This is a genomic window from Bacillus sp. RIT 809, from assembly GCF_016892495.1.
Taxonomy (GTDB): Bacteria; Bacillota; Bacilli; order Bacillales; family Bacillaceae_G; genus Bacillus_A; species Bacillus_A cereus_U.
Genome location: NZ_JAFEMR010000016.1, coordinates 1 through 57,671 on the forward strand (window position 1 = coordinate 1; position 57,671 = coordinate 57,671).

A 57,671-nucleotide genomic window follows, 5' to 3' on the forward strand; every position below is an offset into this window, starting at 1 on the left:
CTAATGTTAGTGTGTCTCCAGCCTTCATTTGATTTCCAGATTTATCACTAAAATCAACTTTTATTCCCGTTCGTTCTCCGTAAGTTAGATCCGTTTTGTCGAACTTAAATGTATCAACAAATCCTGTTGTGTTTAATTCTTGAGCATGCCCTATGATAGGCATAAAAACTTGTCCAATAATAACAGTAAAAATAAAACAAACTACAGATATTCTTTTTAAATATGTACTCATAACGCCTCCACTTTTAATTCTCGCATTTTTCTATCTTGAAATTCTTTCCACCCTAAACCACCTTTTAAAAAAGGTACAACTAAAGAATATTTGCAGCATCAAACTATCTTTAATCATGCAAAACAAATCAGTAAACAACACGATTCATTAACCATATTGTTCCTTTCTACTTCTTGTTTTGGCAGCCAACAATAAATATTAGTACTTATAAAAGTGCATTACAAGACTGTTCATTTATATATTAATTTGTTACTATATTCATGCTACCAAAATATACTAAATGACCGCTTTGTTCATATGGTCATCTGACGACTGGCTATTTTTCTCTTTCGAATACTATCCATCACCATTCTCCCTAATAACTTTATTCCACTAGCACTGAAGCACGAACATATTCCGAAATTACACACCTATATTTACTATTTTAATATTTCTCTTCCACTTCAAAACCCAACCTATTTAAGTTTAAAATCAAAACATTAAGCAATAAAATATATTCCACTATAATAATAGGAAGTAATTATAAATAGAAGGTACATACAAATTTTTCAACCTGCTATCTCCTCATTTTTAATAATTTCACAATAATAAGGCTACCTTTCCTTATTAAGAAAGATAGCCTTATTTGTATAGATAACTGCTCTACCGCCTAGTTTTTCGCGCCTTTCAACGACTCTCTCAGCACAAACTTTTGTAATTTCCCACTCGCATTACGCGGAAGTTCATCTACAAATAAGTAATGACGCGGACGTTTATAATCTGCTAATTCATCACTTTCTTTGCAATACATTTCTAAATCAGCTTCTGAAATATTTTCATCTTTCTTTACAACAACCGCAACGACACGCTCTCCCCATAGTTCATCTGGCTCACCAAGTACTGCAACATCTAATACACCTGGGTGACTATGAAGGAAATCTTCCACTTCACGAGGGTAAATATTTACACCACCGCTAATTACCATATCATCAACGCGATCTGCAACGAATAAATAACCGTCTTTATCGAAGTAGCCTAAATCACCAGAATGATACCATCCTTTATACATTGATTTTGCATTTGCTTCTTCTCGATTATGATATCCAGCCATCATAGTCGGGCCGCGTAAAATAATTTCCCCTACTTCATAAGGAGGCAACATATCATCTGGCTCTGCTGGTGCATCTTCATTCGGTTTGACAATTCGAATTTCATGGCTAAAACACGGTGTTCCTGCTGAACCAGCTTTCGTAATTTGATCCTCTTCTACGAGAAAAGCAACAACTGGACCCATTTCTGTCATTCCGTAAATTTGAACAAGATCAATATAAAGACGCTCTTTACATTCCTTCACTAGCGCTGGAGCCATCGCAGCCCCGCCATATACACCGATTTTCATCGAAGTTAAATCATACTCGTCTAGATCTTTTTGCAATAACATATTCCACATCGTCGGTGCTGCAAAAAACGTCGTAATCTTCTCTTCTTGAATGGTATGTAATACTCTATCCGTATCAAAATGATGTAAAATAACATTCTTTCCGCCAACTTGAATGCGCGGTATGATTCCAGCATTTAACTCGCCGCAGTGATATAAAGGCGCTACCACAAGTCCGGCACTATCCCTGTTATATTTTATGAAATACGTACAAATCATACTATGCTCAGCCATATCACGATGGCGATGTAGTACGCCTTTCGGATGACCCGTCGTACCACTCGTATAAAGCATAGAGCAATAATCCATTTCATCGACTACAATATCTACTTTTTCAGCTGATGCTTCATTTACTTTTTCATGGTAAGAACTAGCATAGGAAGGTGCATCGTCTTCTACATACCAAAAAGACGAATTTGGAAAATCTCGTTCAATCATAGTAACTGTTGATTCGACTGCTTTTTCAAAGACAACTACTTTCGAGGCTGCATCTTGGAGGATATACGATAATTCTTTTGCTTTTAAGCGGAAATTAATTGGATTAAAGATCGCTCCAATTTTGGCACAGGCTAAGTAAACGTTTACAAATTCACGACAGTTATATAAGTAAACAGATACACAATCTCCCTTTCTTACTCCTTCTTTCAATAGAGCTTGCGCCGTTTTATTTATTTGCTCATCCCACTGTTTATATGTCCAGCGAATATTTTTTTCCGGTTCTACTAACGCCTCTTTATTCGGATACTTGCCAACTGCCAAATCAAAAATTCTCCCTATCGTCATGTACATACCAACAATTTCCCCCTTTTCTCTTTCATAAATCTATCATTTCGTCTATAAGTAGACATTGTCCTTTAATAATCCGACTAATTTTTCTGATTATTATCGACATAATTTTACAAATAGACCGTTTGATGGTAAATGAAATTATATCGGCGATTTTTTGAATATATCGCACGCAACTCAATTTATATCAGCGATTTTTCGAATATATCGACTTACCGACAAAAACTGACAATATAAAAAGAGGCTGTTCCAAATTGGAACAACCCCCTTCTCCTTAAACGAATAGCTCTTCTAAAATTTTCAGTTTATCTTCTGTATATTTCACGAAGCCATCGTTATATGATTTTGGATCTTTCGGATTTGCAAAATGTGTAATTGCTCCTGTTTGTGGGTGAACAAATTTACTTGATGCACCGCAACCAAGTCCGATAATCGATTGTACTTCTTCCATAATAACAATATTATAGATACTTTCTTGCGTCGGCATTGCATACCCAACGTTTTCTAAGTTACCTAAAATATTTTTTTGACGATATAAATAGTATGGCACGTAATTGTGGTTCTTCGTCCACTCTTCCGCCTCATGCATCATCGCAGTAATTTCTTCGCGACCTGCTACTTTATATTTACGTTTGTTTTGCGTCATTTCAGAAGCACGTTTAAATGATAACGTATGAACTGTTAACGATTCTGGCATTAACTTTTCTGTTTCATCTAACGTATGCTTAAAGATGTCTAATCCTTCACCAGGAAGACCAATAATTAAATCCATATTAATATTGTTCATTCCCATTTCACGTGCTAAATGATACTTCTCAATCGTTTCTTCTACAGTGTGATGACGTCCAATTGCCTTTAGTGTCTCTTGATGGTATGACTGCGGATTAATACTAATACGGTCAATGTTCCATTTATTTAACACTTCTAGCTTTGCTGGTGTGATCGTATCTGGGCGACCTGCCTCAACTGTTACTTCACGTACATCTTTCACATCTGGGAACGCTTGGTACATTTCTTCATACAGCATATCCATCTCTTCTGCTGTAATACTCGTCGGCGTACCACCGCCGTAATAAATCGTCGTAACTGTAACACCTTTTTCTTTTAAAAACTTACCAATTTCACGAACTTCATAATGTAACCCGCCTAAGAACGAATCAACTGATCCTTGGCGTCCGTTAATTGCATAAGCCGGGAACGTACAGTACGCACATTTTGTAGGACAAAACGGAATACCGATGTAAATACTTACTTCTTCTTTCAAACGGTATAAATCTGGAATAACCGCTAATTGGCAATCAACGATACGCTGAAGAAGCTCAATTTTTTCTTCATGAATTAAATAACTTTCACGAAGTTCTTTATGCGCTTCTTCTTTTGACATACCATTTTGAAGCAGTTTGTGAAGAAGTTTCGTTGGGCGTACCCCAGTTAATATTCCCCAGCTCTGTTCAAGTCCAGTTAGCTGTTGAAGTACAGAAAGATATACGTAAGAAACAACATGTTTCACTTGCTTCATACGTTCTTTTTCTTCTGTGAAAGCAGATAAATCTTTAGAGAATGTTTCTTCATATACATTTCCAGTCGCAACATCTGTTAAACGAGCCGATGCTGTCACATTACCTTCTATCTGTATATCAACGATAAGATTTGCTTCTTCTTTCTCAAACCCTATCGTGCTCTCTTCAAAAAATAAACCGCCAATATTTTGTAGCGGACGTAAAAAACGATCATCTTGTAACGTTTTAATTGAAATTAACAACATTATCACCTTTTCATTTGCAAACTCTCTTTAGTTTACTTGAAGGGCGTTTGCAGGTCAATACAGAAGGTTTTACCTTATTTCTATATCCTATTTAAAACATACTGAATATTGATTTTTCACGAATACCCTCTAGTTGTATAGACATTGTAATATGCCCTTGTGACAATCTAAAACGTATTAGTACTTACTACTAGTTTAAATACATATAAAGGAAGAGACTTTTACATATTCACTTCCTTTCGAACCATTTAAAGAAGAACACAAAATATAGCCACAAGCACTCGCTCCTACTGAACAGTCTGGAAATTGGTTTAAAATTCAATTAAACGAAACATCAAAATGGATTTACGCATACGGAATTGTAAAAGGTAACGAGCGAAACGAGTTTGTACCAAAAGGCACAGCAACACGTGGTGAAGCTGCGGCATTTTTAAATAGAATGCTGAAAGTAATCGAAGCATAAAAAAAGAAAAGAAACGTAGCGAAAATGCTACGTTTCTTTTTTCATCGTTTCGGTGTATGTTTATGATTCTTTAAAAAAGGAAGCGGGAATTGCTTACGAAAATGCTCTTTAATCATATACTCTACGCCGTTCTCAGTATTAGAACGTGTAATCCAGTCTGCGGCTTGCTTTAATTCTACAGGAGCGTTCCCCATTGCTACCCCAAGGCCAACATTTTCAATTACCTCTAAGTCTTCTGTGCTGTCTCCAATCGCAACCATTTCACTAAGGTTAATATTTAAATGCTCCCCAAGTAATTGTAAACCACGTAGTTTTGATACATTTTGAGGGAGAATTTCTATACGCCTCGCATCACACTCGACGTACTCTACATCTTGAAATGCCTTTCTTAACGTATTCATCCCTCTTTCTTTTTCACCTTTCGTATGGAAGACAATATCAATTTTTGGTGCAGCTACTGGGTGATCACGCAGGGCATCCCCTAGCGAATCTACAAATTGAACCGGATAAAATAACGGATCTGCGCTTGATAATACAGTACGCGCAATTAAGTTTGGTGTATTTCTCTCACGATTCCCAATTGAATATCTTTCATGAGAAATGCGAACATTACAATCAAAATGCTCTAACACTTGCACAATATTAAAGGTTTTCTCTTCAGATAATCTCCTTTGAGCGAACGGCTTATCTAACGTTGCTGAAATGAAAGCTCCACCGTGTGTAACTAATATAGAATCTAATTTTAACGCCTTCGCTATTTTATGAGCAGATTGAAAATTACGATTCGTAAATAATGTAACGTATACATCTTTTCTTTTCACAAAGTCAATTGTCTCCCGTAACCCTTTTGCGATTTTTCCGTTGTTGTATAGTAGTGTCCCATCTATATTAAGAGCTAGTAAGCGATAAATCATGTCGCACTCCCCCTCTTCGCTGTTGTACTCTATCCATAATTTATGAAATAAATGTAGTAAATAGAACGAGTTAGAATTACTACTGAAAATTTGGTTTACTATATACATATACAACTGGCAAAGGAGATAGTACAATGCAGGCACCACCTTCTTTTTATGAAGGCGATACGTTAGAGGTCGCAAAGAAGTTACTTGGACATAAACTCGTTCATATTGTAGACGGCATAAAGCGAAGCGGAATTATTGTAGAGGTAGAAGCATACAAAGGTCCAGATGATAAGGCCGCACATAGTTACGGCGGCAGACGGACTGATCGAACAGAAGTAATGTTCGGCGCACCAGGACATGCTTACGTATATTTAATTTACGGTATGTATCATTGCTTTAACGTAATTACAGCACCAATCGGCACCCCGCAAGGAGTTCTTATTCGTGCTCTTGAACCTGTAGACGGAATCGAAGACATGACACTAGCGCGCTACAACAAAACTGACATTACGAAGGCTCAGTATAAAAACTTAACAAATGGACCCGGAAAACTATGCCGCTCACTCGGAATCACTTTAGAAGAGCGCGGCGTATCACTTCAAAGTGATACGTTACATATTGAATTAGTTCCTGAAGAAGGCCATTTATCATCCATACATAACATACTAGCTGGTCCTCGTATTAATATTGATTATGCAGACGAAGCCGTTCACTATCCATGGCGGTTTTATTATGAAAAGCATCCGTGTGTTTCAAAGTAAAGGAGCTATCCTATAATGTTTCACTGACTTTGAACTGCCCCATCCTGTATATTTGCAAGTGACCAAACCAACAAAAATACGAAGGTAATTTCTTATTTCATCACACATCGAAAAGCCGAAATCCGGGCTCGGATTTCGGTTTTGTATATATAGAAGGAACCATTTCCTCTCCAAAATTCCCAAATACAGTTCACCTCCGAAGAGGAACCTAAAAAAACATTAATTTTCTTATGAATTTTTTAATGCATTATAATTATCTAAATTGAATTTCGTCATAATGAAAGTTCCTGTTGGCGTTAAAAGCTGAGAAATAGATTGTATGACATGAGGTAATTGCGCTGGCTCAATAGGATGTGATAATAGAATGTACTGGAATTTTTCATCTTTAAATACCTCGTGTAACTTGTCATACTCGCTAGAAGTTGTAGGACCTACCCTATTTGCAAGAGCTGCCGCTTTTTCATTAACTTCTGCACCGAATGTGGAAACTGCCGGGTAACGCCTTTTCATTTCTAATAAAGTTGCACCACATCCAGCTCCTATATGAAGAATATTTACTTGATCAGGCGCAAATCGATCTACAATTGCTAGTAAATCATAATGAATGTATAAACTTTCACCATAAAATCCCCATTTTTCATACAATTTTATATTATTTGCATGTAAAACTATGGAAAAGTTAACACTGTCTTCTCTCCACGATACGCTTCCATAGTGATGAATAAATGTATCTTTACATAAATACAATTTATATCCCTTTTCAAAAATTCTTAACGACAAATCATCATCTTCATAATTCCCTGGTGTAAATCGTTCATCTAATACTCCAACTTCATCTAACACTGATTTTTTTATAAGCATACAAAATCCTATTAATTTCATACGTTCTTCCCATTTATTTTTATCACTTTGATTATATAAAGTTGCAAAATTCTGCATCCCTTGAATATCCTTATAAAAGGTTTGTATAGCAGTATAGTAAGCAGCATTATTAGTGACGGGTCCTACAGCTCCAGTATCTTCGTTTTCATACAAACACCGAATTAAGTTTCTTAACCACTTTTTAGTTACGACCACATCATTATTTAATAATAGAATATTATCACCTTTTGCCTTTTTAATTCCCTGGTTGCATCCCTTTGGAAAACCCATATTTTCTGCATTTTCCACTAGTATAATATCCGATTGTTTTTGTAACCATTCTACAGTACCATCTGTTGATGCATTGTCCACAACTATTAACTCATACTCTTGTTCCACTGTATAAGTTCTAATACTTTGGATGCATTCTTTTGTGTATTGTAATTGATTATGAGTTAATATAATTATACTTGTGAGCATGAATCAGACTCCTCTCAGCAACCGAAATAATTATCTAGTATTATTAAATACTATTTTTTAAATAAACCATCAAAATATTTTCTATTATATTCAATACTTGGATTATTAGGTATGAACTGTGCAGCTTGTTCGTTGTGATAAATTGCCTTTTCATATTCTTTTATTCGATCATAACAAATACATAGTTGAATATGCGGCAACCATGTATGACACTCTTCCCGGACAAATGGAGAATCTTTTGATCGCGGTCCGTCAATTGCTGCATGGTACCAATATATTGCTTTGGCATATTCACTTTGCTGCAAAAATACACGTCCTAAGTGGCAACAAAGTTCTCCTCTAGGTGTGTCATACATAAATGATTGTAAACAAGAATGGATAGATTTTTTTAAGTCCCCCAATTCAAAATAACATTCGGCTCTTTTTAAACAAGCTTGAATATTATCTTCAACCCAACCCTTTTCTTCATCTAAAAACCTTGAATACCACTTAACAGCCTTATCATATAATCCGTGATCCTTACATTCATTTGCATAATAGTACACATCGCGGGGGCTAAACTCTTTTCCACTCTCAAGATGTTTTTCATATATTTTCAAATTACGATTAGTATATGCTTTTTCTTTTTTATGACTTACCCCTACATCACTATTTATAAGATTTCCATACACCTCTAAATATTCATGAACAAATCCATGCCACTGAAAATTTTTACTTCTGTTGACTAATCGATATCTCCTTAAAGAATGCGTTGGATTTCCTTCTATATCAAAAGTTAAATAATATTTCATAGATACTGCATCCGTACTACGATCTAACGTACGTTTTAACTGTAGCAATTTCTTTCCATCATCCGTACCTATTATGTCATCTGCGTCTAGCCAAAGAATATATTCTTTTGTAGCTTTAGAAAATGCAAAATTTCGTGCCGCTGAAAAATCTTCAATCCACTGAAAATCATAAACTTTCGCATCGTACTTCTTCACAATCTCTTTTGTAGCATCTGTTGAACCTGTATCTACAATAATAATTTCATCCACAACACTTTTGACCGATTCTAAGCATTTTGATATAGTCTGTTCTTCATCTTTTACAATCATGCATAAACTAATAGTAATTGAGTTTCCCATCATATCCCCCCTACCCTTTTGATGTATATGTTTGGAGAGAAATTTATATTTCTTTTGCTTCAAAATTGGGGTTTCATTTTACAAATTAAACAAACTCACACAAGTTGATAACTTGTTCAAGACAGGTTTTTCTTTCACAAAGCGCTTTAATAAACTTAATGGTATACATAAAAAAAACGCCCCCATACTAGGAGCGTCTTCCACTATTAAGCTTGTTGTTGCGCGCTATATAATTCTTCAAGTGGCTGCATAATGATTTTGTTAACGTCAGTGATAACGATGTTTAAACGTTGCTCAGTTTCCATTAACTTTGTGATTTTAGCATCTTGTTGAATGCGAGCTACAACTTCTTGTGCTTTTTGGTTGTCTTCTTCAGTGATTTCTTGACCTTGCATCATTTTTTGTTGTAGGCCAAGTTGCATCGTGCGGAACTCTTCGAATAAGTTCTTTGACTCTGCATCTCCTTGTACTGCTGCGTAGCTTGCTTTTAATGTTTGGAAATCTTCGTTTTCAGCGATTGCTTTTTGTAATTCATATGCAACATCATGAATGTTTTTTGTCATTTTATTTTTCCTCCTTTAGAAGGCTAGCGCTTTTCATGCGCACTGCCTTTTACGTGCCTTTACATAGGCACCTCTTCTTACCATATCAAACTATGCAAGAGATGTGAAGAAATTTCACTTTATTTCTATGTATTCGCTTTTATTACCTAAGGAACAGAAGTAACAACCCTTGCATAAGTCCAATCATTCCGCCTAATAATGCACCTAAATACGTAATCATTTTCAACTCATTTTTTGTAATGGACAATACGAGATCTTCTAGTCTCTCAGTTGAAAATGTAGATACTTCTTGCTGCACAATTTCCGCAAGTTGTAGATTGTTTAGTATGCTCGCTACATTTTCTGTTCCCCACTTCAAGCCTTTCGTTACTGCGCTTGGAACTACTTTTTCAATAACCGTTTCTCGAACTGGTTCACATACTTTCTGCACAGATTGGTTTAAAAATTTACTCACCGTTTCCTCTACTTTAACAGCTGACAATATGGAGCTCACAATCATTTCTTTCTCTACAAACGTTTCTAATTCTTGTACGTCTCTTCCTTTTAACTTTTCCCACTCTTTTTGCAGTACATCAGTTAACAGCCGCTCTGTTCCATCTTGTCCTAAAAACTTAATCACTTCCGGCTGCACACGATCCACTAAACTTACATTCCCTAAAAACATACCGACTAAATTAAGCAGTGTCCCGCGAGAAGCGAAAAAGTCGTCAATCATTTTTGAAAGGCGTGCCTTTCCTTCTTCACTTTCAAAAAAGCTAATTCCTCTTTTCAAAATAAAAGATGCTACATTCGGAATCGTATTCTCTATTTTTTCATGAACAGAATGAGGTAAAGCCTGTTCCCATGTATATGTACAGTACTCTGCTAAAAATGCATGAATTTTTTCTGTAATAACATGTTCGACTTTTTGAGTCGCCTCTTCTTCTACATGTTCTAAATTCCATTTTTCTAACATATCCCGTAACGACTGTTCATTCGTTATTACTTTATCAACTTCCACTTGTGCCCAGCGAATTAAACTGGCTTGAAACTCTTCATTTGTTAATTTCTTTCCGATTCCTTCTGGTGTTAACAAATGTTCTACAACCATTTTTCCTAATTGAACAGCAAGCTCATCACGACGCTTCGGAATTAACCCTGGCGTAAATGGAACTTGAAACTTCCCAATATAAATAGGACGATGAGGACGGAATAACATTTTTATTGCTAAATGATTCGTGTACCCTCCAATAATCGCCCCGAGTCCTGTCGTTGTTAGCATATTCAACCATATATTCATCATAATCAACCTTTCACTTCTCCAAAACTATAGCATATCATCATACGGACAAAAGTATAATGGTATAAAAATGTATTTGCAATATATAGCTTCGCCTATTATGCAAACATCCTGTTAATAAAGGAGTGATTTCGTTGGTTCTTGGTCTTTTAACTTCTAAATTTCATCACGAGCAAATGTATTACACCGAAATCGCTAAGCGAGCTCGTCTTTATCATAACGTCGTTGCCCAATTCACACCGTTTAGCATTGATTCAAAGACAGATCTTGTTTCTGGTCTTATTTACGATACAGATACAGGAAATTGGATAGATCAAACCTTTCCCATTCCTTCATATATATATGATCGCTGTCATTTCAAGGAGGATAAAGCATTCCAACAAGCAAAATCGATTATTCATTCATTACGCAAACGTTCCTCGACTACTTTTTTAAATAACACTCTTATTAATCCAAGTGATTTACACAATCTTTTTCTTACTAATAAACGTCTTTCTCCTTACATTCCAAAAATAAAAAAAGGAACGGTCCAAGGAATTTTCAAATTACTACTAGAAACAAGAGATATTGTTATACGTCCTATCAATATACACTCTAATGAAAATTTATATCGAGTCACTTACAAACATAAAACATTTCATATCGATACAATAAATGAACAGCATTGTACTTCTACTAAGTTCAAACGGACAGATGAATTTATATCATGGTGCAAATCGAACGTACACTCATCCCATTATATGATCCATCCAATGTTACAACCTCCAAATCAACTATCATATCCAATTCATATTCGAACCATTATGCAAAAAAACAAAGAACAGAATTGGGAAGTACTCGGTCAATTCATACAAAAGTCTTCATTCCCAGCGCAATTTTTACTTTCAGTAACAGAGCGGTCCATGTTACATCCATTTTCCAAAATTAAATATTTGCTTTCTTCAACTGGTGTTCAATTATTGAAAGATGCTTTACATGATGTTGTAAATGAAGTGTTTAAAACACTCGATCAGTCCTATTCGTCATTATTTGAATTAGAGCTTTCTACCATTATGGATCAAAAAGGTGCCATTTGGCTTATGTACGTCAATACGATGCCGTCTTACGAAGTTTATACTAGGTACAACGACGAACTCGCTGAACAAATTTTTCATGGTCCATTAAAGTTTAGCCGTTTTACACCATAACGAAAGGAGGAAATCCCCGTTGAAAGAGCACATATATACATTAAGTATTTCAGATGAGAATCCAAATAGTATTACTTTACCTTACGTTTTTTCTATTACACCACCAATTACATCCCTTTCCTTTGGCTTACGTTATATTACATGTGAGAGTATTAAAATTCATTATTCATTCACTCGAGAAATCATTATTGGAGAACAAATTGCAGCTAAACTTTTACTACCGCATTCAGCAACAATCCATGCCTTCATACAAAATCAAACCATTGTTTTCGGTCCATTAATCGGGATTTTCACAACTGGCTTTAACGATGATTCTAATTCTCCTTTAGGGAATCGTTCCATCTCTCTCGGCGAGTTACTAACACCACCATTCACATTGCAGCCATTTGTATTTGTCTTTGGCATTCAACATATAAACTGGGAAGAGGAAACAATTGAAGGGTACTTCTTTCAAGAAAGCAAATGGGTAAAAAACAAAGTCCCTTTACCAAATGTCATTTACGACCGTTTACCAAATCGGCAAGCAGAAAATTACAAACCTATCGTAAGAGCAAAAAAACGTTTAGAAAGCGACTATGCGATTCCGTGGTTTAATCCGGGATTTTTCAATAAATGGGAAGTGCATCAACTTTTAATAAAAGAAGATTCGATTAAACCATTCTTACCAAATACAGAGGCATTTCAGCATTTTGAACAAGTAGAACGACTTCTCGGTACGTATAAGTACATTTATATGAAACCAATACACGGTAGCTTCGGAAGAAATATTCATCAAATACTCTATTCTCAAACTGATAATTGCTACTATTGTCGTTATCGTGAAAATGAACAAAATAAACTAAGAAAGTATCAATCATTAGAAGCACTTCTTAACCATGTGTTAAAAGGACATGATTTAAAAAAGTTTATCGTACAACAAGGTATCTCACTGCTCCGCTTCGAAGGGCAACCCGTCGATTTTCGCATTCATACAAATAAAAACCATTTTGGTAATTGGGTGGTCAGTGCAATCGTCGCAAAAATCGCCGGCAAAGGTAGCTTAACAACTCATGTAAATAGCGGTGGTGATACGAAATTACTTCAGGAACTGTTTCCTGATTCAACAAAGCAAGTTCAAATTGAAAATAAACTAAAACAAACAGCCTTACAAATCAGTTATGCACTCGACCAACAAGTAACCGGGAACATTGGAGAAATTGGTTTTGACATTGGTTTAGACACCGCGGAAAATCCGTGGCTATTTGAAGCAAATTCTAAACCGGGGCGAACTGTATTCCAAGATGAAAAGTTAAAAGAACAAAGTGAACTTACGCGTCAATTATTTTATGAATATGCCATCTATTTAACTGAACATTCTTTGTGCGGTCCGAAAGAAAAAACATCTCAAATCCAATCGAATACTGCACCTAACACCGGAAATATTCCGTCCCCTATGATTAACTCACAAATACAAATACAAAAACTTCCACCTCACTCATAAGGTGGAAGTTTTCTATTTATCCCGCTATTCGCTGGGCAGTAAAACTCCCACCTCAAAATTCGGCTGGAGCAAAGAAGTTAGGTGGGAGTCGGGCTACCCGTAAACGCCCGATTGGTGAGGGCTAATAATCAGTGGGGGATGAACAAAACCCCCACTGATTAAAGTTTCACTTTATACAAACTTCACTACAACTTCCGTTTCCACATTACATACTCCGCAATAAAAAATATGATTGCAGTACTCATTTGAATTATTATGTGTTAAACCGTCTACCGCACTTAATAATTCCTGATCCATATATGCACTGTAATCATCTATGTAATCTACAGCTTTCCCATAATCTTGGAGTATTCCTTGGCAATTTTGACAAGAATATGTTTGTGATTCTAGCGCGTTGCAAAGTGGGCAAATTCCCATCGTTATTCCTCCATACGTTGTCGTTTAAAAACAATTAAAAAGCCTCTTTTTTAGGTTGAAGAGAGCATCTAGCCTTGCATAGGAGCGGTTAGTTCCTTTTTCTGCCCCATCCCGAGTTAAAACAGAACTATACAGTTAATACCGATTTAATTTTCATTTTACTAAGCTGGAATTTTTCTCACTTTAATTATATTTTCGTTTACAAGCCTCTCTTTTTTAGATTGAAGAGAGCATCTAGCCTTGCGTAGACGCGGTTAGTTCCTTTTTCTGCCCCATCCCGGGCTAAAACAAAACTATACAGTTGATACCGATTTAATTTTCATTTTACTAAGCTGGAGTTTTTCTCACTTTAACAAATCATAAGTTAAGTAAGCCAAACTGGTTATACAATGAAAAAACGCATATGATTTCGCTCTTAGTTTAGCCTTCTTTCTTAAAAATACAACGATTACTCTTATTTCATAATTTACGAAATGATGAAATGTTTTTTACAAAATTTACAAATTATTATTTTGTATATCTTTCTAGGTAACATCCATACTATGAGTACAAACTTAATTACCGATGGATTAGCGCCAACGGGGCGATAATCTGGTTCAACTCCAGCTAGTCCAACCAAAAAAACTTTTATAACTCTAAGGAGGATATATTCCTATGGCAAACCAAAGTTCTTACAATCAATTAGTAGTACCAGGTGCAACAGCAGCAATCGATCAAATGAAGTACGAAATCGCTCAAGAATTTGGTGTACAATTAGGAGCAGATTCTACGGCTCGCGCTAACGGTTCTGTTGGTGGAGAAATTACAAAACGTCTAGTTGCAATGGCTGAGCAAAGCCTTGGCGGATTCCAAAAATAAATATATATGGCAAAAAGGTCTCAGGGCATATGCCCTGAGACCTTCCTTAATTTACTGCAACATTTGTAAAAACTTCTTCGTTCGTTCTTCTTTTGGATTTGTAAATACATCTTCCGGTATACCTTGTTCGACAACGACACCGCCATCCATGAAAATAACACGGTTCGCAATTTGATGAGCAAAGCGCATTTCATGCGTTACAATGACCATCGTCATTCCTTCTTTAGCAAGTTCTTTCATAACCTTTAAAACTTCTTGAACTAGCTCAGGATCAAGTGCTGACGTTGGCTCATCAAATAGTAAAACTTCAGGCTCCATCGCAAGCGCACGAGCGATTCCAACGCGCTGTTGTTGTCCACCTGATAATTGGAACGGATATAAGTCTACTTTATCCGCAAGACCAACTTTTTCAAGGAAGTAGTTCGCTTTTTTCTTCGCTTCTTCTTTCCCCATCTTTTTCACTGTAACGAGCCCTTCCATTACATTGTGAATTGCTGTTAAATGTGGGAATAGATTATGGTGCTGGAATACCATGCCTGTTTGCGTACGAAGATTTACAATATCTTTCTTCGATACTTTTTGAGAGAAATCGAGCTCTTTATTACCGATGCGAATGCTACCAGCGTTCGGCGTTTCTAACACGTTGAGGCAACGTAAGAATGTCGTTTTACCAGATCCAGATGGCCCGATAATAACAACTACTTCGCCCTTCTCAACTGATAAATCTATATGCTTTAGTACGGTATTATCTCCGAAACTTTTTTGTAAATGTTGAATTGAAATCATAAAAACAAAAACTCCTTTTATGAAAGGGTTATTTTAGAGTATAACGTTCTGAACGTTTTTCTAATATTTGTTGCACGATAGATAATAAGAAGCAAATTACCCAATAAATTAGACCTGCTTCGAAATAAACAATTAAAAACTCATAGTTCATTGCCGCGATTTCCTGCGCTTTTCGGAACATTTCTGTTACTAAAATTAACGACGCTAATGACGTATCCTTCAATAAACTAATAAATGTATTCGAAAGCGGCGGAATAGATACACGCGTTGCTTGCGGTAAAATAACACGTTTTAATGCTTGCGGATATGTCATCCCAATTGTGTAAGCTGCTTCCCACTGTCCTTTCGGAATAGAAAGAATAGAAGCACGAATAATTTCAGATGCATATGCACCAACATTTAATGAAAAACCAACAATTGCTGCTGTATATGGCTCAACCTCAATATTAAGAGTTGGAAGACCATAGAAAATAATAAATAACTGTACAAGAAGTGGCGTTCCGCGAATGATAGATACATAGATACGAGCAATCCATTGTAAAATACGACTACCTGAAATACGCGCGAGCGCTGTTAACGTCGCAAGTATAATACCGATAATAAATGTAATAAGCGTTAACGGAATTGTCGTAAAGACAGCTTCCTTCAGCATAGGCGAGAAGGAAGTCTGCATAATATCTATCCATGTAGACAATCGATCTGAGATCACTGCACTACTTAGAAACATTTTCACCGAACCATTTTTTCGTTATTTTATCGTACGTACCATCTTTTTTCATATCTTCTAACGCTTTATTTACTTCTTGTACAAGCTTGTCGCTACCTTTGCGGAATAGGAAACCACTTTGTGATGCTTCTTTTTCTGTATCTACAATTTTAATTTTTGCATCTTTTTTCGTTTCTAAATAGTTTAATACTGATAATTTATCATTGATTGTGAAATCAACGCGGCCAGAACTTAATAATTCAGCTGCTTGGCTAAATCCTTCTACACCCTCGATGTTCGCACCGTTTTTCTTAGCGATATCTGCGTAGTTACTCGTTAAAGATTGTGCTCCTTTTAATCCTTTTACATCAGCAAATGTAGCAGGCTTATCTTTATCTTTTGCGATAACTAATGCTGCTGAAGAAGAAATATATGGACTAGAGAAGTCATATTTCTTTTGGCGATCTTCACGAATACCAACTTCGTTCGCAACCATATCGAAACGTTTTGCATCTACTCCTGCAAGTAAACTATCCCATTGCGTTTCTTTAAATACAGGTTTTACACCTAAACGTTTTGCAACTTCTTCTGCTAATTCAACGTCAAATCCAGTTAATTTATCCTTTGAATCGTGGAACGTAAATGGTGGATATGTACCTTCTGTACCAATTACAAGCTCACCGCTTTGTTTTATCTTCTGTAACGCATCTTGACTAGCTGTATCTTTTTTCTCTTCTTTGCCGCAACCCGCTACAATCCCAATCGCTAATGTAGTTACTGCAAGCACTGAAAATAATTTTTTCATGATAGTAGTCCTCCAAGTATTCTGATAGGAATTTAAAAACTATATTGATTGTATGCAATTTCGAACAATTTTTCAATGAAAATGTTCTTATTTAGTTTATCCTTTTTCTTCATAATCAAACAAAATGGAAAAATACCGCTACATACAAAAAATAAGTAACATTTTTTAATATAGCATTTATAAAGAAAAAGGTAAAACAATACTTACTTATTTATAAGTTTTTCTACCGGTGAAATATATTAACTTCTGAGCGGACAATACGATTAAAAAAGAACTTGCGAAAATCGCAAGTTCTTCTAAAAATTAAGCGCTCTGGTTTCCTTCCATTTGCGTTTTGTACATATCATAATAACGCCCGCGCTTTTTCATTAATTCATCATGGGAACCTTTTTCCAAAATCGTTCCTCTATCAAGCACAATAATTTGATCAGCGCTCTTAATTGTTGAAAGGCGATGAGCGATAATAAACGTCGTTCGTCCTTTCTTCACAACTTCTAGCGCTTGTTGAATCATCGCTTCTGTTTCGGTATCAATGCTGGAAGTCGCTTCATCTAAAATTAAAATCGCCGGATCAAAAGCAAGTGCCCTAGCAAACGATATAAGCTGACGTTCTCCGGTTGAAAGTGTACTTCCTTTCTCCGTAATTTTTTCATCTATGTTGTTTGCAAACCTTTCAGCACCAACATCACGTAATGCCTTTACGATGCGATCTTTTGAAATTTTTTCATTTTCTAAGCTTACATTGGATGCCACTGTCCCGCTAAATAAAAACGGATCTTGCAATACAATTCCCATATGTTCACGCGTTGCTTGTTTCGGCATCTCTGTTACATCATGACCATCAATCGTAAGCTTCCCTTTTTGAAATTCATAAAACTGAAAGAGTACATTCATAATGGAACTTTTTCCTGATCCAGTATGACCGACAAGTGCCACTGTCTCCCCTTGTTTCGCTTCAAAAGAAATATTTTTTAACACTTCATCTTTTCCATTGTAAGAAAACGAAACATTATCGAATTTCACATTTCCGGTTAAGCGAGGCATACGTTCTTCTTCTACTGCCTCTCCTTTTTCCTCTAGCAATTCAAAGACACGCTCTGATGCAACACGCGATTGCTCTAAGTTAGCAAGTTGGTTCACCATATTCGTAATTGGCGAGAATAATCTCGTTAAATAATCGACGAAAGCATATAGTATCCCTAGAGAAAGGAGGCCAGAAGCACTTAATGAAGCACCACCGAAATACCAAATTACGCCTGTAAAAGCGATGTTTCTTAATACAGACACTAAATTATGCGACGTTGCTGCATTTAAATTTAAAATTTTATTTTGATATTTAAAATAATCACCATTGAGTTCTTCAAATTCCTTCTTCGTTTCATGTTCTTGACGAAATGCTTGAATAATTGGCATCCCTTGAATCGATTCATTCACTGTTCCGTTAATATCCGATAAACGCGAACGCATTTTATGATTGTATACAGACGCATACTTTCTATACATAATCGCCCAAACAATTAAAATTGGGATGATAAGTAAGCATAGTGCCGCCAGTTTTACATCAAGTAAAAATAGTGCAGCGAAAATCCCGATAATATAGATGATACTAGAGACGAATGTCGCAAGCACTGTTACATATAAATCACGAATCGCTTCTGTATCATTCGTTACACGCGATACAATTTTCCCTGCTGGTAAATGATCGAAATAACGAATTGGCAACGTTTGAATATGGGAAAAGACGTCTTCCCTCATAATTTGAATAATTTTGTTTGCCGCCTTCTGTAAGAAAAACTGCTTTCCGTATGCAAATAATGATACGACTACTAATAAAGCGAAATAACCACCGCCAAGTAATAGTAAACGATTTATTTCTGGTTTATAAAACGCAAATACTTCTTCTTTCGTTAAGGCTTTCGTTTTATACACTTGCACAGCCTTACCACTTTGTACTGTAAGCACATCACCCTTAACAGAACGACTTCCTTCAAGCGTTATTTTATTCGGCACAAAATAGTACTGAAAACCAACTTGAATCACTCGGACTTCTTTCCCTTTTTTCTCACCTTCTTCAAAGCGATCACTTCGCTTATACGAGGCGCCATTATACGAAACAGCATCCTCACTCTTTTCTGTTTCATACCAAGGTCTCTCTATTCCAACGATATGCTCATCAATCATCGTTTTTGCGACGAAAGGACCCGCGAGTTCTGCAATGACGAAAACAAATAACATCGCCATCGCTGCAAAGATCGGCCCCTTCACTTTCATTGCATATTGAAACAATCGTTTTGAAACACTCATATTTTCACCCCACTATCCGCACTTTCACTTTCACCTTGTTGTCTATCGAACTGCTCTGCATACCAGCCCCCATTTCGAATGAGCGCTTCATGCGAACCTTCTTCAATAACTTCACCGTTATCCATAACGAGAATCCAATCCGCGTGCTGCACAGCTGACAAGCGATGCGTCGTTATAATCGTCGTCTTCCCGCTTCTTTCTGTTCGTATGTTTTCAATAATTGCCGCTTCCGTACGAGCATCAACAGCTGATAAAGAATCGTCCAAAATTAAAATTTCCGGATTTTGAATAACAGCCCTCGCAATCGAAATCCTTTGCTTTTGCCCGCCTGATAAAGAAACACCTTTTTCCCCAACGAGCGTTTCTAAACCTTCTGGTAAAAACTCTAAATCCTTTTTAAACGCAGCTATTTCAATCGCTTTTTCAAGTTCTTCTTCAGTCGCTTCTCTGTTTCCGAATAAAATATTTTCCTTCGCTGTTTTTGAAAATAAAATGTGTTCCTGAGGTACGTACCCAATCCAGCCAAGTACGTTATCATTCGGAATTTTATCTAGCTTCACATCAGAAACTGCAATATCCCCTTCTCCAAGTGGATATTGACGAAGAAGCTGACGTACAAGGGTCGTTTTCCCGCTTCCTGTTTTCCCAACAACTCCAAGTGTCTCTCCTTGTTTTAATGAGAACGAAACATTTTTTAAATTTGTTTCAATTGATGAAGGATATGAAAAAGTAACGTTATCAAATTGAATGTAATCTGGCTCTTGTACAAGCTTTGGATCTTTCGGATTCTTTACATCCGGTTCATAAGCTAACGTTTCATTTACACGATCTAACGAAGCATTTCCTCTTTGCATAACATTAATCAATTCACCAATTGCAAACATCGGCCAAATCATCATCCCTAAATAGACGTTAAAAGAAACGAGCTCACCAAGTGTCACCTTTGATTGGAATACGAGATATGCACCGTACACTAAACCAATTAAATAACTAAGACCGACGAGCATTTTCACAGTCGGCTGGAATAATGCATCGATTCTTGCTACTCTCATATTTTTCTCGTATACGTCATCTCCTAAATGATGGAACCTTTCTTGATCAGCATTCTCCTGTACGTACGCACGAATCACGCGTACACCCGCAATTGATTCCAGCACTTTATCGTTCATATCTCCGAACGCATCTTGTGCGACAGTAAATCTTTCATGCAATTTCTTTCCGTATCTATTCATCGCATACGCCATAATCGGAAGCGGTATAAGCGCAGCAAATGTTAACTGCCAACTAATTGAAAAGCCCATCATACAAACGATTGTAAGCATATATAGACTAGAATCAACGAGCGTTAATATACCAAAACCAGCTGTCATGGAGATTGCTTTTAAATCATTTGTCGCTCTCGCCATTAAATCGCCAGTACGGTTTTTTTGATAAAACGTCGGTGTCATCTTGAGTAAATGCCCCATAAATTTTGAACGCATCGTTTTCTCCAGTACGAACGCACCGCCAAATAGTTGGTGCTGCCAAATGAAAGTAAGCACATACCCACCAATCGTTACCCCAAGTAAAATAAAAATATATTGCATAATCGCCTCGTTCGTTAAGGCTCCTGTTTTAATATTATCAATTGTAATTCCTAACACTTTCGGAGGAATTACCTCTATCACGTTTACAATTAAAAGTACCCCAATTGCGATACTGTACCTTTTCCAATGCTCCCTAAAAAACCAGCTTAACTTTAGTAATACTGAAAACAATATAACCTCTCCTTTCTCGTTCTCGTTTGATTCACATTTCTTTATCCGCTATCCAAATCCATCACATTTACATTTTGAAAACCACAGTATTTCATCACATTTTTCCACCTTCCAAATTCTGATTTTTTATAGTAACGAGGAAAATAAACAAAAAAAAGCATACCGCCGCTTGACGATATGCAATAGAATGCATAAAAGCGTACGTTACGATATACGCAACGTACGCTTCTCATAAGACAAAAAGGTCCTATATATCCGCACGGGTTGCGTAATGATATGAATGTTTTCCGCCATTTAACAGAGCTAAGCCCATTACATTTACGATTACAATCATTACGCACACCCCCTTCATTTATTTTCCATTTATAATCTTACAACTTTATTGAGTATTCTGTCAATTATTTTTTTCGCTTTAGAATAAAATAATCTTTTATCACAAAAAATGAAAGTGATGCATTCTACTTATAATTCAGTTTGAAATAAGAGAATCTTCTGTAAGAAAGGGCATACAAAATAAAAAAATAATAAGAAATCGTTTTCACAAACATTTCATTTGAAAAATATTATCAAACCACCTACAATCACCTTATACTCACTCTTACAAGTTGCTATTTTAGGAGGACTAATCATGACAACTAGCAATACGTACAAATTTTATTTAAACGGAGAATGGAGAGAAAGCTCTTCTGGTCAAACAATCGACATTCCATCTCCATACTTACACGAAGTAATTGGGCAAGTACAAGCAATTACTCAAGGAGAAGTGGATGAAGCAATTGCATCTGCAAAAGAAGCTCAAAAATCATGGGCTGAAGCTTCTCTACAAGATCGCGCAAAATATTTATATAAATGGGCTGATGAGCTCGTAAATATGCAAGATGAAATTGCCGATATCATTATGAAAGAAGTCGGTAAAGGATATAAAGATGCGAAAAAAGAAGTTGTTCGTACAGCTGACTTCATTCGTTACACTATTGAAGAAGCTCTTCATATGCACGGAGAAAGCATGATGGGCGATAGCTTCCCTGGCGGAACGAAATCTAAACTTGCGATTATCCAACGCGCACCACTTGGTGTTGTATTAGCAATCGCACCATTTAACTACCCAGTAAACTTATCTGCTGCAAAACTTGCACCAGCACTTATTATGGGTAACGCTGTTATCTTCAAACCAGCAACTCAAGGTGCAATTAGCGGTGTTAAAATGGTTGAAGCACTTCATAAAGCTGGCCTTCCAAAAGGTCTTGTAAACGTAGCTACAGGACGCGGTTCTGTAATTGGTGACTACTTAGTAGAACATCCTGGCATCAATATGGTATCGTTCACAGGTGGTACAAACACAGGTAAACATTTAGCGAAAAAAGCTGCAATGATTCCACTTGTATTAGAACTTGGTGGTAAAGACCCTGGTATCGTTCGTGAAGATGCTGACTTACAAGATGCTGCAAATCATATCGTAAGCGGTGCATTCTCTTACTCTGGTCAACGTTGTACAGCTATTAAACGTGTACTTGTACACGAAAATGTAGCAGACGAGCTTGTTGGCTTATTAAAAGAGCAAGTAGCTAAATTATCAGTTGGATCTCCAGAACAAGACAGCACAATCGTCCCATTAATCGACGACAAATCTGCTGACTTCGTTCAAGGCTTAGTTGATGATGCTGTAGAAAAAGGTGCAACAATCGTTATCGGTAACAAACGTGAGCGCAACTTAATTTACCCAACATTAATTGACAACGTAACAGAAGAAATGAAAGTTGCTTGGGAAGAGCCATTCGGCCCAATCCTTCCAATCATCCGTGTTTCTTCTGACGAACAAGCGATTGAAATTGCTAACAAATCAGACTTCGGTCTGCAAGCAAGTGTCTTCACGAAAGACATTAACAAAGCGTTTGCAATTGCTAACAAAATCGACACTGGTTCTGTTCAAATTAACGGACGCACAGAGCGCGGCCCTGACCACTTCCCATTCATCGGTATAAAAGGTTCAGGTATGGGCGCACAAGGTATTCATAAGAGCCTTGAGTCTATGACACGTGAAAAAGTAACTGTATTAAACTTAGTTTAATCTTATATGTAGAAGCTGATCTAGTTTTAGATCAGCTTCTTTTTATACAATTTAGTTCACGAGTTGTTTTTCCATAGGTAAATTCACACATTCTACAGAAATTTGATACCCTAGCCAACGCTCAGCAATATGTTCAAACGATAAAACAGAGCCTGTTGTAAAAAATCGATGCTTCGGATTAAGATTGTCAGACAAAATTCCTTTGTGCTGTAAAATGGTACTTAACTCTATCGCTGTTTCTTCTGCAGAGCTAATAATTGTCACAGCCTCTCCTAACTCCTTTTTTATATAGGACTCTAAAAGTGGATAATGCGTACACCCAAGAATTAACGTATCTATATCTTCTTTCGTTAATGGCAGTAAAGCTTGTTTCACTTGCTGCGTTACATATGCTGTATCTTCTAAGTGATTTTCTACAACTGTAGCTAAAGTCGGACACGCATGACTATGCACTTCCAAATATGTATCAAGCTCGTGTAATGCTTTTTCGTACATGTTAGATTTTATCGTACCTACAGTTCCAATTACCCCTATTTTCCCTTTCTTTGTCACTTTAATTGCAGCTCTTGCTCCCGGATGTATAACGCCAATAACTGGAATGGAAAGTGCTTCTTGCAAATCAGTCAATGCAGCAGCTGCACCAGTATTACATGCTACCACTAGAGCTTTTAATGGAAACTGTTTGAGGAACTCAACCATTTCAAATATGAAAGATTGTACCTCCTCTACACTTCTTGGCCCATACGGACAACGCTCATTATCACCAATATAGTAAATGCTCTCTTTAGGCAATTGACGCATAATCTCACTAGCAACTGTTAATCCCCCGACCCCTGAATCTAGTACACCTATTACGGATTTTTTATTACATACAGACATATACTTCATCCCCTTCTCAATCTTCTAGCGCTAATAACATGTATTATATTACGAAAATTCAAATATTGTATAACAATCCCTCTCACTTTTAATCACAAACTCTTCTCTATAATCTGATTATTACCATATCCATTGACGTATAAAAATACATTTGTTACTCTTAAATACGTTAATTTAATATTTAAATCCTCATTCGTATCTCGGTGAGGTAGAGGTTGCAATCATTAAAAGTATCATTTCAGGAGATGTAGTGGCATTGATGAAGGAATGAGAAAGGAATGGTTGCCGAAGTAAGACGTGCCCACCATGCGCGCTTGCTGGGTCTGCATTTAATAAGTGCAGAACTGTCACAAACGTTTCGTTTGTGGAGAGCTATCGAGAGGTATGTCGTGGGTTTCTTATAAGATAGAAAGCATGTAGCGGCAAATTACGTGCTTTTTTTGTTTTGTTTGGGACTTCTCTTCCTTACTTAGGAAGACATACATATCTCCTCGCTTGACTTGGTTATACTAACTTTGGAGGTATTTTCTATGCAACAAAAAAAATGGGGCTTTTGGGTACTAACAGCTTTCGTTGTCGGTAACATGGTTGGCGCTGGTATTTTCATGGTGCCAAGTACGTTGGCACAAACAGCTAGCCCTCTCGGTGTCACTTTAGCTTGGTTAACAACAGGGTTTGGTGTTTTAATGCTAGCTCTTGTTTTCGGTAATTTAGCAATTCGTCGTCCTGATTTAACGACAGGACCACAAAGTCATGCATATGCTTTATTCTCATCACCAAAAAAGAAAAAAATGGCTGGTTTCAGCATAGTATGGGGATATTGGGTTGCAAACTGGGCAAGTAACGTTGCCATCATTACATCTTTCGCGGGATATTTATCGCTCTTCTTCCCGATTATGAAAGATACACGACTATTGTTTTCAATCGGCTCTTTCAATATAGAAGTTGGAAAACTACTTACATTTACTATTTGTTCTGTTTTACTATGGGGCACTCATTTAATTTTAACAAACGGTGTAAGCGGAGCTGGGAAACTTAACTTCTTAGCAACAACAACGAAAGTGACTGGATTCCTTCTATTCATCATTGTTACGTTATTTGCGTTCGAAGCTTCAAAATTTGGACAATGGTACACACCAATGATCGATAAAGAAGGCGTATCACACGGTCTCCTTTCACAAGTAAATTTAGCTGCTCTTACAACACTTTGGGCATTTATCGGGATTGAATCAGCCGTTCTTTTATCAAACCGAGCTACTTCTCCCAAAACGGTAAAACGTGCAACAGTTGCAGGTTTACTAATAACAGTTGCAATTTACTTAGGAATTACAATTTTAACAATGGGTGTACTTCACGTTGATAAATTACAAGCTTCTGAACGTCCATTAGCAGATGCATTAAACGCTGCAATGGGTCACGGCGGCGGGAAACTTATGGCATTACTTGCTCTTACTTCCCTATTCGGTTCCATATTAGGCTGGATTTTATTAAGCTCAGAAGTACCTTATCAAGCAGCAAAAGAAGGTTTCTTCCCTTCCTTCTTCGCAAAAACAAATAAAAAAGGAAGTCCAATTCATTCACTACGATTAACAAACATTATGTCGCAAGTGTTCTTATTCTCAACATTATCAGGAACAATTGCGGAAGCTTATACATTCGTTATTACAGTATCAACTTTAGCCTACCTCATTCCATATCTCGTTTCACCAATCTTCCAGTTAAAGCTAGTCGCAACTGGTGAAACATACAAAAATGAAATGCGGGCAAGAATTACAGATGGCATAGTCGCAGCGATCGCACTTTGCTATGCACTATGGGTTATTAAAACAGGCGCATCCGATATAAAAACATTCCTTCTCGGGATTGGTTTATTCGTAATTGGCTTTGCCTTCTATCCATTAATGAATCGTGATCAGAAAAAAAATAACGAAAAGAAAAACGAGCAAGTTGCATAACGCAATTTGCTCGTTTTTTGCTTAATAAAACATATATAATAGAAAAAAGAGGTGAAAAACATGTCAATCGAATCACTATGGAGCTCTCGCTTTCAACAACATATTCAAAATGCCATCACATACTTTGCACGTATGATTAACGGTTTGCTATATAGTTTCATCTTCGTCTCATGTGTAGGTGCATATTATTACGCCAAGTTTCTTAAAACAGATCCTTCTAAAGGAATATCTTTATTACTCATCACAATCGTACTTACACTCATTATAACGAGATGCCCAATTCGCACATTTATTCAAAAACCTGACGCTGTCTATTTACTAGCGCTAGAAGAGAAATTAATATCTTATTTTAAAAAATCTCTTCTATATAATTACATCATTCAACTTTTCCCGCTTGTATTTATGTTCCTTATTATCGTACCGCTTGCCATGCAATCATTACAATTAACCGTACCTTTTTTATGTACAATCTTTATAATTTTAATGATTCTAAAGGGCTGGAACATATACATACATTGGATATGGCGTGATAGTTATGAAAAAAACATATGGCTTATCATTCGTGTTGCTTGTAATGCCCTTATCATTTACATGCTGTTTTATACTGCAAATGTGATTGTATTAGGCGGATTACTCTTACTTCTCACTTTCCTACTTCTATATACGAAGAAACAACCAATAAAACGAATACCGTGGGAATACATAATCGAACAAGAAGAAAAAATGGACATACGATTTTATCAATTCGCTAGCATCTTCACTGATGTTCCGCAGCTAAAAAAACAAGTAAACGGCAGAAAATGGCTTACAAATTGGATCGAACCTTTACTACATAAAAAACAAGCTACTTTCTTCTATTTACATACACTATCGTTTTTACGTGGGAATGATTATTTTGGTATATATATTCGCTTGGGGTTAATCGGTTCCTTTATCGTATATTTCGTACCGAATCTATATGTAAAAGGCGCTATCGCTTACATCGTCCTATACATGATCTCTATGCAGCTTCGTTCGCTGTGGAAATATTTTTCGGGAAATATTATCGTGGCATTATATCCGATTGTTACTGAAGAGAGAATGAATCAATTTCTTAGCTTAATTTTCACATTACTAAGTATTCAACTCATTGTATTTTCAAGTGTTATACTCGTTGCTACAGGACAATTACTATATGCTTTGATTATTATGTTAATCGGCGTACTTTGGATAAAGTTTATTGTTGTACCAAAAACGAAGAAACGTATTTCTTCTTTATAACTAAAATAGAGGCTGCACATAGCAGCCTCTTTTCTCGTCCTAAAATTTCTAATCACTTTTCGTAGGCATTTCTCATATAGTGAAAATGACTATACAATTCCTATCCATACGTTAAATAATGATTTCACACATATAAATAAAAAAGATAGGAGCTCTATTATGAACAACAATCCGCCTTCAACACCCCAAAACAACTCAGAAGAAAATAGCCGTGACATTAAATTGCAAACATTACGAGTCATCGGACTCATCGTCCTCATTAGTGGTTATATTCTCGTCGCTCTCTCAGAAGTGGGTGAACTAAAAACCTTATTAACAAATCCAAATGCCAATCCTAATTTAGCTGAAGTTGATCCGTTTTAGAAGCTATCTAAAAAGCGAGTCCCAGCATAACCGGTTCGCTTTTTAGATAGCTTTATCCAATCTTAGAAACGTTTCGTTCATCTTGATACTTCTCTTTTCCAATCGCCTTCATAAATAATAAAATACTGCTCATACCAACGATAAAATACAGCGCACTCATTCCCCAAGATGCAATAAATGAACCTAACATAACACCTAATGCACCGTTCATTTTCGCCACTTGAAAGACCATTCCGTTAATCGCCATATAAGAACCTCGCGCCTCACTTGGCACCATATCCGCCATTATAGATTGACGAACCGGTACATACATCATCTCTCCTACAGTTTGGAAAAGCCCCGCAATTAATAAAATCCATAAGCTATTGCTCGTTCCAAGTATGGTGAATCCAATTGTATAAATGAATAAGCCTACATATAAGATTTTTAAATCGTTGAAGCTCTTCAACATTTTAATAACAAGCGCCGAAAATAATACAATTAAAATTGTATTCTCTGTAGATATCCAGCTCAGCATTCGAATACCTGTTAAATCAAACGTAAAACCATTTCCGAAGAAAAAGTGAATCGTTTCAAATTCCTTCTGCAAACGTATCCCTAAATAATTATTAATTTGAAACTCTAAAGATAATGTACATATACTTGCTGCACAAAAAATTAAAAACGCTCGGTCTTTCATCACAACTTTATAACTATCCGCCATATCCTTTAATACGTTTTTCTTCTCTACAGTTTTTCGCGCCACATACACTTCTTCCATATATATAGCCATCACATATAAAGTAATGACCGCCACAGCCGTTAATACGATAAACAATTGTAATCTATAGTTTTCAAATAGTAATCCGCCAAATATCGCTCCAATAGCAATTGATAAATTAATCGCCCAGTAGTTAATGCTGTACATCACTTTTCGATTTTCAGGTGTACTCACATCGATTAACATCGCTTCGGTCGCTGGATTCATAAGTCCAGATCCTAAGCTGTTCACGAGCATAAATAAAAACGTTAACCACGGTGAATCTACATAATCTGAGTTCGCAATTCCCATACAAGCAATGGAAACGACTTGTATACTTTGGCCAATAATCATTACTTTTTTACGACCGAGCCGATCTCCAATATACCCGCCATATAAACCAATTACTAATGAAGCTATTACATTAATTAGTAGTAAAGCACCAGCAACCGCACTACCTAACTTTATTGAAAAATAAATTGCCATAAACGGAAAAATCATCGTTGATACAGCTCGTGTTAAAAATGATGTTATAATTCTAATTTTTATATTTCGATGCATACTCCAAAACCCCATCGTTTTCCCCTCCTTATGCTTATTCATTTTACTTTGAAAAAGAGGAAGAAAAAGGTTAGAATATTCTAAAGAGTTTCCCCTTTTATATAGAAGGAAGTGTATACGTATGAAGATTATGGACTATTACATTAGACTAAGATTACATGCACAAGACCAACAACATATGCGAAATAGCTTACAAGAATTAGCGGATGTTTTATATTGCAGTACGAAAAACGTGAAGATTTTATTAAAGAAAATGAGCGAAGAACAACTAATTTACTGGACTCCAGGGCGAGGCCGCGGGAATAAAACTGAAATTATATTTGTACATAGTTTAGTAGAATCAATTGAATGCTATACAGATGAACTGTTAGCGCAAGAAAAATTAAAAGATATCTTTCTTCTTTTAAAAGAACCCCTTCCTCTTGCACTTCAAAAAAAGATAGAAAATAAACTACATCATCATTTTGGATACGAACCTTCAAATGATATGTACGACATATTAAAGATCCCTATATCAAGAAAGATATTACCATTAGATCCCGCTTTTGTGGCTGTAACAACAGAGGGTCATCTTATTAGCCAAATTTTTGATACATTAGTCATTTATAACGATATTACAGAAAAAATGGAACCGCACATTGCTCATACGTGGGAATTAAGTCAGGATCAACTTGCGTGGACGTTTTATTTACGAAAAGATATACATTTTCATAATGAAACTCTTTTAACTTCTAAAGATGTTCAATTTTCATTTGAAAGATTGCAGCAAGCTCAATCTCCTTACGCATGGTTAACACAGGAAATTGTCCAAATTGAAACACCGTCACCACTGCAAGTACGGTTCCATTTAGCAAAACCGAATTTGTTTTTCTTACATTATGTAAGTTCAATACAACTCGCAATTTTGCCCTATGATACGGTAATCCAAAATCATCACTATATAGGTACTGGACCTTTTAAACTTGCTCATTACTCTGAAGACAATATCGTACTTGAAGCTTTCACCCATTATTTTAAAGAGCGAGCTCTACTAGATCGTATTGAGTTTTGGCGTATTCCAGATCATGTGAAAATACATTCTGATTATGAATTACCAAATGAGAATGAAAATGAAAGACATGACATACAAATAGAAGAAATAGGCTGTATTTATGCTAGCTTCAACTTTACAAAACCTGGTCCCCACCACGACATTTACTTTCGTAAAGCTTGGAGAGAAATATATGACGTTGAAACGATCCTCCGTGATTTAGAAGGAAATCGAACAATCACTGCATCAAGCTTCTTTCCTGAAAGAAGTCGCCAAGCTCAGGGAAGACCCTATTCATTAGAAAAGGCGAAAGAATATTTGAAGAAGAGCACATACAAAGGTGAAACGATACATATTTACTTCTTCGCGTTTAAAGATAGTGCAAATGACACAGTCTTCCTAAAGAAACGTTGCGACCGTTTAGGCATACAAGTAGAGCTTCATCCATTTCTTGTTTCAGATTATATGGACTGTTCTATTGATAAACATGCCGATATCATTTTAATGGGAGAAGTGTTTGCCGCCGAGCATGAAATTGCATTCTTAAATGTATTTAAAAATAAAAGTTGCTTCGTAAATCGGTTCATGGACCCGCACTATGAAAAACAAATCAATTGTTTGCTAGATACCTTTTTATTAGAAGAAAATAAAGACAAGCGCTATGAGCTCATGTATGAAATCGAAGATTTTTTACAAGCAGAACACATCATTTTATTTAACTATCACGTTTTAAAAAGAAAAACATATCCCTCTTCTCTAAAAAATGTAACAATAGATTCATTCGGTTGGGCGAATTTTGCGAAGTTATGGATACAGCCATCCCCGTATTAAAATGTGTAGTTTTTTATAAAAGGAGAAAAACCATGAAAAGCAACCTAGAAAAAAGGCTTTCCTATCTATACACAGGTGAGTTATTTTCAGTCATTACTTTTATTTTTACAAGTTACTTAATTAATTATGCTTATCCTACATTATATTTATATTCCCTATACTCTTTTTGGATCTCATTTCTTCTTTTAGAGTTTCTCTTACTACAAGGAACTGTTTACTGGTACGTAAAGTGGAAACGACTAAAAAAAGAGAAAACATCTGTTACACCTATTGTGATTATTCAATATTTAAAAATGCTAAAAAAGATAAATATCGGATTGATTATCACAGGACTTATTATGTTTACTATTGATTTTGTAATTTGGTATCCTCAATTACCTTTAATCGGGCTATCATTCGCACTATTTGTTTATGTTTTTGCATTATTTGAGTATATAAACTATTATCATATTCAGCTTTCATATGATAACATCTCTGATATTAAATATTTGATTAAATCAAAAAAACTAAAACAGTCCTGTATGAGTAAAGATTTTCAACGTATTTCATAAAGTGAAACTATAATCAGTGGGGTATGTGGGATAAAATACTAGATTCCGCTTATGAAGACTTTAAACCAATAAGAATTAAGCAATTTTCACGAATGTAAAAGAAGGTATTACATCCTTAGTAATACCTTCTTTTACATTTTTAAAGAGGAACCTTCTTGCACACAAAGATGCAAACTATTATTTAATTACTTCATCCAAATGCTTTTTCAAGTTTAATAAGTATTGCTCTATATCCGGATTCTTCACCACATCACAACAAGCAAAACTCTTTAATGGACTCATACCGAGAAACTTCTGCACACGATGTAAATGACTAAGCGTTGATTCTAAACTTTCTCCTTCAAAGAACTTCGTCTTATCTCCAAATGCTTTTTCAGGTGCATTCCAAGTTGTGGAAAACATATACTGCTTCTCTTTTAATAAACCACCTGTTCCGTATTCATCTGCACCTTTAAAGAACAAGCCGTATTCATATATTTCATCCATATACGTTTTAAATAATCCCGGGACACTAAACCAATAAATTGGTGTTTGATAAACCACAACATCGGCCCATAAAAACTTCTCTTGTTCTTCTTTAATACTATATCCATCTTGAATCGTTGTTGTTTTCACATGATGATTTTTGCTTAATACAGTTACCATATAATCAACTAACGTTTTATTTAATCGTCCTTCCTTTGAACCGTATTTTTCATGTCCATTTATAATCAATATATTTCCCATCGCTTTTCTCTCCCTTATATGATCTACTCTTCAGCTATTAAGCCCAGTTGCTGCTTCAGCGTAAGATTATCTTCTAAATGCCAATCTTCCGTTATCTTTCCGTCTTTCACGTGTAAAATATCAATTGCAAAAAAACGAATGTTTTTACCATTATGAGTTCCTGCAAAAGAAAGACGAGCTGTTACTTTATCACCAACGACTAATAAATCTTCAATCTCACAATGTATATTTGGAACGACTTTACGAAAATTTTGTGCTGCAAACTTTAATCCTTCAATGCCTTGTGGACGGCCTTTCGGCAATGTATTATCGAAGAATTTTTCAGTAACAGTCTGCGGAATAAGTTCCTCCTTACCTGTATCCCAAAATGCGTAAAAACGCTGAGCTGCATGAACAATTTCTGTCGCCTCCTTTTTACTTAATGAAGAATCCATTGTCATTGCTTTTGGCTTCGGCATTTCTTTTAAAAACTGAATTTCAGTTTTTTGCTCCCCACTGCACGCTGCAAGCACAATACAAATGACAAAAAAACTAAGGAACGCAAACAACTTTTTTATAACCATGGAAATCACCTCCTCCTCATACAAACCCTTTGTATTTCCTATTGCTATTGTATATACACTAACTTTCTTTATGGAAGTAGTGATATTTTTTTCATATAGTTACCGAAAAGATAGTTTTGTGATACGATAAAGCAAATTCATTCAAAAAATTTTTATGGAGGCTAGTTCCATGAACAATATAGATCCGGTTGTATTAACGAAAGGTTTACCTGGCATCCCATGTCCTATCGCTAAAACGCTTGACGTAATTAGTACAAAATGGACATTTTTAATTATTCGAGACCTTCTTATCGAAGGAACGTTACGATTTAGTGATTTACAAAAATCAATGGATGGGATTAGTCCGAAAACATTATCGCTTCGACTAAAAGAATTAGAAGCACAAGGGATTATAACGAGAAAAGTATATCCAGAAGTTCCGCCTCGTGTAGAGTACACCTTAACGGATAAAGGAAAGCAATTAGAGGGGATATTTATTGAATTAAAGCGATTTGGATTAAGTTTGTAAAGTGAAACTATAATCATTGGGGGTTTTGTCCATCCCCCAATGATTATTAGCCCGCAAATAGCGGGATAAAACAAAAACCCCTTACAACGGTAAGGGGTTTTAATTTACTCACTAAATTACTTCGCAAAACTTTCAGCCAGCTGCTTCTCTCTCCACATAAATGTAATGCCGAGACCAACGATTAAAACAACACCTGAAAATGCATATGGATAATGAATATTTATATCAAATAATATTCCGCCCATAGCAGGTCCTGCGATATTTCCTAAACTCGTATACGTTGAATTCATACCAGCAACGAATCCTTGCTCTTTTCCAGCTGCTTTTGATAAAAATGTCGTTAAAGCTGGACGAAGTAAATCAAATGCTAGGAAAATAAAACAAGTAACGAGAAGTACACTCCAATAATTAAAGACTACAGTTGAAACGAATGCTAACACTGCTCCTACAACTAAACATATTTGAATTAATACTTTCTCACCGAACATGTCTACCAATTTTCCAAACATAAATACTTGCACAACTACCCCAAAGATTGAGCTAATCGTAATAATTGCAGCAATATCTTTCGGTGTGAAGCCAAATTTATGATCAGAGAACAGGCTAAACACAGTTTCATATGCTGATAATCCAAATGCGAGTACAAATACAATAATAAATGCGATTGCATACATTGGATTTAAAGATTTCTTTAAATCCCCGATAAAACTTGATTCTTTCGTATTAGCAGAAATCTCTGCAAGTTCTTCTTTCGTTAACGGCTCTTTCAAAATAAATATAGAAATCACGCATGCGACAAAAGCAATCACTGCTGCCACAAAGAAAGGTACACGTATACCATATTCTGCAATAAACCCACCAATTCCAGGTCCTATAATAAATCCGGTACTAATAGCTGCTGAAAGATATCCCATCGCTTTTGGACGTTCCTGAATAGAGGTAATATCAGCAACATATGCCGTAACACCCGGCATAATAAACGCAGCACTAATCCCGCCTAACACCCTCGCTGCATAAAGCATCCACACATCTTTTCCTAATCCAAAAAGAAGCTCTGAAACACCAAAAATAAATAATCCAATGATTATCATTTTCTTCCTACCGTAAAGATCGACCCAACGACCCGTAATAGGTGAAGTAATAAGCTGAGCCATTGCAAATACTGCAACGAGATAGCCCATCGTCTTTCCTGTTAAATTCATATCATTCATAAAGGATGGCATAACCGGAATGATTAATCCAATCCCTAAAAAAGCGATAAATATATTACTCAAAAGAATGATCAATACCATCTTTTGTTCTTTTATCGGTTTCTTCAATTTTTAACACCTCTTCCCGTAAGTTCCTCTCAAAAATAATGCCCAAGAAACTTTTTCTTTATCCTGCTATTTGTGGGCTAATAATGAGTGAAGATGCCCCTACTCATTAGAATTTCACTCTATCCTTCCACACATACATAAATACAGGGTGAATGACTATCATTCAGTTTCCCGCAGAAATGAACCTACCTTTTCAGACAGGTTCACCTTACTATTTCTTTATCCCGCATTAACGGGCAGTAAGACTCCCACCTCAAAATTCAGCGAATGCGAGGAAGTTAGGTGGGAGATAACTGCCCTTAAATGCCCGATTGGTTCAACTAATAATCAGTGGGGATGAACCCTCCCACTGATTAAAGTTTCACTTTATATGTAGTGCATGTGTTAAAAAATCTAGTACTTCTGCCTTTTGTAGCTCGACTTGCTCATCATCTTTATGATCATATAAATAAACTTGTTCCGCTGCTGATTCAACAAGAGCAATAAATAACTTCGCTGTTCTCTCTGCATGAACCGAATCACGAATTTCACCAGCTTCTTTTGCTTCACTTAAAAATTCACTTAGCCACATATAAAGAGGCTCATATACAGCTTCCCATTCTTTTATATGTTCAGTAGATGCAAGGCCCGCATACATTAATGCTTGTATTTCACGATATTCAGCTATAAAGTTAAACACTGCATCTATTACTTGCGCAACTTTACTTGAAAAAGGTGCATCGTTCTGTACTTTTTCTTTCACTGCAAGTATCATCTTCTCAACCATCACTTCTGCTATTGCAGGCATAACAGATAACTTAGAAGGAAAATATAAATAGAAAGTTCCTTGTGCAATGCCAGCCAATTTTACGATATCAGAAATCTTCGTTTTTTCAACGCCCTTTTCCTGAAACACTTCAATAGCTGCATAGACAATTTTCTCTTTTTTATTCATCATCTAAACCCTTTCACACGCGTATTGAATGACTGTCACTCATTTTATAAAATAACTAGCTGTACTGTCAATTATAGTGCACTTTTCATAATAAAAATCTCCCAACAAATCGTTAGGAGATTCAACTTTCATATCAATTTCTTATGAAAGAGCCTTTAATCCCGTAACTCCACATACGATAAGAGCTACACTAATCAAACGTGCCTTACTTTTCGATTCACCAAACAGAAACATATTTAATAAAACTGCGCCTGCTGTTCCAATGCCAATCCAAACCGCATAAGCCACACTTACTTGTAAGAACAAGAAAGATGTGTATAAAAATGCGAAGGAAGTTGCAAATCCACCTATATAAATCGCTCCATTTGCTAACGTCTTATCTTTACTATACATCTTAAGGCCTATCACACCGACTATTTCACTAATTGCAGCACAAAATACGAAAAACCAACCCATTTTTAAGCAGCTCCTTCCATAGTTTCTTCCACAGTCTCTGCTTTATTATCAGCCAATTTTAAACCGATAACGCCTGCTACAACCATCACAATGAAGAATAATTTTCCTAAACTAAAACTTCCACCGAAAAGAAAAACATCCATTAAGAAAGTTCCTACAGTACCAGCCCCAGCAAACACCGCATATACTGTCCCTGTCGCAAGATGTTCACACGCTTTAGAAAGGAAGTGAAAATCAACAGCGATAACTCCTACAATAATGAACCAATGCCACCAAGTATGAGCTGTATTAAAACCAAACACCCAAAAGACTTCAAAAATACATGTTAATATGACATATAACCAAGCTTTATTTTTCATATCTCTCACCTTCTATTATACACTGACTGACCGTCAGTCATTTTTGATTAAAAAAATATAATCTCACGCTAACTACTATTTAAAAAGCCAATATCATCCTCATTTATCCTTATATTTGTTCCGTCATTAAGCTAACTACATATACAAGTTGCTTATCTACACCCTTTCACATAAAAAAATGACTGAATGTCATTCATAAATATTCTACATGACCAATTGATAAAGTGTCAACACCCGGATTCTCTTAACCAAAAAATATTTTAGATTTCTTAAATCCACGTGTATATTTCTTAATAATCTGTCAATAATGGTAGTAACAAAATATTTTCTCCATTCCCCCCTTGGAGATCCCTTGAATCGAGCAGTTGCTTTTAGCTAACTGCTCTTTTTTTAATTTATCGGCACATTATAATAAAATACTCATAGATAAATTCCAAAACAAAGACCTGTACTCCCTTTTCAACATGCAACAAAGAACGAAATATTTTGTACGCTATTTACTTTCCAACGAGTCTTTGTATGCAATAATTTTATTTTCAAGCATCTTCTCTGTAATTACTAAGTTTTCTCTTTGAGTTTGAATAGATTTTTTATGATTTTCTAAAAGTTGTAAACGAGCTTCGGTTGTATGTTCCCCTTCTGTATATAATCTAGCGTATTCTCTTATTTTCGCTATCGGCATTTGCGTTTGTTTTAATTTCATTACAAACTGCAACCACTTTATATGCGATTCTTCATACAGTCGATTTCCATTTATATCGCGATTTGCAATTAATATGTTCTCTTTTTCATAATAACGTAATGTATGTGTGCTCACTCCTAATAATTTAGCTACCTGGCTAATTGTGTACATACTCATACTCCCTCCACATGCCATTTATCATCATATATTTAACTGCTTTATAAAAAACATTTGACTTAGAGTATACTCTAACAAATAGAATCTAACCATACTAAATTAATTTGAACTTAGGGGGATTTTATATGAAATATACTGTTATTACTGGTGCAAGTTCCGGAATTGGCTATGAATCAGCTTTAGCCTTTGCATCTCGCGGAAAAAATTTAGTACTTGTAGCTCGAAGACAAGAAGAATTAGACGGATTAAAATTAAAAATTAACGAAATGCATCCAGAGTTGGATGTTGTCATTCGAAGAACTGATTTATCCGTCACTGAAGAAGTTTATAAATTTTATGAAAGTCTACAAAGTTTTCAAATTGAAACGTGGATTAACAACGCAGGTTTTGGTAATTTCGCCTCAATTGCTGAACAAAATTTAAATAAAATAGAGACGATGTTGCATGTAAATATAGAAGCACTAACAATACTCTCTTCTCTTTTCGTTCGAGATTATTCAATGGTTGATGGAACACAGCTTATTAACGTTTCATCGGGCGGTGGATACACGATTGTGGCTAATGCTGTTACGTACTGTGCTACGAAATTTTATGTAAGTGCATTTACAGAAGGACTATCTCACGAAATGAAAGAACAAGGTGCAAAACTACAAGCAAAAGTTTTAGCTCCTGCTGCAACTGAAACAGAATTTGCGAAACGTTCATTTAATATTGATGAGTTCCAATATGATGGTGTTGTACCGAAATTTCATACTGCAAAACAAATGGCACAATTTATGCTTGACCTTTATGATAACGATAAAGTTGTAGGACTTGTCGATGGTTCTACGTATAACTTTGAGCTTAGAGATCCGCTTTATAATTTTACAGTAAGACAAACGAATTCAAATTCTTAACAACATCTCATTTCTGACTAAAATATAGATACCCACTATTTCTTAAATAATAGTGGGCCTTTTTTCTCTCTAAAAATTTCACCCAACATACCGTATCATCGCCACCTCATCACAATAATCAACTTTTGGACAATGTCTACAATCAATCCACACTTTTTCTGGTAATGCTTCTCTATTCACAAAATCAAACCCGCACTTTTGAAAAAATTCCGTTTCATATGTTAAAGAAATTACCCTGTTCACTTTTATCTTTGCCGCCTCATTCATTACATGATTCACTAACTTACGCCCTATCCCTTTTCCTGCATATGTATGCGAAACTACTAACGATCGTACTTCTGCAAGATCCTCTCCTAACACATGTAAACCAGCAACTTCAACGACTTCCTCTCCTTCTTTCATAACATATAAACATTGTAAATATTGATAGAGAGACAAAAGAGCACGCGGCAAAACAACTCCTTCTTTTGCATACATTTCAATGAGATTATAAATTTCTTTCACATCACTTGTAACCGCATTAAAGATTTTCATATTATATCCCCTTGCCCCCAGTGTTAATATTTATAACATTAGATGAATTTTAATTCATAATTTCATATAATAATACATCTCTCTTTTCTCTCCGTCAATCACTTTTCTGAATTTTATATAAACAAAAAACCAAGCAACTTAATCGATGCTCGGTTCCTCATTCCGTATCGGCAATACCGTAGAATATTTAATTTCACGAAGTGCTAAACTCGTTTGTATACGTGTAATGCCTAGCTTATTTAACTTTCTAATAAACTGCTCTAACTCCTTACGATCACGATTCGCAACTTTTAATAAATAATCATATTCGCCTGTTAAACAGTGACATTCTAACACTTCAGGCATAGATTCTAATTCTCGTTCTAACACTTCAAGTTTTTCCGACTGATGAATATTCGTGCTCATAAAAATGAAACATAATAAATCAAATCCAAGCTTTTCTTGATTTAAAATTGCTACTTGCTTATCAATGAATCCTTCCCCGTCTAATCTTTTTATTCTTGCATGCATAGCAGCTGGTGATAAATTAACACGGCGTGCTAACTCTGCATTACTTACTTGTGACTCTTTCTGCAATATATCTAAAATTTTCACATCCAAATCATCAAGCACTTTAATAACAGATGACTCCATCAAAATTCCTCCTTTTTTCTTACCGATGATTATTCGAAGAAACATCTCATAGTTTATATAAAACTGAATATTTTTCTGTAAATGAGATTTCTAACGAAATATTTTATCGTATTTTTACCATTATACAAAAGAATATATTAGACAATAAAGAAAAATGCTAAAATTATTTACAGTTCATTCTTATTTCAACAAAGGGGTTTTTAGCATGCCTTATTTTTATGTCTTTTTACTATTATTAACAAGCTTATTATGGGGAGGAAATTTCGTCGTTGGGAAATCACTCGTCGATCATGCATCTCCGATGACACTGACAAGTTTAAGATGGCTAATTGCGATCATTTGTTTATTACCAATGGTATGGTTTAAAGAGAAGAAAATCATTCCACCACGCTCTGCAATACTCCCGTTAATACTTATGGGAATTTCAGGAGTCGTTCTTTTTAACATTTTTCAATTCTTAGCACTAGAAAAAACATCCGCAACGAATGTAGGTCTTATTTCTACATTGAACGCTATTTCGATTGCATTATTTTCTGTGCTATTTCTAAAAGAAAAAGTAAATACACTTCAAATTCTTTCTATGATTCTTTCATTTTTCGGGGTTATGCTCGTCCTTTTAAAAGGAAATTTCGCACTTTTATTTTCACTACATTTTAATAGCGGAGATTTATGGATGATGGCGGCAGTATGTATTTGGGGTATTTACTCTGTTTGCAGTAAATGGGCGACAAAAACAGTTACACCGCTAATGGCGACGTTATATTCTGGTATTTTCGGCGTCATTTTATTGCTTCCATTTAACATAGGCAACTTCACTGTTTCCAATATTAATTCTTCCTTCATAACATCACTTTTATATACAGGACTCGTTTCAACGGTCCTTTGTATGGTATTTTGGAACATTGGTGTACAGAAATTAGGAGCTACTACATCAGGTATTTTTCTAAATTTCAATCCAATTTTCACAGCTATTTTAGCATTTATTTTCCTTGGAGAAGAACTAACATGGATTCAAATTTCCGGGACAATTATCGTCGTGACAGGATGTTATTTATTTTCTCATTTTAAAACCGCTGCTTCTCAGCCAACTAGAACTTTAGTGCGAAAGCATTCTTAATGAAAAAACATCGCCACCAGAGTGGCGATGTTTTTATTTCCCTTTCATTTCTTTCACATACTGTTTTTCTTCTTCTGGCGATAAGCGTTCTGTTGCCTTTCCGGTATCACCACCTTGAATTTCCCACAAAAAGTTATGCTCCTCAACCGTTTGTGAAAAGTCTCCTTTCTCCCAACGCTCCAAAGTAGAAAGTAGCTTTGATTTATGTTTAAAATTCGTACTGCTTTCTACTGCGTTCTTCGCACTACGAATTTCCTTATTTGTCATTTCAATAAATCCCCATTTTTCAGAGGATTTCACTTTTTGATGTACCATCCTATGCATTGTAGAAATAATTTCATCTTCACTAGCTTGTTGCTTCTCTTCCTTTGCTTTCTTCCCTTGTTGCCCCATTACATTTTGTGCTTTAAGACTCTTCTCCTCTTCTTCTATATAATTAAGCAGTTTAGTAACACCGAATACAGCTCCTATCGCAATTACAATCATTGTAATTGTCCCTATAATCCATTTTTTCATATTATGTATTCCCCATTCCCCTAATAATCACATAAACAAATGGAATCGCCTGCGCACAGCCGATTCCATTTGTTTCCTTATTTTATTTTAAACCTTCATCGCTGCTCGCACAATATAACTATCCACATATTGATTGAATTTTACGATTTTTCTATTTTCAAGCTGCCATATATGAACGAATTCTGCTTCAAATGATTTTCCCGTTTCTTTATAAACTCCAGAATACATACCTTCAGCAATGATTACATCTTTTCCGTTTACTTCATGGTACGTATTTACACTCGCTTTATAATTATCCCATTCTGATCCTAAACGACTAAATACATTTTCCATTATAGCTTCTGTACCTATATACGTTCCGCCGTATGGGAAACCTTCTGCCTCTGTCCACTCCACTTTTTCAGAGAGGGCTTCCGCTAAATGTTTTGCATTTGAAGAAGATGGTCCTTCATATGTGCTTCGAACAATTTCTAAATTTGTTTTTTGTACCATTATTTTTTCACCCCAAATGCGTTTGCCGCTAAAACAAGTCCAATTTCTAACGCTTTAACGTGCGGGAATCGTTCCTTTATTGCCGTTTGAATTTCTTCACTTGAAGGATTTCCTGCAAGAACTTCATCAAATGCTACTAAATATTTACGAGTATGCTTAATCGCATCTGCTGTATTTGGTACGTCATAATCACGATGACCCGCTACAACAATTTCAGGGTGAAGATTTTCAAGTTCACTTAATGTTTCTAACCATTTATGACGAGCTTCAGCATCTGTTTCTAACGTCCATGCGAAAGTATTGTTATACACGATATCTCCTGTAACTACTGCTTTTAATGACGGAATCCATACGTAACTATTATTAGGTGTATCACCTTGTAGACCACCTTTAATGATTAAGTCATTTCCCTCTAAAATCAATTTCTCTTCTGTTAATTCATCTGGAACAATTGGTTGATGAGGAACATTATGCCCAATAGATGGTTTCCATTGTTCCACTTTCTTTTCAAACGTATTGCGAATATCTTCTACTGTATTTCGCAACGCTACAATTTTCGCTTTTGGAAATGCTTCATGTAATACATTTAATCCAAAATAATGATCTGGATGGAAATGAGTTACATAAATATGAGCTAAATTCTTTCCTGTTTCAATAATTTGAGCTGCTAAACGATGTGCATCACTTAATAAAAATTGTGCATCGATAAGAATTGCATCTTTTTCTCCGTATACAATTGTGGATGTAACTTGAAATGCTTGCTCAGATCCTGTAAAAACCTCTAAATGTAATTTTGACATGTTATTTCCTCCACTTTTTATTTACTCTTTTATATTCCTTTATTCTTTAAGCTTTATTCTAGTTGTAACTATTTTAGTTACAACTAGAATAAAAAAATATACGAATCATTTTATTACTAATCGACTTAGTGTAATCATTATAGTTACACTAAGTCGTCAAGTCAACACTTAAAAAATGAGATTTACTTCGTTTTCATTACTTTCTCTTTTAAAAAACGATCTACATATCCTTCTGCTTTTACAACGAATAAATACGCACCCATTGACAATAATGCAAGATCTAATTCATATCCCGGATTCTTTCCATCTCCTAATAAGCCTGCTGCTCCATTTACCTTTACGATAGCTCCAGCTAAAATAAAAGCGAATAACAATCCTACATATCGTACACCTAAACCGATGATTAATAATATACCACCTACTAATTCAACTGTTGCTACGCCGTATGCAAGACCACCTGGTAAGCCGATGCTTGTAAACCATCCTGCTACGTTATCGATACCTGATTGAAACTTTGCTAAACCGTGTGCAAAAAACGTAACTCCTAACACGATACGAATAATTACATTACCAATATATTGATTCATTCTGAACTCTCCTCACTTGTTTTGTTATGGTGAAGATTTATTCACAAGACAAAACAATACGGTATTTCTTTTCATTCGTCAAATACTTTTTTGAAAGAAAACAAAAAACATTATCCTCTTAACGGATAATGTTTTTTACAAAATAGTGCTAATTCAAGCTTTCGCTCTATTACTTAGAATAAGTTGAAAATTTTTCCCAGCACCTATATAAGACAATAAAGAACTATCTTCTTCCATCACCATTCCAACAACATTTACTTTCCTATCTTCAGGCAAATCATTTATAACAATTTGCATTTCGCCAGCATATCTACCGTACAATTCATTATCAATTGTAATACTGCCTCTTTTTCTTGGAATTGTATTCATCGGTTGTAATACAACTTTATTTTCTTCGCGCGATTCTACAGAACGAATGGCATCACGAGCTGGATCAAGCCGATTCGTATGCACTTTCTCTACCACTTTCAATACTTCCATTTCATTTGTAAATGGTTCATATCGCAGCGGAATAATCCCATTACTCGCCATCGCGATTTCTTGTACACTTTCTAGACTCGCGCTTATGTCTCCAATTAGCACTTTATCGACGTCACACTCTTGAACAAGTTCTAAATACGCTTCAAGCGGACGCATATAGCGGTGCTTTTCTAACGTTGGTAAACCTTCATATAAAGGACCTCGTTTTTCACCATCTCCCGGAATAAATGCCATCGTTTTTATTCCGCAATCATGTAAATACTTATTTTGTTTTTGTAAAAATGACTTTGCTAGTCCTGTTTCTGGACGTGGGTAAAAATTATGCCATGCTTCTACACGATCTACTCGTATATTTCCCGCAAGTAACTCTTTCCAAAATGATTCTGTAATCGTACTCGCGTTTAACGCTATTTTCATCTTATGAGATACACTCGCAATTTCTTTCGGTGCAATGCCGTAATCCATTCGTAAACCCGTAATGCCCCACTCCAATAATTCTTCCACATTTTCATACGTTATTCCTAAATGATGTAACGACTTTGGAGAGACATCGACCATTAATTCCATTTCATTTTCGAGAGCTTGTTTCCCAAGTATTTGAATTAACTCTTTATACGTATTCGGATCATCTTCTGGAATGTGAAGAGATGTAAAAATAGATGAAAATCCGTTTTCTTTCGCTATTTTCAACCATGCTTCTTGTTTCTCTACTCTCTCTTTTGAAAGATAAATTGAAACTCCTATCATATAAATCTCCCTCTCTATTAATAGAAAAAGAGAAAGGAAATCCCTTTCTCTTTTTCTATATATTTTCTGCCATTTCTTCTTTAAAGCCGAAGAAGTACGTAAAGATGAATCCGAAAGTATATGCAACTACTAATCCAAGGAAATATAATAAATATTTATTATCAGCAATTAATGGGATTAAAGATAATCCTGATACGCCAATTCCGAGTGCAGCTGTGTGCATAACTGCTTGGAATGCACCACCAACTGCTGCACCTAAACAAGCAGTAAGAAACGGTTTCCCAAGTGGTAATGTAACCCCGTATAATAATGGCTCACCAATTCCTAAAAATCCAACTGGCAATGCACCTTTAATTACGTTACGAAGTCGTTTATTTTTTGTTTTTACATAAATCGCAATCGCTGCTCCTACTTGCCCAGCGCCAGCCATTGCTAGTACTGGTAATAAAGGCGTTACGTGAGTTTGATTAATAAATTCCATATGAATCGGTGTTAAACCGTGATGCAATCCGACCATAACGAGAGGTAAAAATGTTCCGGCAAGCACAGCTCCCGCAAATGCTCCGCCAATATTTAAGATAGCATTAATTCCGCTTGTAATTCCTTCAGATAAGAAACCTGCAACTGGCTGAATTGCTAACATCGTTACTATACTTACCACTAATACAGTAATGAGTGGTGTCAAGATAATATCAACTGCATTTGGCACTGCTTTTCGAACTTGTCTTTCAACTACAACCATAAGCCATGCTGCAAAAATAACTGCAAATAATCCGCCCCGTCCGGGTACGAGCGCTTCACCGAATAGTTTTACATTCGCCATCGCTGGGTTGAAAATTAAAATACCTGCAATTGCCCCAAGAACTGGTGTCCCGCCAAATTCTTTCGCTGTATTCCAGCCGACTAAAATGCCTAAGAATGTAAAGATACCGCCGCCAATTAAAAGTAACATTTGTAGCCATGTTGCATTAGGGTCAGCACCTGCATTTTTCGCAAAGTTAGCAACCCCGTTTATAATTCCTGATGCAACAAGACCAGGTATTAACGGAATGAAAATACTTCCTATTTTTCTTAAAAAGTTTTTCACTGGTGTATTATTTTTCTTCTTTATCCCTGACTTTATCTCTTGGCCGAGATCTTCAAGGTGATGATCTGCCACTTCACCAATTCTGAGTCCTGTTAAAACTTCCATTTCAGCTGCTACTTTATTTACCGTTCCTGGACCAACGACAACTTGAAGTGTTTCATCTTCAATGACCCCCATAACACCTTCAACCTTTTTCAAAAGGTCCATGTTCACTTTACTTTCATCATGAAGCGTTAATCGTAACCTCGTCATACAATGAGCAATGCCACGAACATTTTTTACTCCCCCAAGTTGCTCCGTAATCCTACTCGCCATTATCTCTTCTTTCTTCATAACAGAATCCCCCTCCCCAGAGTTTAAAGTGCCTTCTTCACAAATCCTTTCGCACATTTTAATTTTTCTAGTGCTTCCCCATATTCACACTGTAGTAATATCATAACGATTGCAACTTTCACATTTCGATCTGCTCTTTCATAATACTCTGTAGCTACTTCATAACTAGCGCCTGTCGCTTCCACAATAATTCGTTTTGAGCGCTCTACCAATTTTGCATTTGTAGATTGAACATCTACCATTAAGTTTTTATATACTTTCCCTACACCAATCATAGACGCTGTAGAAATCATATTCAGTACTAACTTTTGCGCTGTGCCAGCCTTCAATCGTGTTGAGCCTGTTAATATTTCTGCGCCTGTCTCCACTTCCACATTTAGTTTTGCATATTTACTTATCACAGCATTTTTATTACAAGAAATACTCGCTGTACTCGCTCCCACACTATTTGCGTATTTCAATCCCCCAATTACATAAGGCGTTCTACCACTTGCTGCAATTCCAATCACCGTATCTTTCTCGTTTAATCCAATACTTTTTAAATCTTCTTCTGCTAACTCTTCACGATCTTCAGCACCTTCTACCGCTTTGGTAAACGCTTTCAATCCACCTGCTATAAATCCCTGCACCATTTTGTCATCTGTACCGAATGTTGGCGGGCACTCCACTGCGTCTAAAATGCCTAAACGACCACTCGTACCAGCACCAATGTAAATTAATCGTCCATCTTCTTCAAAAGACTTAATAACAATTTGTACAACCTTTTCAATCTCTTCTATTTCATTTTCAACTGCTAACGCAACAGTTCGATCTTCTTGATTCATACTTTGTAAAACTTCTTTTATGCTCATCTCATCTAAATTCATTGTCTTCTCATTGCGATGTTCTGTAGATAAATTTTCTAACATATTGTCACCTTCTCTGAAATTTAATTTCACACTTTTATTATAACTTTAAGAAATTAAAAATCAACATTACTTTCTTATTTTATGAAATTTTATTTCTTTTCATGACAAATTTATGTCCAGCCACACAAAAAAGATGGGCTGCCCCATCTTTTCACTTTAACTTCCGTAACCGCAGAGCTTCTTCTCTCGTCTCCATAAATTGATCTATCACATTATTACCAATACGGTTAAAAGTAATAACGTATAAAGCATCAATCATATTTAGCTGAGTCATTCGTGAAGCAATACTTGCAATGCGATGATCTTGCTCTACATCCGGCATACAAAGGCGAATGTCTGCAGCTTTATATAAAGGAGATGATTGATCTAGCTTCGTAATCGCAATAACGGTAGCTCCTCGCTTCTTCGCATATTGCGCCATTTCGAGCACATCTTTCGTCCGCCCAGAAGTTGAAATCGCCACAAATATATCTCCTTCTTTTAAATTCGTTACGAGTGGCAACATCATATGAAAATCAGATAGCATCATTGCAGTAAATCCAAGCCTAGTAAATTTATAAGCTCCGTCCATCGCCGGTGTAGCTGATCCACCTACACCATAAAATATGATCTTATTAGCATTTACAATACTATCTGCAGCTTTCTCAAGTTCCTTCTTATCTATCGCAGTAACACTCGCCTCAATTGCAGCTTTATTCACATATGTAACTTTATTAAACAAATCGTACGGTCCATCTTCTGTATTCATCACTGAAAAATCGTTAATATTATAATCAACAATTGTTAATTCACGAACGAGCGCTATCTTAAATGCTTTAAAGCTTCCAATACCGATTGTTTTACAAAAACGTACAACACTCGCCTCACTCGATCCCGCATTTGTAGACACTTCTTTTGTCGTTAAATTTGGAACAATCTCTGCGTTCTCCATTATGTACATGGCAACCTTCTTTTCAGCTGGTGAAAATTGATCCATATTATTTTCAATTTTAAATAGTAATGTTGAAGCTTTCACCATTTCACCTCCACTTCTTACAGCTGCTTTTTATTTCGTATATTCTTCTTCATGGAGATAATAGCCATCATCACCAGGAGGATGCTGAACAATTACAGTTCGATTCCCTTTTTTATATGCAGTTATTTCACCTTCAGATCTCTGTTTTTCCCATCCGTCTATCCAAATTGCGAAGTCAGGTAAAAATGCGGTGTACTTATGTTCTTTCGGATTATCCCCTTCCACATAGGAAGAAAAAATAGAAACCGGAAAACCTTTCACTTTTGATTCTTTTCCTACAATAAATGGTATGCACAATAAAAGGAGTATAACTACACCTATAACTTTCCCCTTTGTAATCCTCAACCGCATCCATCTCCTTGTCATATCACATACGTAGATTTTATCATAATTACAATCCATTCATGCTACATGACCACTGCATTTTGTAATAAAAAAGAGCTTATCTACGTCAGATAAGCTCTTTCCCTCTATACAAAGTACTTCTTTAAAAGTGGCGGCGTAATAATTGTCGTCAATATAACAACAATGACAATAGCTGTGAAATTTTCTTTCGCTAATAAATTCGCAGTTAATCCATTTGCTGCGATAATAAGCGCTACTTCTCCGCGCGACACCATCCCTGCACCAATACTAATAGAAGATTGTAAATTAAACCCTGTTAATCTTGCTCCTAAACCTGATCCAATTAACTTTGTGAATATTGCAATGAGCGTCATAATGATAATGAACCAAAGTTGACTTCCGATACCTTGAAATGTAATTTCCATTCCGATACTTACGAAGAACACTGGTACAAATATCGCATAAGCAATCGGTTCAATTTTATGTTCTACTTCATGCTTGTACTCTGTTTGCGAAATTGCAATTCCTGCTGCAAAAGCCCCAATAATACCTGCGATTCCCATCATTTCACTGTAATACGAAAAAGAGAAACAAATAATAAGAGCCGCACTAATTAACGCTTCCGACACGCGAAGCGGGACGAGCATTTTCATAATCCACGGAACAACTTTCCATGCGATAAAAACAATACTTACAAAGAAAATAAGTTTCTTTGCGATAACCAGTGTTATATTCACATCTTGCGTTCCTAAAAAGCTCATAACAAACGCTAATAAAATAACGACAATTACATCATCAAATACGGCAGCACCTAAAATCGTAGTACTTTCTCTCGTATTCATCTTCCCTAAATCACGTAACGTTTGCACTGTAATACTAACCGATGTTGCGCAAAGTAATAACCCTATAAAAATTGCATGAGATTGCATTAATCCAAACAACAACCCTGCCACATAACCACCGATGAAAGGAAAAATAATTCCACCAGCCGCTACTGCAAATGATGATTTTAAATTCCGATTTAACTCTTCTAAATCTGTTTCGAGTCCCGCCATAAACATAAGTAGCAAAACACCAATTTCACTAAGCTCATCAATAAGTTCTGAACTATTAATAATACCTAGCACCGCAGGACCGATAATAATACCAACAATTAATTTACCCAGTACAGAAGGCTGACCGAGTCTAACGCTAATATCACCAGCTAATTTCGTACAAAGTAAAATGACGACAAGTTCAAAATAAAATAACATAGCATCTTCTCCTACTATATAAAGTAAATCTTTTTGTTAACCTGCATCTATTTCTGCACATAGTTTCTCCTTACACCCGGCTTTTTATTTGTTAAAGTTTCATTTGACAAAATATTCTGAATTATAATAAGATTAACCCAGAAATTTCAAAAAACTACATACCATAACTGTACCTACATTCACTTACGTACTCTTTTCCAATGGCTTCACACTATTCGCAGTTATGGAAATGTAAAAACGGGGGGAGAGTCCAAAGTGAAGTCATTATTACGAAAAAAAGCGCTTAGTACTGAATCACCACGGCAGCTAGATAGAACATTAACGGCACTCGATTTAACGTTTTTAGGAATCGGCGCCGTAATTGGGACAGGGATTTTTGTATTAACAGGGATTGTAGCAGCGAAACATTCTGGTCCTGGTATTATGCTATCATTCCTTATTGCTGCATTTACTTGTGCTTGTGTAGCCTTTTGTTATGCCGAATTCGCTTCTTCTATACCAGTCTCAGGAAGTGTTTACACTTATGCATACATGACCGTTGGAGAAGTTGTCGCCTTCATCGTTGGTTGGTGTTTAATGCTCGAATATTTACTCGCAGTTGCAGCGGTAGCTGTTGGCTGGTCTGGATATTTACAATCATTGCTTCAAGGATTCAATATACACCTTCCCGCCATTATTTCCTCGGCCCCTGGAACAGGAAAAGGTGGTCTCATTGATTTACCGGCTGTTTGTATTTTACTTCTCATTACTGGGGTTTTAAGTTTTGGTATACGCGAAAGCGCACGCATTAATAATATTATGGTCCTTATCAAATTAGCAGTTATTATCGCCTTTATCGTAGCAGGCGCAAAATATGTAAAGCCTGAAAATTGGACACCGTTCATTCCATTCGGGTACGACGGTATTATTACGGGAGCTGCCACTGTCTTCTTCGCCTTTTTAGGTTTTGATGCAATCGCAACTGCGGCAGAAGAAACGAAAAAACCGCAGCGTGATTTACCAATTGGCATTATCGGTTCTCTTCTTATTTGTACAGTTTTATACATGATCGTATCTTTCGTTTTAACAGGTATGGTTCCTTATACGCAATTAGATGTTTCTGATCCAGTTGCATTTGCACTGCATTTCGTTGGTGAAGATACTATTGCGGGGCTACTTGCAGTTGGTGCGATGACAGGAATGACAACCGTTCTTTTGGTCGTTATGTATGGACAAGTTCGTGTTTCTTATGCAATGAGCCGAGACGGCTTACTCCCAAAAGCGTTATCACGCGTAAATAAAAAAGTAAAAATCCCTTTACTAAACACATGGATTACTGGCGTTGTTTCCGCTTTATTAGCAGGACTTTTAGACCTACATTTACTAGCAAATTTAGTAAACATCGGTACGTTAACAGCCTTCACATTCGTTTGCTTTGCTGTACTTATTTTACGGAAAACTCATCCTGATTTAAAACGAGGCTTTCGTACACCACTCGTACCTGCACTACCCGTTGTCGCTATTATTTGTTGTTTATATTTAATGCTTAATTTGTCTAAAACGACATGGATCAGCTTTGCAGTCTGGCTTATAGTCGGTTTATGCGTTTACTTCTTCTACTCTAGAAAACATAGTCATTTAGCTACTGAAAAAACAAATGATGAGAAAAAAGAAGCATAAAAAATAGCTCGCCTATAATAAAGGCGAGCTATTTTCACGTTCTATTATGTTTTTTCGTTAACGCTTGTAAAACGATAAAGTGAAACTTTAATCAGCGGGGGGTTTTGTCCATCCCCCACTAATTATTAGCCCTCACCAATCGGGCTCTTACGGGCAGTTGTCTCCCCACTGCCCTCCTCGTATTCACCAAATTTTGAGGTGGGAGTCTTACTGCCCGTTAATAGTGGGGAAAATATACCGATGCAAGTTCGTACATAACCTACAACTTTTTGTATACTTCTTCTCCCTTACTTCGCCTCTTTCTTTTTCTTTCTCCATGCATTCAAACTATCAAAGAAAAAGTTAATAAATAGCGTTCCTAATCCCGCTAATACAAATGTCATTAAAAATAGAACCCATATACTTTTATCTTTTAATAAATAATATCCTACAAGGAGCACAACGGCGATCCATACATATTCAAGAATTCTTTTTAGCTTTTTCTCTTCCAAATTATTCGCTCCCTTTTTCTATACTACTTTTAGTATAACAAAAAAGAAGCCTATCATGATAAGCTTCTTTTTCTTATACCTTACTTGTTGATGCTTTTTTCAACCAGTGAAATAGCGTGCTCTAACGTACGATTCATCGTTTCTACCTGTGCATCTTTTACTTTCACATCTTTTAATACAGCTTCTGCAACTGTAATTTTTTGGCTCAATGATCTCACTGAACCGTCCGTTACATTTGCAGCTTGTGCTTTTTTCACTACTGCTTTTGCAAATTCAACATTCACTTGTAATTTTTCTTTCGGTGTTTTTGGCTGTTCTTCTGCCACTTTTGATTGTACGAATGTTTGGTTTGCTGTTTTTAATTCATTATACATTTGAACAAATTGCTCACCTGTACTTGTCATATTCCCAAACACTTTCTTAGCATTGTCATAGTTTTTTTGTAATTCATTAAAAGCTTCTTGTGAATATTGACCTGGCTTTTCACCAAATTCATAAGTACCTGCCAATACTTCTTTCACTTTCGCAATCTCTTCATATAACGCATTTACTTGCTCTAATTTTGTACGATTAGAAAACTCGTTATATGCTGCTGCTACTTCTGAAGAACTTAATGCTTTACTATATAATTTTGCTAATGCAATTTGTCCATTTAACGGAATACCACCATTTCCGTTGCTGTCTGGATCTGCACCAAGTGCAAATGGAACGTTCGGATGATACACTTTTCCACTAGCTGGCTGACTATTTACTTTTTTACCATCTACATAAATGGCTACTTCACTTCCGTTATACGTTCCTGTTAAATGATACGTTTTGTTTGCTTCTAATTGAACGCCAACACGTTTATAGTTTCCGCCAATATGAGCCCATAATTCTACATAGCCACTTCTTGTAGACTCAAAACCAATTCCACCACTCTCTGTATTTTGCAAAATACCTTGTCCGCGAATTTCATTCATTGAAAATACAGTTTCTAACGTAAATGAATTTGCTACTTTTTCTTTTTGTGCTGCTGAAAATGGAAGATATCCAAATGTATTTGCTTGTCCATTTAATTTCATTACATTTGTTTTCAACGCTTTATCATATTCAATAGATACATTCCCTTTCACATCACCTTTTGTTCCAAACGGTGAGTTATCTTTAAATGTACCATCTAAGAAATTCACATCAAAAACGTCTGCCTTTGGCACTTTTACATTCGGATCAATATTATCTTTTTTCGTAGTAATTTCAGCCGTTAACGGCTGCGCGCTTTCATTGCCAAACGAATCAATCGCAACTACTTCAAGTGTATATGATTTCCCGCCATCTAATCCTGCAAGTGTAAATGTAAGTTCTTTTGGAACTGGATCACGATAAAACTCTGAGAATGCTAATAACTTATTTTTAATCTCACCTGTTTGTTTATCCTTCGCTTGTACACGATAAGAATGAACAAGAAGGTTGTCCACCGCTTGTGGGAATGTTACTGTTGCTGCGTTTTCCGTTACATTTGATACTGACAATTTCGCATCTTTTGCAAAAGATGGCTTTTCTTTATCACGATCTTCTACATGCGTAAATGTTTCTTTCTTTGATGGCAACTGAATTTTCCAAGGCTCACCTGTCCAAGAGTTTGTATGGAAATCACGGCGATTAATTGTTACCTCTTTGTCATCTACCTCTACTAATAAACCTTGGCTTAATGTACTAGCTCCTGGCGGGATATTCCCTTGTACTTTACCGCCTTCCACTTCCATATAGCTTACAGAAGATGTTCCAACAGACGTAAAGTCTTTTTGATGAATCGATCTTGGATCATCTAACGGATAATGTGAATGGCCTGAAAACGTAATTACTTGTGGGTATTCTTTTAACACCGCATTAATTTTTGCACTATCTTTCGTTCCCCATTCTTGGCTACCGTACACTGTATCTTTAATATGTTGATGTAAAAACACAAAAATTGGTTTTTCTGGATCATCTTTTTGTGCCTTTGCCATTTCTTCTTTTAACCAATTAATTTGCTTGTCCGAATAATAGCCATGTGTTGTCCCATCCTCTGGAGACATAACAAGGAAATGATACCCTTTTACCACTTTATGATAATAAATCGATTCCATTCCTGTCTTTTCTAAGAAACGCTTCTGTGCTCCCTCTACAGATAAGCCGTTCCAATAATCATGATTACCTAGAGAATTCATTCGTACTGCATCTTTATTTGCATTTTCGTTATACACTTGCATGAAACGATCATATTGCTTTACTGAACCCGAATCAGTAAAATCACCTACAATGACAAACGCATCTTGCTTTGGTGCAAGCGTATTAAATTGTTCAATCGCTCTTTTCCAGCGGAACGTATCATCTGTTCCACTATCTTTAATATGCACATCACTTACAACTGGAAAAACGATTTTCTTCTCACTTGGTGCCTTTTCTTGCTTTTTATCTTCCGCTTTAACCGACGCACTCCACGGAAATGACACGAATGCTAATACAAAAACCATTAATAATCCAATAAGTCCTTTTACTTTTCTTAAAGCAGTTCTTTCCACGTAAATCCTCCTCATAATAATTGATTAATTACAAGGGTTATTGTAACGAAAACATATTAACTCCGTTTGAATGACAAATTAATTTTATTAGACTTTTGTAAATATACAGTTAATTAATTATTAACTCCAACATTACTTGTATTATTGTAAACAACCACATTTTGTCTAAAAGAGTATAATCTTTCTTTTCTAATGTCCCTTTACATATAATCTTTTCTATATAATAAAAACTAATATAAGGTTTTAAGCTTATTAGACAATCATAATTTTTAATTTTTTCGGCCATTCTTAACACGTCGGCCATGCTTTTACATTTAATAATAGTAAAAGAAAAACTTGCAAAGGAGGGGTTCGTTTGAAAAACAAAAAAAATATCGGCTGTTTCGCTCCCTTATCTATCATTTGCCCAGACCCTTGTCCACCATCCCCTCCTCCGAATCCCCATTGTGAACTAGTAACAAATGAATTTGCTGGGAACTTCCTCATAACTAATGACACCATTCTCTCTACTAAAGATGCATCACAATCGATGATACTGTGGCAAAGTGATGGGATACTACTTATATCAGGTACTGTCTCGTTTTACAATAGTACTAGTAGCACCGAAGCAATTACAATTCAAATCGTCGGAGCAGTAACCAATATTTTCACTGTATTTCCTGGTAATACAATATCTTATATGGGTAAGGATTTACAATCCGTCAGTATTATTAATATACAAAGTAATCCTTCTCTATATTTAGAAGGCAAGTACTGTTGCCAATTTACATGTTGCTTATAAAATAAATATTTCATTACTCCCTCTATTCAAAAAAGCATACCATTTAAGGTATGCCTTGTTATGAAATTGAGTAACGTACTGTAATACAAAACTCTCCTTGATTAACAGTCGTTCCCGTCGTTGTAATTCGAACAGTAGTAAAGTGCCTCACTGTGAAAGTACCACTACTTTGCGGTTGTACAGTAATCGTATCGACTACTGTAGCACCTACTAAAAAATCCACTGTAATTGGATTCGCACCTGTATCATATTTTACATAACCTGAACCGTATATTTCTTGTGTAAGATTATTCGTATATACAATTTGAGTACCCGCACCTGTAATTGACCAGTCTGCACATACTTGATCTTGCACAAGTGTTTTATTAGAACAACAAGACAAACTGGAACTTCTCATTCCCATTTCAACCCTCTCCTATTCTTCTACGAAAGTGAATAGCGTGTCGTAATACAAAATTCTCCCTGATACGTTCCAGCAGGTGTTGCAGGTAACACAACTTGTATACTATCAAAGCGGCGATACGTAAACGCGATACTCGTTCCTGGGTTTAATGTTTGTGTATCAATTGTATTCCCAGCAGAATCAAGTGCTTCTACGGTAATCGCGCCTGGTCCAACATCATATTTAACAAAACCAGTACCAATTACGTTTTGGTTAATATTATTTGTATAGAGAACATTATCAATTGCTGTTGTAGCTACAGTAGCAGACCACGGACTACACACTTTATCTTGCACATAATTTTTATCTGGACAGCAAGTTAACGCTGATCCTGAGCATTCACAAGACATAGTTGTTTCCCCTCTCTCTTTTATATTCCCTATATGTGTATGTCCTTCAGAGTCTTTTGCCTGTACTATTCATCCATTTTCAAAAAATAATCACACCTTAGCGCTACTAACTAAATAGATTCAGTTTTGTTTCGTTTTTTCATAAATTTATAGATAAAGATACTACCTACAACAATAAGAACGACCACTAATATAGGTAACATATATTGTCCAACAACACCTGCTGCTTTTTCCCAATGCGGACCTAATTTCATTCCAAAATAAATATACAAAGTCGTTAACGGGAACATTGCTACAAATGTATATATGCTAAATTTCCATATGTTCATTTTCGCCATACCACATGGAATGGAAATAAGCGTTCGAACTCCCGGGACGAAGCGTCCAACAAATGCTACAACCGGTCCATATTTCTCAAAGAAATCATCTGCTTTTTGAATTTGTTCTTCTTTAATGAAGAAATATTTACCGTATTTCACCAATACAGGGCGCCCGCCGTAATAACCGAGCGCGTATAACGTTAATGGTCCTGTCGTTCCACCAAGTGTTCCGGCTAACACCGCAAGCCAAAAATTCATATCTCCCTCGTACACCCAATACCCAACAAGCGGCAAAACTACCTCTGCTGGAATAAACTCAAAAGTTAAAGCTAACACAACTCCAAAATAAGAAAACTGCTTTAAATACTCAATTATATCTAAAATAATTTGCTCCATACTTTTAACCCCTATCCTATATTCACATTATGCTTTTCTTGCAATTGAACTGGCGCCATCTTTACGATTCGATTCAAAATGAATAACACAATTCCAATATCATCTAAAATACCAATAAACGGCAAGAAGTCTGGAATGAAGTCGAGCGGCATCGCAACATACCCAACTAAAAAAGCAATAGATAAAATTTTCTTCTTTATGGAAACCTCTTTTGAAGTAAAAAAGTCAAATAGGAACGGAACAAAACGGCGGACATGAAATACAACTCTTAATCTACTAATAAGTTTTTTCATTTTCTATCTCCTCTCTTTGTATACAAAAAGGACCCTACCAAATATGGTAAGGGTCCTAAAAAGACAATAAGGGGCCTTTACCATTGCTGGTAAAGGTCTCACTAACAACGAATCGTTGCCAATAAAGCCGAGGGTTTCTCCCTGTAATGACGACTTTACTGTAATAAGTTACTCCCCTTTATATACACAATTTTATACAATCACATTAAGATATTTGGAGGGGCTTGTCAATATTTTTTTCATTTCCCATTCAGATTATTACATTATAAAAGACGCTATTCTGTATTCTCTGTTGAAACAATTTGGAGCTTAAAATGATCTGGGTCATAGAAATTTATTCTTATTTCTTCACCATGGCAATCTTCCACAAATGATATATGATAAAACTCTAACTTTTTCTTTATCCGCTCAATATCTGAGGTTCTTAAAAATATCTCCGTAGCTGATGATGTGACAGTCTCTCTATACTCTCCCAGTCCCCTGTTTACCACAAAACAAATTCTCGTCGAACCAATATCATACCAAACACCTGTTACATGTAATTGCGGCCTCTCCTCGCTCGGTTTAAAACCTAAAATTCCTTCATAAAAATATAATGTTTCCTTTAAGTTTTTAGATTCTAATACAATACATGTTGTAATACTTCCCATCCGCACTCCCCCTGTCTCTATTAGTTTTCTATATGAGTCATAATTTACAATTATGTACGAATACAATACGTAGTGATGAATATTTCATTTATAAAGGAGGAGTGTAACATGGATAAATTCATGAAATCTTACATACCTTACCACAGTCCCAAAGACCCTTGCCCTCCAATTGGAAAGAAATATTACTCAACTCCCCCGCACTTATATATGGGTTTTCAACCAACTAATTTACCCCAATTCACACCAAAAGAAGCTTTAAGAAAAGGGACTTTATGGCCTGCTTTTTATGATTATTATGAAAATCCTTACAAAAAAGGACGGTGAATAAAAACGTGACACAAACATTGCCTGATGAATATTACAAATGGATTGAAGAGCTGCAAGAATTAGACTTTGTATTAGTTGAACTTACTCTCTATTTAGATACGCATCCCGACGATACTGCAGCTATAAATCAATTCAACGATTTTTCTTATAAACGAAGAGTATTAAAACAAAAAATTGAAGAAAGATACGGACCACTTCAGCAGTTTGGAAACAGTTATTCTAACGCTCCATGGGAATGGAGCAAAGGCCCTTGGCCATGGCAAATATAAAGTGAAACTTTAATCAGTGGGGGTTTTGTTCATCCCCCACTGATTATTAGCCTTCACCAATCGAGCGTTTACGGGCAGCAGGGCTTCCACCCAACTTCTTTGCTCCAGCCGAATTTTGAGGTGGGAGTCTTACTGCCCGCAAATAGTGGGATAAAGGAGAGAAACTATGTGGATTTATGAAAAAAAATTACAATATCCTGTTAAAGTGAGTACTTGTAATCCAGCACTCGCAAGATTATTAGTTGAACAGTACGGTGGTGCGGACGGCGAACTAGCTGCTGCTCTTCGCTACTTAAATCAGCGTTATACTATTCCTGACAAAGTCGTTGGCTTACTAACTGATATTGGTACAGAAGAGTTCGCCCATTTAGAAATGATTGCTACAATGATTTATAAATTAACAAAAGATGCAACACCTGAACAAATGAAAGCTGCCGGATTAGACGCGCATTATGCGAATCATGATAGCGCCTTGTTTTACCATAATGCAGGTGGTGTTCCTTTTAC

59 protein-coding genes, 2 pseudogenes and 1 riboswitch (1 of these 62 running past the window's edge) are annotated in these 57,671 nt (G+C 36.0%); of the genes and pseudogenes, 19 read left to right on the forward strand and 42 right to left on the reverse strand.

Going from position 1 to position 57,671, the window contains the following annotated elements; translation table 11 throughout:
• The 3 genes and pseudogenes from JTF23_RS17505 to JTF23_RS17515 form a co-directional block, all read right to left on the reverse strand.
• A pseudogene (locus JTF23_RS17505) lies at positions 1 to 232 on the reverse strand (Ig-like domain-containing protein); the annotation flags it as partial.
• A 649-nt stretch (positions 233 to 881) separates the two neighbouring features.
• Positions 882 to 2,438, reverse strand: coding sequence for a fatty acid--CoA ligase (locus tag JTF23_RS17510; RefSeq protein ID WP_002159120.1), 1,557 nt, complete (start codon positions 2,436 to 2,438; stop codon positions 882 to 884).
• 271 nt (positions 2,439 to 2,709) lie between these two features.
• Positions 2,710 to 4,200 (reverse strand): coproporphyrinogen III oxidase, encoded by a 1,491-nt coding sequence (locus tag JTF23_RS17515; protein WP_204209288.1) that lies wholly within the window; start codon positions 4,198 to 4,200, stop codon positions 2,710 to 2,712.
• A gap of 343 nt (positions 4,201 to 4,543) precedes the next feature.
• Between JTF23_RS17515 and JTF23_RS17520 the strand changes: the two are divergent.
• A pseudogene (locus JTF23_RS17520) lies at positions 4,544 to 4,663 on the forward strand (S-layer homology domain-containing protein); the annotation flags it as partial.
• 41 nt (positions 4,664 to 4,704) lie between these two features.
• Here the strand turns inward: JTF23_RS17520 and JTF23_RS17525 are convergent.
• A complete protein-coding gene (locus tag JTF23_RS17525; protein ID WP_002114839.1) occupies positions 4,705 to 5,577 on the reverse strand; it encodes a Cof-type HAD-IIB family hydrolase in 873 nt (290 codons plus the stop codon).
• A gap of 134 nt (positions 5,578 to 5,711) precedes the next feature.
• On the opposite strand from JTF23_RS17525, the gene JTF23_RS17530 reads away from it, so the two are divergent.
• Positions 5,712 to 6,326 carry a DNA-3-methyladenine glycosylase gene (locus JTF23_RS17530; RefSeq protein ID WP_204209289.1) on the forward strand — a complete coding sequence of 205 codons (615 nt, stop codon included), beginning with the start codon at positions 5,712 to 5,714 and terminating at the stop codon, positions 6,324 to 6,326.
• 228 nt (positions 6,327 to 6,554) lie between these two features.
• On the opposite strand, the gene JTF23_RS17535 is transcribed toward JTF23_RS17530, so the two are convergent.
• The 4 genes from JTF23_RS17535 to JTF23_RS17550 form a co-directional block, all read right to left on the reverse strand.
• A complete protein-coding gene (locus JTF23_RS17535; RefSeq protein WP_204209290.1) occupies positions 6,555 to 7,667 on the reverse strand; it encodes a glycosyltransferase in 1,113 nt (370 codons plus the stop codon).
• 50 nt (positions 7,668 to 7,717) lie between these two features.
• The gene (locus tag JTF23_RS17540; protein WP_204209291.1) at positions 7,718 to 8,797 is read right to left on the reverse strand and encodes a tetratricopeptide repeat-containing glycosyltransferase family 2 protein; all 1,080 of its coding nucleotides are present in this window, start codon (positions 8,795 to 8,797) and stop codon (positions 7,718 to 7,720) included.
• Positions 8,798 to 9,003: 206 nt separating this feature from the next.
• Positions 9,004 to 9,360 carry a YlbF/YmcA family competence regulator gene (locus JTF23_RS17545; protein WP_002159128.1) on the reverse strand — a complete coding sequence of 119 codons (357 nt, stop codon included), beginning with the start codon at positions 9,358 to 9,360 and terminating at the stop codon, positions 9,004 to 9,006.
• Positions 9,361 to 9,502: 142 nt separating this feature from the next.
• Complete coding sequence (locus JTF23_RS17550; RefSeq protein ID WP_204209292.1) at positions 9,503 to 10,648, reverse strand: DUF445 domain-containing protein; 1,146 nt, start codon at positions 10,646 to 10,648, stop codon at positions 9,503 to 9,505.
• 125 nt (positions 10,649 to 10,773) lie between these two features.
• Between JTF23_RS17550 and JTF23_RS17555 the strand changes: the two genes are divergently transcribed.
• The gene (locus JTF23_RS17555; RefSeq protein ID WP_016103834.1) at positions 10,774 to 11,826 is read left to right on the forward strand and encodes a YheC/YheD family protein; all 1,053 of its coding nucleotides are present in this window, start codon (positions 10,774 to 10,776) and stop codon (positions 11,824 to 11,826) included.
• Between the two features lie 19 nt (positions 11,827 to 11,845).
• A complete protein-coding gene (locus JTF23_RS17560; RefSeq protein ID WP_204209293.1) occupies positions 11,846 to 13,306 on the forward strand; it encodes a YheC/YheD family endospore coat-associated protein in 1,461 nt (486 codons plus the stop codon).
• A gap of 171 nt (positions 13,307 to 13,477) precedes the next feature.
• On the opposite strand, the gene JTF23_RS17565 is transcribed toward JTF23_RS17560, so the two are convergent.
• Positions 13,478 to 13,723 (reverse strand): hypothetical protein, encoded by a 246-nt coding sequence (locus tag JTF23_RS17565; RefSeq protein WP_002159132.1) that lies wholly within the window; start codon positions 13,721 to 13,723, stop codon positions 13,478 to 13,480.
• A 654-nt stretch (positions 13,724 to 14,377) separates the two neighbouring features.
• Here JTF23_RS17565 and sasP point away from each other — a divergent pair.
• Entirely contained in the window at positions 14,378 to 14,581 is a 204-nt protein-coding gene (sasP, locus tag JTF23_RS17570; RefSeq protein ID WP_000013349.1) for a small acid-soluble spore protein, SasP family, read from the forward strand.
• Positions 14,582 to 14,632: 51 nt separating this feature from the next.
• Here the strand turns inward: sasP and JTF23_RS17575 are convergent, their stop codons facing one another.
• The 5 genes from JTF23_RS17575 to JTF23_RS17595 form a co-directional block, all read right to left on the reverse strand.
• Positions 14,633 to 15,367, reverse strand: coding sequence for an amino acid ABC transporter ATP-binding protein (locus tag JTF23_RS17575; protein ID WP_204209294.1), 735 nt, complete (start codon positions 15,365 to 15,367; stop codon positions 14,633 to 14,635).
• 28 nt (positions 15,368 to 15,395) lie between these two features.
• On the reverse strand, positions 15,396 to 16,094 hold the full coding sequence (locus tag JTF23_RS17580; RefSeq protein WP_078179875.1) for an amino acid ABC transporter permease: 699 nt from the start codon (positions 16,092 to 16,094) through the stop codon (positions 15,396 to 15,398).
• On the reverse strand, positions 16,081 to 16,878 hold the full coding sequence (locus tag JTF23_RS17585; protein ID WP_016103831.1) for an amino acid ABC transporter substrate-binding protein: 798 nt from the start codon (positions 16,876 to 16,878) through the stop codon (positions 16,081 to 16,083). Before JTF23_RS17585 ends, JTF23_RS17580 begins: the two co-directional genes overlap by 14 nt.
• 303 nt (positions 16,879 to 17,181) lie before the next feature.
• Positions 17,182 to 19,182 (reverse strand): ABC transporter ATP-binding protein, encoded by a 2,001-nt coding sequence (locus JTF23_RS17590; protein WP_204209295.1) that lies wholly within the window; start codon positions 19,180 to 19,182, stop codon positions 17,182 to 17,184.
• The gene (locus tag JTF23_RS17595) at positions 19,179 to 20,939 is read right to left on the reverse strand and encodes an ABC transporter ATP-binding protein (RefSeq protein WP_204209296.1); all 1,761 of its coding nucleotides are present in this window, start codon (positions 20,937 to 20,939) and stop codon (positions 19,179 to 19,181) included. Before JTF23_RS17595 ends, JTF23_RS17590 begins: the two co-directional genes overlap by 4 nt.
• Before the next feature lie 628 nt (positions 20,940 to 21,567).
• On the opposite strand from JTF23_RS17595, the gene gapN reads away from it, so the two are divergent.
• Positions 21,568 to 23,007, forward strand: a complete 1,440-nt coding sequence (gapN, locus tag JTF23_RS17600) for an NADP-dependent glyceraldehyde-3-phosphate dehydrogenase (protein ID WP_204209297.1) — start codon at positions 21,568 to 21,570, stop codon at positions 23,005 to 23,007.
• A gap of 51 nt (positions 23,008 to 23,058) precedes the next feature.
• Here gapN and racE read toward each other — a convergent pair whose 3' ends face one another.
• Positions 23,059 to 23,886, reverse strand: a complete 828-nt coding sequence (racE, locus tag JTF23_RS17605; RefSeq protein ID WP_071151040.1) for a glutamate racemase — start codon at positions 23,884 to 23,886, stop codon at positions 23,059 to 23,061.
• Positions 23,887 to 24,087: 201 nt separating this feature from the next.
• A riboswitch (Lysine riboswitch) is annotated at positions 24,088 to 24,269 on the forward strand.
• 147 nt (positions 24,270 to 24,416) lie between these two features.
• Between racE and JTF23_RS17610 the strand changes: the two genes are divergently transcribed.
• The 3 genes from JTF23_RS17610 (at position 24,417) to JTF23_RS17620 (ending at position 27,464) form a co-directional block, all read left to right on the forward strand.
• On the forward strand, positions 24,417 to 25,841 hold the full coding sequence (locus JTF23_RS17610; RefSeq protein ID WP_002114879.1) for an amino acid permease: 1,425 nt from the start codon (positions 24,417 to 24,419) through the stop codon (positions 25,839 to 25,841).
• A gap of 60 nt (positions 25,842 to 25,901) precedes the next feature.
• Entirely contained in the window at positions 25,902 to 27,101 is a 1,200-nt protein-coding gene (locus JTF23_RS17615) for an ABC transporter permease (protein ID WP_204209298.1), read from the forward strand.
• A 159-nt stretch (positions 27,102 to 27,260) separates the two neighbouring features.
• The gene (locus JTF23_RS17620; RefSeq protein WP_204209299.1) at positions 27,261 to 27,464 is read left to right on the forward strand and encodes a hypothetical protein; all 204 of its coding nucleotides are present in this window, start codon (positions 27,261 to 27,263) and stop codon (positions 27,462 to 27,464) included.
• A gap of 52 nt (positions 27,465 to 27,516) precedes the next feature.
• Here JTF23_RS17620 and JTF23_RS17625 read toward each other — a convergent pair whose 3' ends face one another.
• A complete protein-coding gene (locus JTF23_RS17625; protein WP_088077709.1) occupies positions 27,517 to 28,779 on the reverse strand; it encodes an MDR family MFS transporter in 1,263 nt (420 codons plus the stop codon).
• Between the two features lie 106 nt (positions 28,780 to 28,885).
• Here JTF23_RS17625 and JTF23_RS17630 point away from each other — a divergent pair, with 106 nt between their 5' ends.
• Both JTF23_RS17630 and JTF23_RS17635 read left to right on the forward strand, forming a co-directional pair.
• A complete protein-coding gene (locus JTF23_RS17630; protein ID WP_204209300.1) occupies positions 28,886 to 30,625 on the forward strand; it encodes an SgrR family transcriptional regulator in 1,740 nt (579 codons plus the stop codon).
• 32 nt (positions 30,626 to 30,657) lie between these two features.
• Positions 30,658 to 31,176, forward strand: coding sequence for a hypothetical protein (locus JTF23_RS17635; RefSeq protein WP_002114891.1), 519 nt, complete (start codon positions 30,658 to 30,660; stop codon positions 31,174 to 31,176).
• Between the two features lie 177 nt (positions 31,177 to 31,353).
• Here JTF23_RS17635 and JTF23_RS17640 read toward each other — a convergent pair whose 3' ends face one another.
• Positions 31,354 to 31,902 carry an NAD(P)H-dependent oxidoreductase gene (locus JTF23_RS17640; protein WP_204209301.1) on the reverse strand — a complete coding sequence of 183 codons (549 nt, stop codon included), beginning with the start codon at positions 31,900 to 31,902 and terminating at the stop codon, positions 31,354 to 31,356.
• Between the two features lie 23 nt (positions 31,903 to 31,925).
• A complete protein-coding gene (locus tag JTF23_RS17645) occupies positions 31,926 to 32,465 on the reverse strand; it encodes an ester cyclase (RefSeq protein WP_078174019.1) in 540 nt (179 codons plus the stop codon).
• A 169-nt stretch (positions 32,466 to 32,634) separates the two neighbouring features.
• Here JTF23_RS17645 and JTF23_RS17650 point away from each other — a divergent pair, with 169 nt between their 5' ends.
• Positions 32,635 to 32,973, forward strand: coding sequence for a winged helix-turn-helix transcriptional regulator (locus JTF23_RS17650; protein WP_001059473.1), 339 nt, complete (start codon positions 32,635 to 32,637; stop codon positions 32,971 to 32,973).
• 116 nt (positions 32,974 to 33,089) lie between these two features.
• On the opposite strand, the gene JTF23_RS17655 is transcribed toward JTF23_RS17650, so the two are convergent.
• The 5 genes from JTF23_RS17655 to JTF23_RS17675 form a co-directional block, all read right to left on the reverse strand.
• Entirely contained in the window at positions 33,090 to 34,292 is a 1,203-nt protein-coding gene (locus tag JTF23_RS17655; protein ID WP_078174021.1) for an MFS transporter, read from the reverse strand.
• 361 nt (positions 34,293 to 34,653) lie between these two features.
• On the reverse strand, positions 34,654 to 35,229 hold the full coding sequence (locus JTF23_RS17660; RefSeq protein ID WP_002159146.1) for a TetR/AcrR family transcriptional regulator: 576 nt from the start codon (positions 35,227 to 35,229) through the stop codon (positions 34,654 to 34,656).
• Positions 35,230 to 35,367: 138 nt separating this feature from the next.
• Positions 35,368 to 35,682: a DMT family transporter gene (locus JTF23_RS17665; RefSeq protein WP_000539672.1), complete on the reverse strand. Its 315-nt coding sequence runs from the start codon at positions 35,680 to 35,682 to the stop codon at positions 35,368 to 35,370.
• 2 nt (positions 35,683 to 35,684) lie between these two features.
• A complete protein-coding gene (locus tag JTF23_RS17670; protein ID WP_002114907.1) occupies positions 35,685 to 36,041 on the reverse strand; it encodes a DMT family transporter in 357 nt (118 codons plus the stop codon).
• A gap of 493 nt (positions 36,042 to 36,534) precedes the next feature.
• Positions 36,535 to 36,894, reverse strand: a complete 360-nt coding sequence (locus JTF23_RS17675) for a MerR family transcriptional regulator (protein WP_002159148.1) — start codon at positions 36,892 to 36,894, stop codon at positions 36,535 to 36,537.
• A 131-nt stretch (positions 36,895 to 37,025) separates the two neighbouring features.
• Between JTF23_RS17675 and JTF23_RS17680 the strand changes: the two genes are divergently transcribed.
• Complete coding sequence (locus JTF23_RS17680) at positions 37,026 to 37,796, forward strand: SDR family NAD(P)-dependent oxidoreductase (protein WP_078174023.1); 771 nt, start codon at positions 37,026 to 37,028, stop codon at positions 37,794 to 37,796.
• 78 nt (positions 37,797 to 37,874) lie between these two features.
• On the opposite strand, the gene JTF23_RS17685 is transcribed toward JTF23_RS17680, so the two are convergent.
• Together JTF23_RS17685 and JTF23_RS17690 are read right to left on the reverse strand one after the other, a co-directional pair.
• Complete coding sequence (locus tag JTF23_RS17685; protein ID WP_078174024.1) at positions 37,875 to 38,330, reverse strand: N-acetyltransferase; 456 nt, start codon at positions 38,328 to 38,330, stop codon at positions 37,875 to 37,877.
• Between the two features lie 138 nt (positions 38,331 to 38,468).
• Positions 38,469 to 38,963 carry an Lrp/AsnC family transcriptional regulator gene (locus JTF23_RS17690; RefSeq protein ID WP_016103820.1) on the reverse strand — a complete coding sequence of 165 codons (495 nt, stop codon included), beginning with the start codon at positions 38,961 to 38,963 and terminating at the stop codon, positions 38,469 to 38,471.
• 205 nt (positions 38,964 to 39,168) lie between these two features.
• Here JTF23_RS17690 and JTF23_RS17695 point away from each other — a divergent pair, with 205 nt between their 5' ends.
• Entirely contained in the window at positions 39,169 to 40,080 is a 912-nt protein-coding gene (locus JTF23_RS17695; RefSeq protein ID WP_204209302.1) for a DMT family transporter, read from the forward strand.
• 33 nt (positions 40,081 to 40,113) lie between these two features.
• On the opposite strand, the gene JTF23_RS17700 is transcribed toward JTF23_RS17695, so the two are convergent.
• From JTF23_RS17700 to JTF23_RS17745, 10 genes are all read right to left on the reverse strand, one after another.
• The gene (locus JTF23_RS17700; RefSeq protein WP_002159153.1) at positions 40,114 to 40,596 is read right to left on the reverse strand and encodes a PRK06770 family protein; all 483 of its coding nucleotides are present in this window, start codon (positions 40,594 to 40,596) and stop codon (positions 40,114 to 40,116) included.
• Positions 40,597 to 40,683: 87 nt separating this feature from the next.
• Positions 40,684 to 41,088 carry a nuclear transport factor 2 family protein gene (locus tag JTF23_RS17705; RefSeq protein WP_204209303.1) on the reverse strand — a complete coding sequence of 135 codons (405 nt, stop codon included), beginning with the start codon at positions 41,086 to 41,088 and terminating at the stop codon, positions 40,684 to 40,686.
• Positions 41,088 to 41,888, reverse strand: a complete 801-nt coding sequence (locus tag JTF23_RS17710; RefSeq protein WP_204209304.1) for an MBL fold metallo-hydrolase — start codon at positions 41,886 to 41,888, stop codon at positions 41,088 to 41,090. The genes JTF23_RS17705 and JTF23_RS17710 overlap by 1 nt, the downstream gene beginning before the upstream one ends.
• Before the next feature lie 182 nt (positions 41,889 to 42,070).
• Entirely contained in the window at positions 42,071 to 42,475 is a 405-nt protein-coding gene (locus JTF23_RS17715) for a DoxX family protein (RefSeq protein ID WP_078174027.1), read from the reverse strand.
• Positions 42,476 to 42,628: 153 nt separating this feature from the next.
• Complete coding sequence (locus JTF23_RS17720; RefSeq protein ID WP_204209305.1) at positions 42,629 to 43,702, reverse strand: DUF871 domain-containing protein; 1,074 nt, start codon at positions 43,700 to 43,702, stop codon at positions 42,629 to 42,631.
• 55 nt (positions 43,703 to 43,757) lie between these two features.
• Positions 43,758 to 45,122: a PTS transporter subunit EIIC gene (locus tag JTF23_RS17725; protein WP_204209306.1), complete on the reverse strand. Its 1,365-nt coding sequence runs from the start codon at positions 45,120 to 45,122 to the stop codon at positions 43,758 to 43,760.
• Between the two features lie 23 nt (positions 45,123 to 45,145).
• A complete protein-coding gene (murQ, locus tag JTF23_RS17730) occupies positions 45,146 to 46,030 on the reverse strand; it encodes an N-acetylmuramic acid 6-phosphate etherase (RefSeq protein ID WP_204209307.1) in 885 nt (294 codons plus the stop codon).
• A gap of 151 nt (positions 46,031 to 46,181) precedes the next feature.
• Positions 46,182 to 47,045, reverse strand: a complete 864-nt coding sequence (locus tag JTF23_RS17735) for a MurR/RpiR family transcriptional regulator (protein WP_204209308.1) — start codon at positions 47,043 to 47,045, stop codon at positions 46,182 to 46,184.
• Positions 47,046 to 47,075: 30 nt separating this feature from the next.
• A complete protein-coding gene (locus tag JTF23_RS17740; protein WP_204209309.1) occupies positions 47,076 to 47,390 on the reverse strand; it encodes an outer surface protein in 315 nt (104 codons plus the stop codon).
• Between the two features lie 125 nt (positions 47,391 to 47,515).
• A complete protein-coding gene (locus JTF23_RS17745) occupies positions 47,516 to 48,643 on the reverse strand; it encodes a cation:proton antiporter (RefSeq protein WP_002203334.1) in 1,128 nt (375 codons plus the stop codon).
• A gap of 213 nt (positions 48,644 to 48,856) precedes the next feature.
• Here JTF23_RS17745 and bcaP point away from each other — a divergent pair, with 213 nt between their 5' ends.
• The gene (bcaP, locus tag JTF23_RS17750; RefSeq protein WP_204209351.1) at positions 48,857 to 50,302 is read left to right on the forward strand and encodes a branched-chain amino acid transporter BcaP; all 1,446 of its coding nucleotides are present in this window, start codon (positions 48,857 to 48,859) and stop codon (positions 50,300 to 50,302) included.
• A gap of 287 nt (positions 50,303 to 50,589) precedes the next feature.
• On the opposite strand, the gene JTF23_RS17755 is transcribed toward bcaP, so the two are convergent.
• Positions 50,590 to 50,793 carry a hypothetical protein gene (locus JTF23_RS17755; protein ID WP_002159163.1) on the reverse strand — a complete coding sequence of 68 codons (204 nt, stop codon included), beginning with the start codon at positions 50,791 to 50,793 and terminating at the stop codon, positions 50,590 to 50,592.
• Between the two features lie 80 nt (positions 50,794 to 50,873).
• Complete coding sequence (locus JTF23_RS17760; protein WP_204209310.1) at positions 50,874 to 53,336, reverse strand: LamG-like jellyroll fold domain-containing protein; 2,463 nt, start codon at positions 53,334 to 53,336, stop codon at positions 50,874 to 50,876.
• A 355-nt stretch (positions 53,337 to 53,691) separates the two neighbouring features.
• On the opposite strand from JTF23_RS17760, the gene JTF23_RS17765 reads away from it, so the two are divergent.
• Positions 53,692 to 54,117 carry an S-Ena type endospore appendage gene (locus tag JTF23_RS17765; RefSeq protein ID WP_204209311.1) on the forward strand — a complete coding sequence of 142 codons (426 nt, stop codon included), beginning with the start codon at positions 53,692 to 53,694 and terminating at the stop codon, positions 54,115 to 54,117.
• Between the two features lie 58 nt (positions 54,118 to 54,175).
• Here the strand turns inward: JTF23_RS17765 and JTF23_RS17770 are convergent, their stop codons facing one another.
• The 5 genes from JTF23_RS17770 to JTF23_RS17790 all read right to left on the reverse strand — a co-directional run bounded on the left by JTF23_RS17770 (position 54,176) and on the right by JTF23_RS17790 (position 56,568).
• Positions 54,176 to 54,520 (reverse strand): DUF3992 domain-containing protein, encoded by a 345-nt coding sequence (locus JTF23_RS17770; protein WP_002169096.1) that lies wholly within the window; start codon positions 54,518 to 54,520, stop codon positions 54,176 to 54,178.
• A gap of 20 nt (positions 54,521 to 54,540) precedes the next feature.
• Positions 54,541 to 54,909 carry a DUF3992 domain-containing protein gene (locus JTF23_RS17775; RefSeq protein WP_078174035.1) on the reverse strand — a complete coding sequence of 123 codons (369 nt, stop codon included), beginning with the start codon at positions 54,907 to 54,909 and terminating at the stop codon, positions 54,541 to 54,543.
• Positions 54,910 to 55,019: 110 nt separating this feature from the next.
• The gene (locus JTF23_RS17780; RefSeq protein WP_002203339.1) at positions 55,020 to 55,625 is read right to left on the reverse strand and encodes a DedA family protein; all 606 of its coding nucleotides are present in this window, start codon (positions 55,623 to 55,625) and stop codon (positions 55,020 to 55,022) included.
• An 11-nt stretch (positions 55,626 to 55,636) separates the two neighbouring features.
• Positions 55,637 to 55,918, reverse strand: coding sequence for a YkvA family protein (locus JTF23_RS17785; protein ID WP_002159169.1), 282 nt, complete (start codon positions 55,916 to 55,918; stop codon positions 55,637 to 55,639).
• Between the two features lie 275 nt (positions 55,919 to 56,193).
• The gene (locus tag JTF23_RS17790) at positions 56,194 to 56,568 is read right to left on the reverse strand and encodes a VOC family protein (RefSeq protein WP_204209312.1); all 375 of its coding nucleotides are present in this window, start codon (positions 56,566 to 56,568) and stop codon (positions 56,194 to 56,196) included.
• Between the two features lie 108 nt (positions 56,569 to 56,676).
• On the opposite strand from JTF23_RS17790, the gene JTF23_RS17795 reads away from it, so the two are divergent.
• The 3 genes from JTF23_RS17795 to cotJC form a co-directional block, all read left to right on the forward strand.
• A complete protein-coding gene (locus JTF23_RS17795) occupies positions 56,677 to 56,892 on the forward strand; it encodes a spore coat associated protein CotJA (protein WP_002201665.1) in 216 nt (71 codons plus the stop codon).
• An 8-nt stretch (positions 56,893 to 56,900) separates the two neighbouring features.
• Complete coding sequence (locus JTF23_RS17800) at positions 56,901 to 57,164, forward strand: spore coat protein CotJB (RefSeq protein WP_000194952.1); 264 nt, start codon at positions 56,901 to 56,903, stop codon at positions 57,162 to 57,164.
• A 166-nt stretch (positions 57,165 to 57,330) separates the two neighbouring features.
• Positions 57,331 to 57,671, forward strand: partial view of a spore coat protein CotJC gene (gene cotJC, locus JTF23_RS17805; RefSeq protein WP_002140479.1) — the 5' portion only. It continues 229 nt past the right edge of the window; the window shows 341 of its 570 coding nt (coding positions 1-341); the start codon lies at positions 57,331 to 57,333; the stop codon falls past the right edge of the window.

Excerpts from the sequence above, each read along its gene's own strand:
- JTF23_RS17515 (WP_204209288.1), bottom strand. The coding sequence starts at position 4,200 with ATGTTGTTAATTTCAATTAAAACGTTACAAGATGATCGTTTTTTACGT.
- JTF23_RS17635 (WP_002114891.1), top strand. The coding sequence starts at position 30,658 with ATGAAAAGCAACCTAGAAAAAAGGCTTTCCTATCTATACACAGGTGAG.
- JTF23_RS17725 (WP_204209306.1), bottom strand. The coding sequence starts at position 45,122 with ATGAAGAAAGAAGAGATAATGGCGAGTAGGATTACGGAGCAACTTGGG.
- JTF23_RS17615 (WP_204209298.1), top strand. The coding sequence starts at position 25,902 with ATGTCAATCGAATCACTATGGAGCTCTCGCTTTCAACAACATATTCAA.
- JTF23_RS17640 (WP_204209301.1), bottom strand. The coding sequence starts at position 31,902 with ATGGGAAATATATTGATTATAAATGGACATGAAAAATACGGTTCAAAG.
- JTF23_RS17745 (WP_002203334.1), bottom strand. The coding sequence starts at position 48,643 with ATGTTATTTTATTTTGAACTTGTCGTCATTTTACTTTGTACGAAATTA.
- JTF23_RS17590 (WP_204209295.1), bottom strand. The coding sequence starts at position 19,182 with ATGAGTGTTTCAAAACGATTGTTTCAATATGCAATGAAAGTGAAGGGG.
- JTF23_RS17585 (WP_016103831.1), bottom strand. The coding sequence starts at position 16,878 with ATGAAAAAATTATTTTCAGTGCTTGCAGTAACTACATTAGCGATTGGG.
- sasP (WP_000013349.1), top strand. The coding sequence starts at position 14,378 with ATGGCAAACCAAAGTTCTTACAATCAATTAGTAGTACCAGGTGCAACA.
- JTF23_RS17715 (WP_078174027.1), bottom strand. The coding sequence starts at position 42,475 with ATGAATCAATATATTGGTAATGTAATTATTCGTATCGTGTTAGGAGTT.
- JTF23_RS17720 (WP_204209305.1), bottom strand. The coding sequence starts at position 43,702 with ATGATAGGAGTTTCAATTTATCTTTCAAAAGAGAGAGTAGAGAAACAA.
- JTF23_RS17710 (WP_204209304.1), bottom strand. The coding sequence starts at position 41,888 with ATGTCAAAATTACATTTAGAGGTTTTTACAGGATCTGAGCAAGCATTT.
- JTF23_RS17675 (WP_002159148.1), bottom strand. The coding sequence starts at position 36,894 with ATGTACACAATTAGCCAGGTAGCTAAATTATTAGGAGTGAGCACACAT.
- JTF23_RS17790 (WP_204209312.1), bottom strand. The coding sequence starts at position 56,568 with ATGGGAAGTATTACAACATGTATTGTATTAGAATCTAAAAACTTAAAG.
- JTF23_RS17645 (WP_078174019.1), bottom strand. The coding sequence starts at position 32,465 with ATGGTTATAAAAAAGTTGTTTGCGTTCCTTAGTTTTTTTGTCATTTGT.
- JTF23_RS17530 (WP_204209289.1), top strand. The coding sequence starts at position 5,712 with ATGCAGGCACCACCTTCTTTTTATGAAGGCGATACGTTAGAGGTCGCA.
- JTF23_RS17620 (WP_204209299.1), top strand. The coding sequence starts at position 27,261 with ATGAACAACAATCCGCCTTCAACACCCCAAAACAACTCAGAAGAAAAT.
- JTF23_RS17670 (WP_002114907.1), bottom strand. The coding sequence starts at position 36,041 with ATGAAAAATAAAGCTTGGTTATATGTCATATTAACATGTATTTTTGAA.
- JTF23_RS17685 (WP_078174024.1), bottom strand. The coding sequence starts at position 38,330 with ATGAAAATCTTTAATGCGGTTACAAGTGATGTGAAAGAAATTTATAAT.
- racE (WP_071151040.1), bottom strand. The coding sequence starts at position 23,886 with ATGTCTGTATGTAATAAAAAATCCGTAATAGGTGTACTAGATTCAGGG.
- JTF23_RS17775 (WP_078174035.1), bottom strand. The coding sequence starts at position 54,909 with ATGTCTTGTGAATGCTCAGGATCAGCGTTAACTTGCTGTCCAGATAAA.
- JTF23_RS17650 (WP_001059473.1), top strand. The coding sequence starts at position 32,635 with ATGAACAATATAGATCCGGTTGTATTAACGAAAGGTTTACCTGGCATC.
- JTF23_RS17540 (WP_204209291.1), bottom strand. The coding sequence starts at position 8,797 with ATGGGAAACTCAATTACTATTAGTTTATGCATGATTGTAAAAGATGAA.
- JTF23_RS17700 (WP_002159153.1), bottom strand. The coding sequence starts at position 40,596 with ATGAAAAAATGGATTATAGGGACAATTACAATGATTGTAATTGCGATA.
- JTF23_RS17665 (WP_000539672.1), bottom strand. The coding sequence starts at position 35,682 with ATGGGTTGGTTTTTCGTATTTTGTGCTGCAATTAGTGAAATAGTCGGT.
- JTF23_RS17705 (WP_204209303.1), bottom strand. The coding sequence starts at position 41,088 with ATGGTACAAAAAACAAATTTAGAAATTGTTCGAAGCACATATGAAGGA.
- JTF23_RS17510 (WP_002159120.1), bottom strand. The coding sequence starts at position 2,438 with ATGTACATGACGATAGGGAGAATTTTTGATTTGGCAGTTGGCAAGTAT.
- murQ (WP_204209307.1), bottom strand. The coding sequence starts at position 46,030 with ATGTTAGAAAATTTATCTACAGAACATCGCAATGAGAAGACAATGAAT.
- gapN (WP_204209297.1), top strand. The coding sequence starts at position 21,568 with ATGACAACTAGCAATACGTACAAATTTTATTTAAACGGAGAATGGAGA.
- JTF23_RS17680 (WP_078174023.1), top strand. The coding sequence starts at position 37,026 with ATGAAATATACTGTTATTACTGGTGCAAGTTCCGGAATTGGCTATGAA.
- JTF23_RS17785 (WP_002159169.1), bottom strand. The coding sequence starts at position 55,918 with ATGAAAAAACTTATTAGTAGATTAAGAGTTGTATTTCATGTCCGCCGT.
- JTF23_RS17690 (WP_016103820.1), bottom strand. The coding sequence starts at position 38,963 with ATGGAGTCATCTGTTATTAAAGTGCTTGATGATTTGGATGTGAAAATT.
- JTF23_RS17580 (WP_078179875.1), bottom strand. The coding sequence starts at position 16,094 with ATGTTTCTAAGTAGTGCAGTGATCTCAGATCGATTGTCTACATGGATA.
- JTF23_RS17695 (WP_204209302.1), top strand. The coding sequence starts at position 39,169 with ATGCCTTATTTTTATGTCTTTTTACTATTATTAACAAGCTTATTATGG.
- JTF23_RS17565 (WP_002159132.1), bottom strand. The coding sequence starts at position 13,723 with ATGGGAATTTGCCCACTTTGCAACGCGCTAGAATCACAAACATATTCT.
- JTF23_RS17625 (WP_088077709.1), bottom strand. The coding sequence starts at position 28,779 with ATGGGGTTTTGGAGTATGCATCGAAATATAAAAATTAGAATTATAACA.
- JTF23_RS17610 (WP_002114879.1), top strand. The coding sequence starts at position 24,417 with ATGCAACAAAAAAAATGGGGCTTTTGGGTACTAACAGCTTTCGTTGTC.
- JTF23_RS17660 (WP_002159146.1), bottom strand. The coding sequence starts at position 35,229 with ATGATGAATAAAAAAGAGAAAATTGTCTATGCAGCTATTGAAGTGTTT.
- JTF23_RS17795 (WP_002201665.1), top strand. The coding sequence starts at position 56,677 with ATGGATAAATTCATGAAATCTTACATACCTTACCACAGTCCCAAAGAC.
- JTF23_RS17780 (WP_002203339.1), bottom strand. The coding sequence starts at position 55,625 with ATGGAGCAAATTATTTTAGATATAATTGAGTATTTAAAGCAGTTTTCT.
- JTF23_RS17770 (WP_002169096.1), bottom strand. The coding sequence starts at position 54,520 with ATGGGAATGAGAAGTTCCAGTTTGTCTTGTTGTTCTAATAAAACACTT.
- JTF23_RS17525 (WP_002114839.1), bottom strand. The coding sequence starts at position 5,577 with ATGATTTATCGCTTACTAGCTCTTAATATAGATGGGACACTACTATAC.
- JTF23_RS17535 (WP_204209290.1), bottom strand. The coding sequence starts at position 7,667 with ATGCTCACAAGTATAATTATATTAACTCATAATCAATTACAATACACA.
- JTF23_RS17545 (WP_002159128.1), bottom strand. The coding sequence starts at position 9,360 with ATGACAAAAAACATTCATGATGTTGCATATGAATTACAAAAAGCAATC.
- JTF23_RS17630 (WP_204209300.1), top strand. The coding sequence starts at position 28,886 with ATGAAGATTATGGACTATTACATTAGACTAAGATTACATGCACAAGAC.
- JTF23_RS17575 (WP_204209294.1), bottom strand. The coding sequence starts at position 15,367 with ATGATTTCAATTCAACATTTACAAAAAAGTTTCGGAGATAATACCGTA.